This is a genomic window from Bradyrhizobium sp. USDA 4510, from assembly GCF_054059095.1.
Genome location: NZ_JBSSBT010000001.1, coordinates 5,612,475 through 5,667,278 on the forward strand (window position 1 = coordinate 5,612,475; position 54,804 = coordinate 5,667,278).

Here is a 54,804-nt window from a genome sequence, read left to right on the forward strand (position 1 = left end):
AAGCAGCTCAAGGAGTGCGGCGAGGCGCCGTTCTACACCCTCGGGCCGCTGACGACCGACATCGCGCCGGGCTACGACCACATCACCTCGGGCATTGGCGCTGCGATGATCGGCTGGTTCGGCTGCGCGATGCTGTGCTACGTCACGCCGAAGGAGCATCTGGGTCTCCCGGATCGCAACGACGTCAAGACCGGCGTCATCACCTACAAGATCGCGGCCCACGCCGCTGATCTGGCCAAGGGCCATCCGGCCGCGCAGCTCCGCGACGATGCGCTCAGCCGTGCCCGGTTCGACTTCCGCTGGGAGGACCAGTTCAACCTCGGCCTCGATCCCGACACCGCGAAGAACTTCCACGACGAGACCCTGCCGAAGGAAGCCCACAAGGTCGCGCATTTCTGCTCGATGTGCGGCCCGAAATTCTGCTCGATGAAGATCACCCAGGACGTCCGCGACTACGCCGCGACGCTCAACGACAAGGAGCAGGGCATGGCGCAGATGAGCGCCAAGTTCAAGGAGATGGGAAGCGACGTGTATCTGGACGCGGAGAAGGTGAAGGAGAGCAACAGGGTGTTCTGACCCTCACCGCTCGTCATGCCCGGGCAACAGCGCGGAGCGCGTCTTCGCGCGGGACGCCCCGGGCATCCATCCAAAAACGAAAGGCCGGGTGAAAGCCCGGCCTTTTTGCGTCTGGATCATTCACTTATGATTTAGTGCGTGTGTTCGGCTTGTGGAGGCCGGTCACGACAGCAACCGGCCCAGGTCCACACCAGGCGCTCCGCAGAACCCTTGACTTGGATCAACGAAAAATCCGCTATCTCATCGCTTGCTATGACGCTCGAAAGCGATGAAGGTCGGGTCAGGGATATTACCCCTGTGACCATTTGATTGGAGAGTTTCATGAGAACCTTCAACGCTGTGCTATTCGTACTTCTCGTTGCGCAAGCGGCCTCGACACAGGCTGCGGATTTGAGCGGAGCCTGGACGATCGACGCCTCGGCTTGCAACCAGGTCTTCACCAAGGAGAACAACAAGCTCGCGTTCAAGAAAGATGCCGATCTCAACGCGGGAGGCTTGATCGTCCAGGGCAAGCAAATCACCGGCACGTTTCAAAAATGCACCGTCAAATCGCTGCATGATGACGGGCAGAATGTTCGCGTGATTGCGGCGTGCTCGGACGGCGTCGCGGTTTCGGACGTGTCATTCGACATAACACTCTCCGGAGAGAACAAGATCATACTCAGCTCCAAGGCACCGGTGCCCATCGAGACGCCGTATGTTCGCTGCTCGATGTGACATTCGGCGGCGACGGCTTGAGCAAGTAGCCCGGATGAGCGAAGCGATATCCGGGGTTTACCTGTCCCGCATATCGCTGCGCTCATGCGGGCTACCGGACTATTCCTGAATCCTACGCCGTCGCCCCGACAGCTGCTTGCACACCGCCCCGCGCCCCCGCACCAAACGCAATCTCCTGATACCCTTTCTCCGCAACCCCGTTGATGATCCCCAAGAACTTCGGCGTGCCGCCGTTGTAGACGAAGTAGCGGACCGTCCCCTCCTCGTGGCCGGCGACGTTGGAGTTGTAGCCGGTGAACCACGACTTGGCTTTGCGCATCAGCATGATCTCGTACATCTTGACGACATGCGCGGTCCAGCGCTGCTGCGCTTCGAGCGTGGCGTCGGCGTGGGTCAGACCGCGGTCCCACATGTATTGCAGCAGGTTGGTGCACCAGTTGACGCCGTTCTCGATGCCGCGCGGGAAGTTGGTCGACGCGGAGGCGCTTTGCGGACCGGTCGGCATCAACAGGTTCGGGAAGCCGTGCACGAGCATGCCGAGGAAGGTCGACGGCGCGTGCTTCCACTTGTCGGCAAGGCTCTCGCCGCCGATGCCCCTGATATCGATCAGGTCGTAGGCGCCGGTGATGGCGTCGAAGCCGGTGGCGTAGACGATGATGTCGAAATCGTAGTCGCGCGCCGTGGTGCGCAGGCCCCTCTTGGTGACGCGCACCAGCGGCGTTTCGGAGAGATCGACGAGCTGCACATTGTCGCGATTGTACGCCTCGAAATATCGGGTCTCCAGCGGCAGGCGCTGCACGCCGAAGCCGTGATCCCGCGGGATCAGCTTCTCGGCGACATCAGGATCGTTCACGCGCTGGCGGATGCGGCCCGCGATATATTCCGAGAGCTCCGCATTGGCGGCTTCGTCCATGAAGATCTCGCGGAAGTTCGCGAGCCAGATGCCGAAGCCGGGCTCGTCGTAGAGCCTGTCCCACAGCTTGAGCCGCTCCTCGCGGCTCACCTCGTAGAAGCCGCGCTTGTCGGGGCCATGGACAAAACTGCCCGGCGTCAGCGCGCAGGCAGCGAAGATCTCGTCATAGCGGGCGCGGATGTCGGCCATCTCCTCGTCGGAGATCGCTGAGTTGTTGAGCGGCGCGCTCCAGTTCGGCCGGCGCTGAAACACCGTGAGCTCGCCGACCTTGTCTGCGATCTCGCCGATCAGCTGGATGCCGGTGGCGCCGGTGCCGATCACCGCAACTTTCTTGCCGGCAAGATCGACCGGCTCGTGCGGCCAGTAATAGGTGTGGAACGAGCGGCCCTTGAAGTCATCGATGCCAGGCACGCGCGGCATGGTCGGCGCCGACAACAGCCCGATCGCGAGCACCACGAAGCGGCAGGTCAGTTCGCGGCCGTCACTGATCCTCAATTGCCAGAGGTCGCGCGTCTCGTCGAACTGCATGATATCGACCTTGCAATTGAACTGCATGTACTTGCGCAGGTCGAACTTGTCGGCGACGTAGTTGAGGTAACGCAGATTCTCGGGCTGGCCGGAGAAGCGCTCCTTCCAGTGCCACTCGTCGAGCAGCTCGCGCGAGAATGAGAAGCCATAGGTGTAGCTCTCGGAATCGAAGCGGCAGCCCGGATAGCGGTTCCAGTACCAGGTGCCGCCGAGATCGGGCGCGGCTTCGAGCACGGTGGCGTCGATGCCGAGATCGGCCAGCCGCTTGATCTGGTAGATGCCCGCGACGCCGGCGCCGACCACGATCACCTCAAAGTGGGTTTTCGCCTCTCCTGTCATGTCCGCTCCCGAATTCTTCTTGATCTGTTTGAGCGGATTACAGACCCTTTTGCACCTGCAAGCAACCGCGCGATCGGGCACGACTTGCGTTGAGGCGCTGCGTGCACCACATCGATCACTGCAATTTCGCCAAGCGCAATCCGGGCAAGCGACATGACCGACAATCTCACCGGCGTCTGGGACGGCAGCTATGTTCAGCCGAGCGGCATGGTCACGTTCCTGGCGACGCTGATCGACGCCGGCGGCGCGCTCGGCGGCAGCGTGACCGAACCCTGCGTGATGCCGGGCTGTCCGATCAGCACGCACAATGCATCGCTTGCGGGCCAGCGCTCCGGCAGCGCTGTTACGTTCGTCAAACGTTACGAGCCGCCTGGCTACGGCTACAACACCGTGCACTATGAAGGCGCGGTCAATGCCGACGCGACCGAGATCGACGGCCGCTGGAGCATCCGCGGCACAAGGTTCTCGGGGACGTTCCTGATGGTGCGCGCAACCGGACCGTCGCAAGCGGTCACGACGGAAGAAGAGGTCAAGGAGCCGGTGCGCTAGCGCGTGACGGGACTAGCTTGAATGACGACAGCGACGGCACTGCCCCCCGCAAGCCGCAGGGCTATGCATATGGCTGGCGGCCACGACGACATGGAAACGTCGCTTACAGAAGCGCACGAATGCCATATGCCCCGGGAGGCGAGCGTGCGCCTGCGTGATTTCGGAATATTGGAAAATATCCGTGAGTTGCCCGACGTGTCAAGTAGCCTGGTCGAACGCCGGCCACCGCCGGCTACTTTGTACTTTGCATGGGGTTGTTTTCGATATTTTGGGAACGCGCCTCCCCTGCGAGTGCTGGCAATCGCATATGGGCTCGATAGCGCCACAAACTCGTCATGCCCGGCCTTGTGCCGGCCATGACGGCGCGGAAACACCGGATTGCCCTGCCCGCAATCGGGAGAGGTGAGGCGCAGTTCGCCGCTCGATTCCAGGTGAAGTCATGTGCCAACGCGTGATTACTTTATTCAGCCCCCAGATGCCCGCGAACAATTCCCACCGCCTCCCCGACCAGCTCCGCGCCAATCTGCGCCTGGTGTTCGTCGGCACCGCAGCGAGCACGCGCTCGGCCGCCGTCGGGCATTATTACGCGCATCCCGGCAACCGGTTCTGGCGTGCGCTGCATGAGGCCGGCATCACGCCGCGGCGCTATCGGCCGGACGAGTTCGCGGCGCTGCTCGCGCTCGGCATCGGCTTCACCGATCTCTCCAAGACCGGCGCCGGGATGGATCACGAAATCAACAGGCAGTCGTTCGACGTGGTGGGCTTCCGGACGAAGATCGAGACCTATCGGCCGAACACCGTCGCCTTCACCAGCAGGAAGGCGGCGAGCCTGTTCTACAACAGGCCGACCAACGCGCTCGTGCTCGGTCGGCAGCCATCGGTGAATGGCTTTCCCGAAGTGTTCGTGCTGCCGTCGCCATCCGGCGCGGCCTCGGGTCATTGGACCTTACAGCCGTGGCGCGAACTCGCCGAGTGGATCACGGAATCGTAGGATCGTAGGATCGTAGAGCCAACGGGTCCGCGCAAAGCGCGGCCCGATGACTCCGCGAAACCCATCATCTCTCCCGGCGCACCGAAGTCGATGGGTTTCGCTTCGCTCTACTCATCCTACGAAATCGCTACGAGACCGAACGCTTATTCCTTCAACGTGATCGCAAGCCCGCTGAGGTCGACATTGGCCATCAGCCCGACCTGCTTGCCGCTCAGTTCGAGCACCGCGCCGTTCTGGTTGGTCAAGAGGATGCCGCGCACGCCGGCGCCGAGCGCAACGCCCATGCCCGCCGCGGCATAGACGCCGTTGATATCCTGCGGACGGCGGATATTGCGCACCCGCCCCTGCAACGTGGTCTGCGAGCCGCCGAACACGAGCCCATAGTCCAGCCCGCCGGCCGTGAGCCCATAGGTCTGGCCGTGGAAGGTCATGACGCCCTTGCCGGCGGAGCCGCCGAACACCCAGCCGCCCTTGAAGATCACGAGCGTCACCGCGCCCTCGTCAGCCAGGACAGCGGACGTTCCGGTGAGCATCGCCAGCGCGAGCAGCGCGGCGCGGGCGACGGATGGCAACTTCATGGGGGATTCTCCGGACGAAGTGAGAGCGAATCGCGGCAATCCAGCCGACCGGCGGCATCGCTGAAATGCCGCGAAACATGCGGGATTGCGCTTGTTCCTGATGGTGCGGAGTCTATCATCGCCTCTGCAGCCGCGCGACCACTGGCGCATGCGCGCCCACCGCTTTGCCGGATCGCTGAGGAGTTTGCGCAACAGGGATCTGCATCGATGCACGATTTCACCCCACTTTCCGGCCTAGCCGGCGGCGCGCTGATCGGGCTTGCCGCCGCGCTCTTGATGCTGCTGACCGGGCGAATCGCCGGGGTCACCGGCATCGTCGGCGGCGCGCTGCAGGCCGATACCGCCGACCGCAGCGCCGACCGTAGCGCCGATCGTTCCTGGCGCATCGCGTTCATCGCGGGACTGATCGGAGCGCCCCTGATTGCGGCGCTGTTCGGCGCGCCGCTGCCGCGGCCGGCGATGAATGCGAGCCTTGTGGTGGTCGCGATCGCGGGACTGCTGGTCGGATTCGGTACAAGGATGGGCAATGGCTGCACCTCGGGCCACGGCGTCTGCGGCTTCGCGCGGCTGTCCGGCCGTTCGATCGTGGCAACATGCATCTTCATGCTGACGGCGATCGCAACGGTCGCAATCGTCAGGCACGGGATCGGAGGCTAAGCATGATCCGGAAAAGTGCGAAGCGGTTTTCCGAAAGGATCATGCTCAAACAAGGAGCGGTTTAGCGATGCCGGTGCTTGCCAGTTTTGCCTGCGGCCTGATCTTCGGCGCGGGGCTTCTGATCTCCGGCATGACCGATCCGCAGAAGGTGCTCGGCTTCCTCGATCTGTTCGGCGCGTGGGACGCGACGCTCGCCTTCGTGATGGCGGGCGCGGTTGCGGTCGCAGCAACCGGCTTCGCGATCGCCCGGCGGCGCACGGCCCCCGCCTTCTCGGCGCGCTTCCTCTGGCCCGACCGCACCGACATCGATGCGCCGCTGGTTGCCGGCGCGGTGCTGTTCGGCATCGGCTGGGGCCTCGTCGGCATCTGCCCCGGGCCGGCACTGGTCAATATCGCCGGCCTCTCGCTACCGATCGTGGTCTTCGTTCTCGCGATGCTCGCAGGCATGATCGGCCAGAATCTCTTCGGCAGGAATCTTTGGCGCCGGCGTGCAGCGGCACCGCGCGCCATCGAAACTTCTCCCCTTCCATCTCACGCAGACGGGTGACCCAATGACTGAAAAGACCACAATCAAGCACTTCCCTCCTCCGCCCGGCGTCCAGGCGCCGCCACTCTCGTTCGGCGCCCGCGTCGGCGATTTGTTGTTCATCTCCGGCATTCCCGGCTTTGACGCCAATCGCGAGCTGCCCGACGGCTTCGAGGCGCAGTTCGCCAATGTCGTGACCAATATCAAGCGCGTGCTGAGCGAGGCGGGCGCGACGATGCGCGATCTCGTCAAGGTCAACGTGTTGCTGACGCGCGCGAGCGACGTCGCGACGATGAACGCGCTGTATGCCGGCGCGTTCGGCCCCGCCCCCTACCCCGCGCGCACCACCTGCGTGGTGGTGGCGCTGCCCAATCCAAAGATGCTGATCGAGATCGAGGGCGTGGCACACGTAAAGGGGTGATCTCTGGCTCTGTCATGCCGGAGCGCGCCACTTGGCGCGAGCCCTCAGGTGCGCAATTGCGCACCGGTTGAATCGAGGTCCATCTTCATCGTCGTCCTGGCGAAGGCCAGGACGACGATGTGGAGAGCTGACGCAAATCCGCGCTGCATCACGCCGGTTCAGTGAGCCCTCAAAACAACGACCCCTGCCCGTCGTCCTCCCGCACCGCCGCCTTTCTCGGCGCGGCCTTCTTCGGCTGCGGCGCGTCCTCCGCGGCGATTTCATCCGCGGTCATCGGCAGCAGCAATTGCGCATCGTCATTGGCGACCGCGTTGACGCGCATCGTGACCTGGTGCCAGGCGAACTCGCCGACCTCGGGGCCCTTCAGCATCGGCATCACGTCGTCGACATCGTTCGGCAGGCAGTCGAGCCAGCGCGCGAATTGCGCGGGCCTGATCGTGACCGGCACGCGGTGATGCAATTGCGCGAGGTCGGGACTGGCCGGCGCAGTGACGATCGCGACCGTATCCTGCTCCTCGCCGTTCGGCCCCATCCAGGTCTCGGCAAGCGCGGCGAAGGCGAGCGGATGGCCGTCGCGGCGATGGATGAAGAACGGCCGCTTGCGGCCGCCGGCATCCTGCCATTCGTAATAGCCGTCGGCGGGGATCAGCGCCCGGCGCCGCTTGATCGCGTTCTTGAAGGCCGGCTTCTCACGCACCGTCTCGGAGCGCGCGTTGATCAGGAGCGAGAAGGTCCTGGGGTCCTTGACCCACGACGGGATCAGGCCCCAGCGCATCAATTGAAAATGCCGGCCGCCATTCTGCAGCAGCACCACCGGGATCGGCTGGGTCGGCGCAACATTATACCGTGGCGGAAAATTCGGCTGCTCGATATAGCCGAACATCTCGCGCAAGGCCGCCGGCGGCGAGGTTATGACAAAGCGTCCGCACATTTGCCGTCCAGAGTGGTATCCGTTTATTCTGCCTTAACTTGGACCGTTAAAGACTGCGATCAATGACCTCAACGGCCGCCATAGCGGACTCTTCCCCGCGACCGACGTACCCCGATGAGGCGCGGGCGGCGCTGTTGCGCGCCGCCAACATCAATCCCCGCACCGGGCTTGCCACCGACTACCTCAATCACTTCAACGAAGCCATCATGCTGCTGGAGATGGTCCCGGACCTGCCGGAATGCGCCAGCGATTTCCTCGAATGGCAGCCGCTGTCCTATGCCGAGCATTTCACCGCGTCGAATTTCCGGGCACGCGATCTCGCGATCGAGGCCTATGAGACCGCGGACGCCGCAATCCGGGCCGAATTCGACCAGCTCACCGACAGCATGACGAAGATCCTGACCGAGGTCGGGGCGGCGATGCGGCAATTGCAGCAGGACAAGAGCCGGGTCGCGCTCGCCGAGCAGGCGATCGTCTGGGTCAAGCCGCTGGTGATGCAGACCGCCGGCATCATCAACGGCGCCGCAGAGGCCGATGTCGACAGCATCATGGCGGGCGCCTGAGATATCGGGCATGATGGTCTTCACAACCGGCTGCCAATCACCTTGACCTCTCCCGAACCTCCGATCCGCCCGCAGCTCGCCGTGTCAGGCGTGATTTTCCGCGACGACAAGGTGCTGCTGGTGCGCCGCGCCCGCTCGCCCGGCAAGGGCTTCTATTCGCTGCCCGGCGGCCGGGTCGAGTTCGGCGAATCGCTGCATACCGCCCTGCACCGGGAGATCGACGAGGAGACCGGCCTCAAGGTCGAGATCGTCGGCCTCGCCGGCTGGCGCGAGGTGCTGCCGACCGGCCCTGGCACCGGACACTATCTGATCATGACCTTCGCGGCGCGCTGGGCGTCCCGCGAGCCTCACCTGAACGACGAGCACGACGATTTCAAATGGCTGGCGCCGGAGGAGATCGGCGACCTCAAGGTCACCGGCGGCCTGCATGAGGTGATTGCGGCCGCCCGGCGGCTGGTTTGAGGCCCGTTTTAGCGGCTTTGGGGGGCTCGGCCGCCTTGCCTCGGGCGCATTGAGGGGGCATACCACGGCTATTCCGGAACCCCGATGATCAAAGCCTTTCTCGCCGTTGTGATCCTGTTGTCGGCATGCCTTGCGACGCCCGCCCGGGCGCAGGACGCGGCTGCGCCGTTCGACGGCGATTTGCAGCGGCTGGCCGAGATCCTCGGCGCCCTGCACTATCTGCGCGGCATCTGCGGCTCCAACGAGGGCGCCAAATGGCGCAACGAGATGCAGGCGCTGATCGATGCCGAGACCCCCTCCGGCGACCGCCGCGCCCGCATGATCGCGGGCTTCAACCGCGGCTATAACGGCTTCCAGCAGACCTACCGGACCTGCACGCCCGCGGCCACGGTAGCGATCCGCCGCTACATCGAGGAGGGCTCGAAAATCTCCCGCGACCTGACGGCCCGCTATGCCAACTGAACGGGCGATCTTCTTCGACCTCGACGGCACCCTGACCGACCCGAAGCCCGGCATCACCGGCTCGATCCGGTACGCGCTGGAAAAGCTCGGCCGGCCGGTTCCCTCGCAGGATGAACTGACCTGGTGCATCGGGCCGCCGCTCAGGGCGAGCTTTGCGATGCTGCTCGGCGGCGAGGAGCTCGCGGACCGCGCGGTCGCGCTCTACCGCGAGAGATTCGGAGATGTCGGGCTGTTCGAGAATGCGGTCTATCCCGACATCGCGGAGGTTCTGGCCGAGCTGCGCCGGGCACCGGGCCGGATGTTCGTCGCGACCTCGAAGCCGCATGTGTTCGCGACGCGGATCATCGCGCATTTCGGCCTCGGCGGCTATTTCGACCACGTGTTCGGCTCGGAGTTCGACGGAACCCGGGTCAACAAGGTCGACCTGCTCACCTATGCGCTGGCGCAGACCGGGGCCGATCCGGCCAAATCCCTGATGATCGGCGATCGCAGCCACGACGTGATCGGGGCGAATCGAAACGGCATCCGGGCGGTCGGCGTCACCTATGGCTACGGCACGCCCGAGGAGCTGACCGAGGCCGGCGCCAGCCATCTGTGCGCCACGCCGCGCGCGGTGCTGGACCATATCCACAGCTCATTCGGCTGATCGCGGCCCGGATATCCGGAATTGCCCTTTAAATGCCGAGGCCGCCGTTAACCTTTTCGAAAGATGTGGGCTAGGCGGTACCTGCATGCGTGATACATCTCGCACGTCGCAGTGGTTCGCTCCTCGGACCGCGCGCTGTCAATTTGCAGAGTTTCATGCGCCATCCAGCGTCCTTCCCCCATCACCAAGACCCGCGACCCGACCACGAGCAGAAGCAGGCCGCGCTGGGCTACCTGAACGAGGCCTGGGCTGAAGCGCGTCACGACGGCGTCGATGGCGACTGCCTCGCGCAGGCGAGCCTGTTCGCGGCGCTGGCCGAATTGGTCGGCACCTATGGCGAGGACGCGGTGGCGAAATTCGCCGAGGGCCTCGCCGCGCGCGTGCGCAACGGCGAGTTCTCGCTGGCATTGGCCCGACAGTAAAACGATAGCGTTTTCGAGCGAAGTGGGCCGCCGGTTCGCGTCAAGAAAACGCGTCAAACGCGAACCTACGGCTTCAGCGTCTCGAGGAACCGAACCGGCTCGCCGGTCGATGGCGTCGTGACTTCGCCCTGCCACATCACCCGCCGGCCGCGCACGAAGGTGCCGACCGGCCAGCCCTGCACCCGCACGCCGTCATAAGGCGTCCAGGCGGCGCGCGAGGCGATCCATTTGTTGGTGATGGTCTCGCTGCGCTTCAGGTCGACGATTGTGAAGTCGGCATCGTAACCGGCCGCGATGCGGCCCTTGCAGGCGATGTTGAACAGGCGCGCAGGCCCCGCGCTGGTGAGATCGACGAAGCGAGCCAGCGACAGCCGCCCGGCATTGACGTGATCGAGCATCAGCGGCACCAGCGTCTGCACGCCGGTCATGCCCGACGGCGAGGCCGGATAGGTCTTGGCCTTCTCCTCCAGCGTATGCGGCGCGTGATCTGAGCCGAGCACGTCGATGATGCCCTGCTCGATACCGTACCAGATGCCGGCGCGGTGATCGGCCGAGCGCACCGGCGGGTTCATCTGGGCCAGTGTGCCGAGCCGCTCGTAGCACTCCGGCGCGGCCATGGTGAGGTGGTGCGGCGTCGCCTCGCAGGAGGCGACATCCTTGTGGTCACGCAGGTACAGAATCTCGTCCTTGGTCGAGATGTGCAGCACGTGGATGCGCTTGCCGGTCTCGCGCGCGAGATTGACCAGGCGCTCGGTCGCCATCAGCGCGGCGGTCTCGTCGCGCCACACCGGATGCGAGCGAGCATCGCCCTCGATCCGCAGCGGCTTGCGCTCGTTGAGGCGATACTCGTCCTCGGCGTGGAACGCGGCGCGGCGCCGGATCACCTGGAAGATCCGCCGCAGGCTCTCGTCGTCCTCGACCAGCAGCGCGCCGGTGGAGGAGCCGATGAACACCTTGACGCCGGCGCAGCCCGGGGCGCGCTCGAACTCCGGCAGATCCTGCACGTTCTCGCGGGTGCCGCCGATGAAGAACGCGAAATCGCAATGCATGCGATGGCGGCCGCGCTTGATCTTGTCGGTGAAGGCCGCTTCGGTGACCGTCAGCGGATTGGTGTTCGGCATCTCGAACACGGCGGTGACCCCGCCCATCACCGCGCTGCGCGAGCCGGTCTCGAGGTCTTCCTTCTGGGTCAACCCGGGCTCGCGGAAATGCACCTGGGTGTCCATCACGCCGGGCAGGATGTGCAGGCCCTTGCAGTCGATCACCTCGCCGGCCGAGGCCTGATTGAGCGAGCCGATCGCGGCGATACGGCCGCCCGCGATACCGATATCGCGCACGCCCTCGCCGTCCTGATTGACCACGGTGCCGGATTTTAGAATGGTGTCAAAATGCTGATTCATCGGTCCTCGACGCCCGCTTTCGGCTGTCGCGCGGGCCTTGTTCGGCGCACTCTAGCGCCTTAGCTTGGCAGGGGATATCGCGGCCTGCGCGTTTCCCAAGGAACTTGGAAAAAGAGCCAATTTTGCGAATGAAAGCAGCGTTTCTTCCGGATCGGGGCGTGGTCAAGGTCTCTGGCGAGGACGCCCGCAACTTCCTCAACGGCCTCATCACCGCCGACATCGCCGAGTTGCGCGCGGGACAGGCCCGGTTTGGCGCGCTGCTGACGCCGCAAGGCAAGATCATCGTCGATTTCCTGATCACCGAGATACCCTCAGGTCATGGCGGCGGCTTCCTGATCGACGCGCCGCGCGCGCTCGCCAAGGGTCTTGCCGACAAGCTCGGCTTCTACAAGCTGCGCGCCAAGGTCGTGGTCGAGAACCTGTCCGATAGCCTCGGTGTGCTGGCAGCTTGGGATGGCGAGCCGGCGGCGACGCCGGATCTCGCGTTCGCCGATCCGCGCAACCCAGCGCTCGGCTGGCGCATCCTGATTCCGGAAGATTTGAAGCAGAAGCTCGCTGAGCTGATCGGTGCCGATCTCGTCGACTCCAGCGCCTACGAGGCGCATCGGATCGCCACCGGCGTGCCGCGCGGCGGGCTCGACTTCATGTATGGCGACGCCTTCCCGCACGAGACCAATATGGATCGCCTCAACGGCGTCGATTTCGACAAGGGCTGCTATGTCGGCCAGGAGGTGGTGTCGCGCATGCAGCACCGCGGCACGGCGCGCACCCGTACGGTGAAGATTGTCCTCGACGGCCCCGCCCCCGAAGCCGGCGCTACCATCCTGGCCGGCGACAAGCAGGTCGGCACCATCGGCTCGACCGCCGGCGAGAAGGGTCTCGCGCTGGTCCGCATCGACCGCGTCGCCGATGCGCTCGACGCCGGCCTGGCGCTGACCGCGGGCGGGCTGTCGCTTCACCTCGCCGAACCCGACGCCGTCCGCATCACACCCAAGCAGACCGCATGAGCCGTACCGCGCAACTGCACCCTGACGGCAAGACGCGTTGCCCCTGGCCGGGCGAGGATGCGTTCTACGTCGCCTATCACGACAATGAATGGGGCGTGCCGGAATATGACGACCGCGCGCTCTACGAAAAGCTGATCCTCGACGGCTTCCAGGCCGGTCTGTCCTGGATCACGATCCTGCGCAAGCGCGAGAACTTCCGCAAAGCCTTCGACGATTTCCAGCCCGAGAAGATCGCGCGCTACAACGCCAAGAAGGTGCACGCGCTGATGAACGACGCCGGCATCGTGCGCAATCGCGCCAAGATCGAAGGCGCGGTGGCGAGTGCGAAGGGCTATCTGGAAATCATGGAGAAAGGCCCCGGCTTCTCGAATTTCCTGTGGGACTTCGTCGACGGCAAGCCGAAGGTCAATCAATTCAAGACCACCGCGAGCGTGCCGGCCTCGACGCCGGTCTCGATCAAGGTCTCCAAGGAGCTCGGCGCGCGCGGCTTCAAGTTCGTCGGTCCCACCATCGTCTACGCCTTCATGCAGGCGACCGGCATGGTCAACGATCACCTCGTGACCTGCTTCTGCCACGAGAGCTGCAGCGGCAAGCTCCGCACACCGCGACTCAAGAAGAAATGACGGCGCGCAAATCGACGGAGACAACCCGCGCCTGGCAGCGGATGTTGTCGGGACGCCGGCTGGACCTGCTCGACCCGTCGCCGCTCGATATCGAAATCGTCGACATCGCGCATGGACTGGCGCGGGTCGCGCGCTGGAACGGCCAGACCAGCGGGGCGCACATCTTCTCGGTGGCTCAGCACACGCTGCTGGTCGAAGCCGTGATGCGCCAGCAGATGCCGCGCGTCGACATCCGCCATCGTCTCGCGGCGCTGCTGCACGACGCACCGGAATATGTCATCGGCGACATGATCTCACCGTTCAAGGCGGTGCTGTCAGGCGAATACAAGGCGGTGGAGAAGCGGCTGCTCGGCGCGATCCATATCCGCTTCGGCCTGCCCGCCGTGCTGGCGGACGAGATCACCCAGCAGATCAAGGCCGCCGATCGCGGCGCCGCCTATCTCGAGGCGACGCATCTGGCGGGATTTTCGCGAGCCGAGGCCAAGCGGCTGTTCGGCCGCGATCCGGAACTGCCCGAAGCGACCGAGCGCGACTATCTGACGCCATGGACCGCCGCGCGGGCCGAAAAGCAGTTCCTCGAGCGCTTCGAGGCATTGCACGCCTCGTAGGGCGGCAGCGAAAACGTGCCGCCGGTTGCGCCGCAAAACGATGAATCGGCATGGCACCCCCGCCTTTGCCCGTTCGGGAGCAGCCGTTATAATCCGGCACCCCCGATAGAGGGACTATCATGCTTCACGTCTGCTCGCTTGCCGCACTCTCCGACACGGTTCGCGCCACCGGCGCCAGCCATGTGCTGACTGTGATGGCCAATGTCGACCAGGTGCAGCGGCCGCCTTCCGTGCTGCCGGCCAACCACCTGAAAGTGTCGATGGACGACATCATCGAACAGATGGACGGCTTCGTTGCGCCCAACGAGTCGCATATCGAGAAGGTGCTGAGCTTCGTGCGCGGCTGGGATCGCCAAGCACCGATGGTGGTGCATTGCTACGCCGGCATCAGCCGCTCGACCGCGAGCGCATTCGCCACGGTCTGCGCCCTCAACCCGCACCGCGACGAAATGTCCATCGCCCGGATGATCCGCGAGGCCTCGCCGATCGCGGCTCCCAACCGGCTGATCGTCAGCCTCGCCGACAAGGCGCTGGGACGCGAGGGCCGGATGCTGCGTGCACTCGACGCGATGGGTCCCGGCAGCATGAGCGTCGAAGGCCGGCCCTTCCGCATCGATCTGGACTAAGCGCGGCCGGTCACGCCCGATCGCTTGAACTTCCGGTCCTCCTCACTGCACTACTAGGTTGCGACGGGCCGCCGGGCTGGCCAAGTCCGGCGCGTCCTGCCGGAGGCCCGATGTTCGATTCGCCGTTCGACTTCCTGACGCTCGTCCTCGCCATCGTCGCGATCATTTTCGCGCGCAAGGCGCTGGGCCGGATCGACCTGCTGCAGCGCCGCCTGGATGCGATCGAGGCCGCGGGTGGCGCCGCCATGCAGACAGCCGTGCCGCCGCCGCTGGCCCCGCTGCAGGAGTTCGAGCAGACGCCGCCGACGGCGTCTTCCGTCGCGCCGCCACCGCTCCCGGAGGCGGCTCCCGGCGAACCGGCCGCGCAGATCGAGCCAGCCGCGGACGCGCCAGGTGCCGTACCGCCGCCCCTGCCGGAGCCGACAGCCCCGCCGCAGCCTGCACCCGGCTTCGAGGAGACTCTCGGCACGCGCTGGGTGGTGTGGATCGGCGGCCTGACGCTCGCGCTCGGCGGCTTCTTCATGGTGCGCTATTCGATCGAGGCCGGCTTGCTCGGCCCCGGCGTCCGCACGATGCTCGGCGGATTGTTTGCGCTGGCGCTGCTCGGCGCCGGTGAATGGACCAGGCGCCAGGAAAGCATCTCCAACATCGCGGCGCTGCCGATCGCCAACATCCCGGCGATCCTCACCGCCGCCGGCACCGCGGTGGCATTCGCTACCGTCTACGCCGCCTACGCGCTGTATGACTTCCTCGCCCCGGCGAGCGCCTTCATCCTGCTCGGTATGGTCGCGCTCGGCACGCTGGCGGCCGCGCTGCTGCACGGACCCGCGCTGGCCGGGCTCGGCATCGTCGGCGCCTTCGTCACGCCGCTCCTGGTGTCGTCAGACAAGCCCGACTTCTGGTCGCTCTACGTCTACCTCGCCATCGTCACGGCGGCGGCGTTCGGCCTCGCCCGGATCCGGCTGTGGCGCTGGCTCGCGGTCACGACGATCGCCTTCGCGCTGCTGTGGACCTTCCCTTGCCTGCAATGCGGGCCCGAGATGATCGCGCCGCACGTCTTCCATGTCATCGCGGGCTTCGTGCTGGCGGCGCTGCTCGTGGTCTGCGGCTTCATGTTCGGTCCCGACGGCGACGGCGAGGAGATCGAGCCGATTTCATCTAGCTCGCTCGCCGCCTATCTGTTTGGCGCGATGCTGATCGTGCTCAACAGCGCCCACGCCGACACCGCGATGATCGGCTTTGCGCTGCTGACAGCCGCGAGCCTGCTTGTCGCCTGGCGCGCGCCTGCTGCTACCCGTGCGATCGGCGCCGCGTCGATCTTCGTGTTCATTGTGTTCGGCGAATGGGCCGTCCGCCGCAACGTCGACATGCTGGTGCTGCCGGGCGGCGCGATCCCCGGCATCGGCCGGTCCGTGACCGATGGCTCGGTCTCGCTGCATCTCGTCACCGCCGCGCTGTTCGCGGCCGCCTTCGGCATCGCCGGCTTCCTCGCGCAATTCCGTTTTACCACCACGAAGGTCACGGTGACCTGGGCCGCGGCGGCGGTGTTCACGCCGGTCGCGCTGCTGGTCGCACTCTATGCACGCATCGCGCATCTCGACCGCTCGATCCCGTTCGCGGTCCTCGCCGTGCTGCTGGCGGCGGCCTACGCAGCCGCGACCGAGGCGCTGACCCGGCGCGACGAGCGGCCGGAGCTGTCGCCTTCGATTGCGTTGTCCGCCACCGGCGCCCTCGCCTCGCTGGCGCTGGCGCTGACCTTCGCGCTCGACAAGGGCTGGCTCACCATCGCGCTCGCGCTGGTGTCGATGGGCACGGCGTGGCTGTCGGTGCAGCGGCCGATTCCGTTCCTGCGCTGGCTTGCCGCGATCCTGGCCGGCATCGTCGTGCTGCGCATCGGCTATGAGCCGCGGATCGCGGGCGACGCCGTCGGCACCACGCCGATCTTCAACTGGCTGCTGTGGGGCTATGGCGTGCCGGCGCTGTCATTCTGGGCGGCAAGCCATTTCCTGCGTCGCAACGGCGACGACGTCCCGCTGCGCATCGTCGAATCCGCCGCGATCCTGTTCACGGTGCTGCTTGCCTTCATGGAGATCCGCCACGCGGTCAACAGCGGCGATGTCTATTATGCCAGCGCCGGGCTGACCGAGGTCGCGCTGCAGGTCGGCGCGACGCTTGCGATGGCGATCGGACTGGAGCGGCTGCGCCTGCGCAGCGGCAGCATCGTGCACAATGTCGGCGCGATCCTGCTGACCGCATTCGCCGGGCTTGCCAGCCTGTTCGGACTGCTGGCGCTGGAGAACCCGATGCTGTGGTGGCAGGACGTCGGCGGCAGCTTCATCAACCTGCTGCTGCTCGGCTACGCGCTGCCGGCGGTGCTGGCGCTGCTGCTGTCCTATGCGGTGGCGGGCCATCGTCCTGCCGGCTATGCCAACACGATCGCCGCCAGCGCGCTGGTCCTTGCGCTCGCTTACGTCACGTTCGAGATCCGCAGGCTCTACCACGGACCCGTGCTGACGCGCGGCGAGACCACGGGCGCGGAGCAATACACCTATTCGATCGCCTGGCTGATGTTCGGCGTCGCGCTGCTCGGCATCGGCATCGTCGTCAACTCGCAGCGGGCGCGGCTCGCGTCTGCTGCGGTGATCGGGCTGACGATCCTGAAGGCGTTCCTGATCGACATGTCGACGCTCACGGGTGTCTACCGGGCGCTGTCGTTCATGTGCCTTGGCATCGTGCTGGTCGCGATCGGCTGGCTGTATCAGCGGATCCTGTTTCGCAGGCGAACCGCTCAGCCGCTCGCGCAGGCTGAGGGTTAGGACTTGCCGTCCTGAAAGACAGCTTCAGTCGACGGACTCGGCGACCAGTCGAATCCTGAACACGGGTTTTCTGCCCTCGTCGAGCAGCTCCATGTGCCATTCGCTGTTCTGCTTCAGATTGCGCGAAATGCTGCCGAGGAAATTTCCGCAGACCTTGGTCATCTCGGCCCAGGCCACGTCGCGGCTTTCAAACTCCGTCGCGTGGTCGGATGCACCAGCGTAATCGCCATCACTAATTCGAAAAAAATATTGCGCCATATGACTACTCAAAATCAGAGTCCCCAATGTCCCGCCTCACGGCGAACGCCAGGTATTGAGTAGCGAGCAAGGCGTGGCGACCGCCATCCGTATGACTACGGCTTGGCGGCGCTATTCCCGCTAGCGCGCAGATGAAAGGTTAGTCGGTGGAGCGGCGCAATTCCGGCGCGCTCTCGACCTTGGCGGGCTCGGCCTTGACCGGCTCGAGCTTCGCGCTTCCGACCTGCGGCGTCTCAACGCGCGACACTTCGGTCTGCGAGGCATCCGCGGATCGGGTTCGCGGATGCAGCGAGCGCGGACGCGCCGCCGCGCGCGCCATCAGCATCTGCTGGCCGCCCTGGTGATGGAAATCGCAATAGGCAAAGCCCATGCCGGAGACCGAGCCGCGGAACGAGCGGTCGTCCTGCTTGTCGAGATTAAAGCACGGTTCGAACGGAATGCCCTTCAGCGACGCGCAAACGCTCTGACCGCGGATCTGCAGCGTGTTGCCGGGCAGGCGCAGGTGACGGATCGGCCCCGAGCCGGAGAACTGGACCGAGCCTGCCGCGCCCAGATCGTCGAGGATGCGACCGGCACCGCGGGTGCCATCGAAACAGGTGAAGGCGAACACCTTACCGGCGACGAATCTGCGGGCCTCATCGGCGTTCATCATGCCCGCGAATGCCGGCACGACCATTGCTCCGGCCGTGACGGCCCCCAACACCAAACGCGCAAGCATGAGCTACTCCACTTACGAGCGCGGGCACTCGCTCCTTGTTGCGCATGACCCCCGCACCAACGCTTTTCGACGTCTGCGCGAGGAAACCCGGCCCCCCGGGATCATGCTGCAAGTCTCTTTACCCGCTGCTTACCATACCAACAGTGGCAACATTGGAGCAGCTTGGTTGGTAAAGTCTGAACGTCCTCAGACTATTTTTACCACGATGCGGCCGCGGACATGGCCACCGAGGATTTTCGCGCCAAAGCCCATGACTTCGTCCAGGGCGATTTCGTGAGTAATATCAGCCAGTTTTGCCTTATCCAGATCGCTGGCAAGGCGGCGCCAGGCGGTCCTCCGCAGCTCGATCGGACACATCACTGAATCGATACCGAGCAGGCACACGCCCCGCAAAATGAAGGGCGCGACCGACGACGGCAGATCCATACCGGCCGCCAGACCGCAGGCCGCGATGGCTCCGCCATACTTCGTCATCGACAGCAGGTTGGCGAGCGTGGTCGACCCGACGCTGTCGACGCCGCCGGCCCAGCGCTCCTTCGCCAGCGCCTTGGGCGCACCTGACAGTTCTGCGCGGTCGATCACCTCGGTGGCGCCGAGACCCTTGAGATAGTCGGTCTCCGACATCCGCCCGGTCGACGCGATGACGTGGTAGCCAAGCTTCGAGAGCACGGCGATCGCCACCGAGCCGACGCCGCCGGCGGCACCCGTGACCACCACAGGGCCGCTCTTCGGAGTGAGACCATGCTTCTCCAGCGCCAGCACCGAGAGCATCGCGGTATAGCCGGCGGTACCGACCGCCATCGCATCGCGGGCCGAGATGCCGTCGGGCAGCCGCACCAGCCAGTCGCCCTTGACGCGGGCCTTTTCAGCGTAGGCGCCGAGATGGGTCTCGCCCATGCCCCAGCCGTTGCAGACGACCTTGTCGCCCGCCTTCCAGTCCGGATGGCTGGATTGCTCGACCGTGCCGGCGAAATCGATGCCGGCGATCATCGGGAACCGGCGCACCACCGGTGCCTTGCCAGTCAGTGCGAGGCCGTCCTTGTAGTTCAGTGTCGACCACTCGACGCGGACGGTGACGTCGCCGTCCATCAGCTCGGCTTCGTCGAATTGGGTGAGTGCGGCGGTGGTACCCTTGTCCGCCTTGTCGATCCTGATTGCCTTGAACGTTGCCACGATGTGCACTCCCCGTAATCTTGGTTTCGGGGAAATGATTTACCCCATCAGGCAGGCTGCGCAACCGGGCGGACGACGGGCTTTTCGACGATCGGCAGGTTGATCAGCGCGGACAGCACGCCAAACAGCACCGACAGCCACCAGATCGGGGTGTAGGAACCGTACTGCTCGAACACGATGCCGCCGAGCCAGACTCCGAGGAAGCCACCGACCTGATGGCTGACGAAGGCGAAGCCGTACAGCGTCGCAAACCAGCGCGTGCCGAACATCAGCGCCACCAGCGCCGAAGTCGGCGGCACTGTGGAGAGCCAGGTCAGGCCGGAGATCGCCCCGAACGCGATCGCCGAGAAGGTCGTGATCGGGAACGAGATGAAGGCGACGATCGACAGCGCGCGGGTGAAGTAGATCACCGACAGGATGTAGCGCTTCGGGAAGACGTTCTGCAGCCAGCCGACGCTGAGCGAGCCCACGATGTTGAACAGGCCGATCGCCGCGATCACCCAGCCGCCGGTCGATGCCGGAATGCCGCGGTCAGCGAGATAGGCCGGCAGATGCACGGTGATGAAGGCGAGCTGGAAGCCGCAGGTGAAGAAGCCGAGCACCAGCAGCACGTAGGAGCGATGGCCGAACGCCTCCGCCAGCGCGGTCTTGAACGACTGCTGATCGGCCGGCGCGGCGTCATTCGTCTCCGCCGGCGGTGTCGAGAGTGCCAGCGACAGCGGCAGGATCAGCAGCATCAGCGCGCCGAATACGAGGAGCGCGGTCTGCCAGCCGAAATTGTCGATCATCGCGACGCCGAACGGCGCGAACAGGAATTGGCCGAACGAGCCCGCGGCGGTGCCGGCGCCGAGCGCGATGCCGCGCTGCGCGGGCGGCAGCAGCTTGCTGAACGCCGACAGCACCAGGTTGAACGATGAGCCCGACAGGCCGAAGCCGATCAAGACGCCGGCGCCAAGGTTGAGCGAGAGCGGCGTCGCCGAGTAACGCATCAGGAGCAGGCCCGCGGCGTAAAGCAGTGCGCCGACGACCATCACACGCAGCAGCCCGAAGCGGTCGGCAATCGCGCCGGCGATCGGCTGGCCGAGCCCCCACAACAGGTTCTGCAGCGCCAGCGCGAGGCCGAACACGTCGCGGCCCCAGGTGAATTCATGGCTCATCGGCTGCACGAAGAAGCCGAGGCTGGAGCGCGGCCCGAAGCTCAGCAGCGCAATCGCGCAGCCACAGACGATGATGACAAGTGGCGTGCGCCACGTGCCCGACGTCGGTCGAAGATCCCCGGTGGTAACGGCCATCTTGTCTTCCCCCGCAACTGCTGCGCGGGGAGCCACCCCGCCGAACGTTACGGGGAGTTAATGCAGGTGCATGAAAACCCCAAGAGGGGCCGGAGAAAAATATTCGCCTGCAGGGCTGCTCTGCAGAATCGGAGAGGATGATGACCGTCATTCCGGGGCACGCCGGCCGCGGAACGAGAGGGAGAAGGCCCTATCGCCGGGCGCTGGCCTGCTCGGCCGAGCTCTGGGCGGCCTCGGCGAGCTGCGCCGAGATCTTGGCGGTCTCGGCCGGGTTGCCCCAGCTCGGCGCGTCGCTGCCGTCGCCCCAGGCGCGCGGGCGATAGAAGGTGTGGACGCCGAACTTGTACATCTTCTTCATCTCGCTGACCCAAGACGGTCGCACCCAATAGGCGTGGTAGTGGGTCGAGCGGTCGACTTCCGGCAGCCACAATTCGCCGTCGAGCATCGCCCTCGCGATCTTCCTGGCGCGGTCCCACATGTCGGGCTCGCGGACGACGTCAGCGACGTTGTCGCAGGCGAAGGTGAACTGACAGGCGTAATGGCGATTCTTGTTCTGGTAGACCACGCCGCACACCGTCTCCGGATATTTGCCGGAGAAGGCGCGATTCAGCACCACCTGGGCGACCGCGATCTGGCCACGCACCGCTTCACCGCGGGCTTCGAAATAGACCGCCTCGGCGAGGCACTTCTCCGACTTGGCGCGCGACTTCTCGTCGAACAGGCCGAGCCGCTCCGCCGGCGTCTTGGTGTGCTGGTCGTCCGCATTGACCTCGCCCTTCGGCGCGATGCTCTCGCCCATCTCGCCGGCCTTGACCGGACCGTCGGCATCGACGGGCAGTGACGCCATCACCTTCATGTCGGGATCGGGCGTTGCTGCCGGCGGTACGACAACCGGCGCCTCGCCGGGCTGCCAGCGCTCGAGGTTCTCCGGCGTGCCGAGCGACGAGCCGAAGAACAGACTGGCGGTCTGAAATGCGAACGGGTCGCGCTCGCGCGCCGCATCGGCGGGCGCAGCAGCGGGCTTTGCGGGCGCGGGCTTCAGATCGTCGAGCGGGCTGGCCTCGAGCGAGAGCGACACGTCGTTCTGCTGCGGCGACGGCTTGGCATATTGCGGCAAGGGCGGCGCGCGCAGCGCCTCCTGCAATTCAGGATCGAGCGGCGCGCTGTCGGCCGGTGCGGTCGCGGTCTTCATGCCCTTGACCGACGAATTCGATGTCGCCGGATCCTCGTTCGCCGGCGCCGTATTTGCAGGCTCCGCCGGTTCGACCTGATCGGGCCGCCGGACGACGAGGCGATCGCCCTTCATGGTGCGATCGACCTTGGGAAAATCGGATGCCTGATAGCGCGGCGGCGGGGCCGTGATCGGATTGCGCGTCACCGTTCCGGTGATGTCGAGGCTCGAACTGTCCAGTCTTGCGAGCAGGATTTGCGGCGCTTGCGGCGCGGACGTGCCGATCGGACGGCCGAAGCTGTAGGTCGCGACCTGGATGGAGCCGACGGCGGAGGCGAAGACGCGCTTCTGCCAGCGCTCGGCGACGCCGGGCTGCCGGGCCAGGAGCGAGGCGATATCCTGATATCCGATCTCGGTCGGCATCAGTGCGAAGATGCCAAGACCGAGACCGAAGAGCGCAAGACGTGCGCCCCTCGGCTGGTTACGCGACACAAACATCGTACGCTCACGCAACGCTTACTGAGTGCAATCGAACGCGGTACATCCGCGCAATTCGACCTTTCTCGTTGCTAAACCGTTTAGGTTGCCGCGGAGTTAATCGGCGTTGCTCGCGCGCTACACTCAAGCGATCGCGCATGTTTCGCACGTTGCATTGCGCGCCTTGGTAAACGCGCGGCGCATGAAAGTCGTAAACAACAAGTCAACGGAGATGGTGAACAAAGTGTTGCAGGCACGGCAGCCACCCGCCGTCATTGCGAGGAGCGACAGCGACAACTTGTCCGCCGAAGCCTTGGCGAAGGCTGAAGCAATCCATGGCTCGGCAAGTGGAAACATGGATTGCTTCGCGGAGCCTGTCATCGGGCGCGCGTTCGCGCGACCCGTCGGCTCGCAATGACGCTATATTTTCAGGCTGCCTCAACAAACAAAAATGGCCGGGACTTGGTCCCGGCCATCGCACTCTCTGAACTGTAAGATCGCTCACGCCTGGCTGGCGATCTCCTTGCCGAGCGCGGCCTGCGCCGCGGCGAGACGCGCGATCGGCACGCGATAGGGCGAGCACGAGACGTAATCGAGCCCGACCTCGTGGCAGAACGCGACCGACGCGGGATCGCCGCCGTGCTCGCCGCAGATGCCGACCTTGAGGTTCGGACGCGTCTTGCGGCCGCGGGTGACGCCGATCCTGACGAGCTCGCCGACGCCGTCGCGATCGACCGAGATGAACGGATCGATCTCGAGGATGCCCTTGGCGACATAGGTGCCGAGGAAGCTCGCGGCGTCGTCGCGGCTGATGCCGTAGGTGGTCTGCGTCAGGTCGTTGGTGCCGAAGGAGAAGAACTCCGCGGTCTCGGCCACCTCGCCCGCCATCAGGCAGGCGCGCGGCAGCTCGATCATGGTGCCGACCTGGTAGCTCAGCTTGACGCCGGTTTCCTTCATCACCGCGTTGGCTGTCGCATCGATCCGCGCCTTGACCAGATCGAACTCGGCCTTGGTCGCGATCAGCGGCACCATCACCTCGAGACCGACCGGCTTGCCGGTGCGCTTGCCGGCTTCGACGGCAGCCTCGAAGATCGCACGCGCCTGCATCTCGGCGATCTCCGGGTAGGCGATCGCAAGACGGCAGCCGCGGAAACCGAGCATCGGGTTGAACTCGGAGAGTTCGCGGGCGCGGTCGGCGAGCTTGCGCGGATCGGTGTTCATGGCGCGCGCCACTTCCTCGATCTCGGCCTGGGTGTGCGGCAGGAACTCGTGCAGCGGCGGATCGAGCAAGCGGATCGTGACGGGCAGGCCCTGCATGATCTCGAACAGCTCGACGAAGTCGGCGCGCTGCATCGGCAACAGCTTCGACAGCGCGGCGCGGCGCGACTGCTCGTCCTCGGAGAGGATCATCTCGCGCACGGTGCGGATGCGGGTCTCCTCGAAGAACATGTGCTCGGTGCGGCAGAGGCCGATGCCTTCGGCGCCGAACTTCACCGCGGTGCGCGCGTCATCGGGCGTGTCGCCGTTGACGCGAACGCCGAGCTTGCGGACCTCGTCGGCCCAGCCCATCAGCGTGCCGAACTCGCCAGACAGTTCCGGCTCGATCATCGGCATGCGGCCGGCCAGCACCTGGCCGACCGAGCCATCGATGGTGATGACGTCGCCGGTCTTGAAGGTGCGCGAGCCCACGCTCATGGTGCCGCGGCCGTAATCGACGCGGATGGTGCCGCAGCCGGAGACGCAGGGCTTGCCCATGCCGCGCGCAACCACCGCCGCGTGCGAGGTCATGCCGCCGCGGGTGGTGAGGATGCCTTCCGCGGCGTGCATGCCGTGGATGTCTTCCGGGCTGGTCTCGATACGGACCAGGATGACCTTGCGTCCGTCGGCCTGCAGCTTGGCCGCTTCGTCCGACGAGAACACGATCTCGCCCGAGGCAGCGCCAGGCGACGCCGGCAGGCCGGTCGCGATCACGTCGCGCTTGGCGGCCGGATCGATGGTCGGGTGCAGCAGCTGGTCGAGCGAGGCCGGATCGATCCGCGTCACCGCGTCCTTGCGCGAGATCAGGCCTTCATTGGCGAGCTCGACCGCGATGCGCAGCGCCGCCTTCGCGGTGCGCTTGCCGCCGCGGGTCTGCAGCATCCACAGCTTGCCCTGCTCGACCGTGAACTCCATGTCCTGCATGTCGCGGTAGTGCTTCTCGAGCAGCGTGTAGATCCGCGTCAGCTCCTTGAACGCGGCCGGCATCGCCGCTTCCATCGACAGCTTGTCGGAGCCGGATTCCTGGCGCGCCTCCTCGGTGATGTCCTGTGGCGTGCGGATGCCGGCGACGACGTCCTCGCCCTGCGCGTTGATCAGGAACTCGCCGTAGAGCTTGCTCTCGCCGGTCGAGGGATTGCGGGTAAACGCGACGCCGGTGGCCGAGGTCTCGCCCATGTTGCCGAACACCATCGCCTGCACGTTGACGGCGGTGCCCCAGGATTCCGGAATGTCGTGCAGCTTGCGATAGGTCACCGCGCGCGCGTTCATCCAGGATGAGAACACCGCGCCGATCGCGCCCCACAGCTGATCGTGCGGATCCTGCGGGAAGTCGTGGCCGGTCTCCTTGGCGACCGCCTCCTTGTACTTGCCGACCAGCTCGACCCAGTCGTCGCCGGTGAGGTCGGTGTCGAGCGAATAGCCCTGGCCGTCCTTGAAGGTGTCGAGGATGTCCTCGAAGTGATGATGCTCGAAGCCGAGCACCACGTCCGAATACATCGTGATGAAGCGGCGATAGCTGTCATAGGCGAAGCGGCGGTCGCCGGAGAGTTCGGCCAGCGCCTCGACGGTGCGGTCGTTGAGGCCGAGATTGAGCACGGTGTCCATCATGCCCGGCATCGAGGCGCGCGCGCCCGAGCGGACCGAGACCAGCAGCGGGTTCTTGGCGTCGCCGAACGTCTTGCCGGTCAGCTTGCCGACATAGTCGAGCGCCTTCTCAACCTGTGCTTTCAATTCCTTCGGATACGTCTTGTCGTGCTCGTAGAAATAGGTGCAGACCGAGGTCGGAATGGTGAAGCCGGGAGGCACCGGCAGGCCGAGATTGGCCATTTCCGCGAGGTTGGCGCCCTTGCCGCCGAGCAGATTGCGCAAGGTCGCCTGGCCCTCGGCCTTGCCGTCGCCGAACGTATAGACCCACTTGCCGGCCTTGATCGCAGCCGGGGCCGCCTTCTTCGCAACGGCCTTCGCCGGCGCCTTGCCAGCGGGCTTTGCGGCCGGCTTTGCAGCCGATTTGGGAGCGGCTTTCGGCGCCGCCTTCGGGGCGCTCTTCTTCAGCACCTTGCGCGCCGGGGCGGCCTTGCGGGCTGCGGCGGAGGGCTTTGATTTCGCTGCTGTTTTCTCGGCAGTTTTCGCAGCAGTTTTCTTGGACTTCGCGACGGCTTTGGCCATGTCAGACAACAATCCGGAAGGAGGGGTCGAAGATGCGCGCCTTACACCATTTTGAGGGGTTCCGCGCAAGCCGCGAAACCCCGCTTTCCCGCTAGAGGTGCAACCAGCGCAGCAGACCCATCCCCACGAGCCCGACGAAGATCAGATAGATCGCGACGATGTAGTTGAGGAGCCGCGGCATGATCAGGATTAGGACGCCTGCGATCAGAGCCACGATAGCAGGCAGATGCCCAGCGGTGATGGTCATTGAAGTTTTCTCCGGGGGTTTTTGGAGGAGCGAATCGAGCGGCAGTTTATCCGCTGAGGGAAGTTCCCACATCAAGACGCCCGTCCCGCCGACGAGTTCCCGCAACTCACGAAAATTGCTCCAAATTGCCGCGTATATGGCGGCGGCTTTCCGGAACATCACCGCAGCCGATGCATTGGCTCGCCGTGCGCATCGGCGAAGGCTGGCGCGCACCGAAAAAGAATGGAGCGAGCCATGCGAAACAGATTACTTGCCGTTGCAGCGGTTGCTGCCGCGATCACGGTGCCGGCTGTTGCCGCACAGGCCCAGACGGTTGGCATCGTCCGCGGTGGTCCGGCTGTCGCCGTCGATGATGACGGAGGCATCGCGGTCGAACAGCGTCCGGCATTCCGCGAATACATCGTGCGCGAGCGTGTACCGAACTACACGGTTCCGGATCGCGTCGTGGTCGGCACCGTGCTGCCTGACGCCGGCGTGACCTATTACGACGTGCCGCAGCGGTTCGGCGCGACGCCCTATCGTTACACCGTCGTGAACGGCGAGACCGTTCTGGTCGAGCCGCGTTCGCGACGGATCGTTCAGGTGGTCGACTAGATCAACGTCAGCACGATCGCCTGAACGACAGTCCGGGCGCCGCGCAAGCGGATGTGCGCGAGGATCGACCGGACCAGAAAGCCCCGTCCGGCCTCCCCTCCGGGCGGGGCTCTTCCGTTCTGATGCCGTGCCGGGTTACGACTTGAGGATCGAGAGTAGCGTCGAGGTCGACTTGTAGCTCTTGATCGCGGCGTCCTGGAAATCCTGCGTCCAGTTGGCAGCCTGGCGCTCCTCCGCGCTCATCGAGGAATATTGCTTGAGGATGCCGAGGCTGAACTGGCGCGGATCGCCGGCGGTCTGGCTCTGCTTCAGCGCGTCGAGCACGGCGAGACGCGTCCGCGTATTGAGTTCCTGCTTGGCCGCGAAGATCTCCTCGGTGGAAAACTTCTTGTCCTGGTTCAGCGAGATCGCCGAGAGCGAGCGGTTGTCGAGCGAGGAAAGGTCGGCGAGCTGTCCGGTCTTGCGGCGGGGATCGTAGACCAGCTCCTTGCCGCTTTTCGCCGCCTCGCTCTTCTGCCGATCGAGGAAGGCGCGCACGTCGCTGGCAATGCTGCTGAAGTCGCGCGTGGTGCTCTTTGTGGGAGGCGCCGTCCCCGCCAGCGAGGCCGCGATCGGATCGCCGGAAATTCCCGATGGTGCCGTGTTCGGATCCTGCTGCGTCGCCTGATAGCCCTTCAGCACCGCGGCGCGCTGGCTGGCCCAGGTTGCGGTGGCCTTCTCCTCATCGCTCGCACCATCGAGATAATCGAGCGCGGTCTTGTAGCTGATGCTGTAGTCGCCGGTCAGGCGCGTGGTCGCCAGCGACGGCTCCATCGCCTTGTCGAAGCGCTGCTTCAGCTCGGTGGCCGCAACCGCCTGCTCGTCCGGGGTGAACTTGCCGCCATTGTTGGTCGAGATCGCAAACAGCGAGCGACGGTCCAGCGTCGAGAGATCGATGGTGGTCTTGCCGTCGACGATCGGCGTCTTGACGCCGGCGACCGTGTAGAGCCGGTCGAGCGTGATCCGCGCATCGCTGGTGACGGTGGCAAAATCCGGCAGCGGCGCCTTGGCGAGCTGCGCGCGGGCGGCGTCCGACAGCGTGAGGTTGGTTGCCGCGTTGGCCGTCGAGGACGCCGACAGATCGCCGGCGGTGCCGTCGCCCGACAAGGTCGCCGCCAGTGACGGCGTCGCTGCTGCCCGCGCATAGGCCGAACCATATTGGGCGTAGGGATTGGGCGTGGTGCCGATCGAGGTCATCGGGCGGTCCCTGCATTGGCGCGAGGGGCGATGTCTTAAGAAATCGTTGCTTTGTCAGGACCTTCGCAGGGCATGGTTAACAAATTGCAAATTGTGTCGAAATATTTCCAGCGCGACGCAAATCGCTGCGGCGGTGGTCTATTTGTCGACGACCCAGGCGTGGCGGCGCTGCGTGAAGACCGATTGCGACGGTGCGGGAAAATCGGGGTCCGCGAAGGCGCCGACCGCAACGCCGATCAGGTCCGGCGCGACCGGGCTCCCAATAGACCGACGATCCGCAATTCGGGCAGAAATGAAACACCACGGCAGATCCACTGCCGCCGATGCGGCTGTATTCGCGCGCCTCGCCCTGCGGCTCGACGTCAGCGCGCGGAAAGAACGCCGCGACGCCATAGGTGCTGCCGGTTCGCTTCTGACACTCCAGGCAATGACACAGCGCTACTGTGGTGGGCTCGCCCTGGCAGGTGACGCGGAGCTGTCCGCAGGCGCATGTCGCGAGCCGCGCCATCATCGCCCGCCCTTGCTGGCGACCAGCCGGTGAATGACCTTGCCGGACGATGCGCTGACGACCTCCGCGTCGAGCAGCAACTCGGCCGCCGCCAGCTCGGCCCGCACCAGCGCGGTATCGAACGCCGCGTAAAGCCGGCCATGCGCATCGCGCGCATCGTCACCTCTGGTCACGCGCCAGCTCAGATAGAAGATGCCGCCGGGCTTCACGATATCGAACATGCGACGGACCGACGGCGCGATCAGCGCGTGATCGAGATGCATGATCACGGTCTCGCAGAGCACATTGTCGAAGCTGCCGGAGGCGGTGCCGGACAGGTCCGGCAGCTCGGCGCGGGCAAAGCGCAGCGCCGGATAGCGGGCGCAGGCTTCCGCGAGCAGGCCCCCGGAGGCGTCGAAGCCTTCGGCCGGAAAGCCGTTGGCATTGAGCCAAGCCACCTCGCGGCCGCTGCCGCAGCCGATATCGGCGGTCGCGCCGCCCCGGATGAAGAACCGCGTGACGATGTCGTGCAGATCGACCGGGGCCGGCTGTTCGTGCCAGTCCTGCGCAAACGCCGCCGCATCCTTGTCGTAAGCGGCGAGCGTTGCGCGGTCCATCGATCAGCCCTCGATCCTGGAGAAGTCCGCAACCGCGCGCGTCGCAGCGCGGATCTCGTTGAGCAGCTTGAGGCGGTTTTCGCGCACCTTCGGATCGTCGTCGTTGACCTTGACCTTGTCGAAGAACGCATCGACCGCCGGACGCAGCTTGGCCATCGCGCTCATCGCGCCGGCGAAGTCTTCCTTGGCGACGGCGGCGGAGGCCTCGGCCTTCACCTGGTCGATCGCCTTGGCCAGCGTCTTCTCTTCGTCGAGCGTGTAGAGCGCGGCGTCAGGCGCGCCGTCGAAGGTCCGCTTGTCCCTCTTCTCCTCGATCGCGAGAATGTTGCTGGCGCGTTTCGTGCCAGCGAGCAGGTTTTTGCCGTCGTCGCTGTCGAGGAATTTGCCGAGCGCCTCGACGCGCCGGACGACGAGCAGCAGATCGTCCTGGCCACCAAGCGAGAACACGGCATCGACGAGATCGTGGCGCGCGCCCTGATCGCGCAGCTGGACCTTCAGGCGGTCGGCAAAGAAGGCTAGCAGATCGTTCGGCAGCGTTTCGGCATCGGCCTTGAGCGACAATCCGAGCAACGCGGATTTGGCCGTCTTCAGGATCGGCAGGCGCAGCGTATTCTCGACGATCAGCCTGATCGCGCCGAGCGCTGCCCGGCGCAGCGCGAACGGGTCCTTCGAACCCGTCGGCTTCTCATCGATCGCCCAGAATCCGGCGAGCGTGTCCAGCTTGTCCGCCAGCGCGACCGCGACGCTGACCGGATCGGTCGGCACGCGATCGGTCGGCCCCTGCGGCTTCCAGTGGTCCTCGCTCGCGGCGGCGACGGACGCATCCTCGCCCTGCGCCAGCGCGTAGTACTTGCCCATCAGGCCCTGCAACTCCGGGAATTCGCCGACCACTTCGGTCAGCAAATCGGCCTTCGCGAGGCGCGCGGCGCGCCTGGTCTTCGCGACGTCGGCGCCGACCAGCGGCGCGATCTCGGCGGCGAGCCGCTCGATCCGCTTGATACGCTCCGCCTGGGTGCCGAGCTTCTCGTGGAACACGATCTGCTCGAACTTCGGCAGCCGGTCTTCCAGCTTGGTCTTCAGATCGGTCTCGTAGAAGAATTTTGCGTCGGACAGCCGCGGACGGATCACGCGCTCATTGCCGGCGACGATGGTCTTGCCGCCGTCGGGCGCCTCGATATTGGCGGTCAGCACGAACTTGTTGGTCAGCTTGCCCGTCTTGGGATCCCTGACCACGAAGCACTTCTGGTTGTTGCGGATGGTGGCGCGGATCACTTCGTCGGGGATCGACAGGTATTGCTCCTCGAACGATCCCATCATCACGACCGGCCATTCGACGAGGCCCGAAACCTCGTCGACCAGTACCTGATCCTCGACCAGTTCGAGGCCCTGCGCGAACGCCAGCTCCTTGGCGTCCTCGAGGATGATGTCCTTGCGCGCCTGCGGATCGAGGATCACCTTCGCGGCCTTCAGCTTGGCCTCGTAATCCTCGAAGCGGCGCACGGAGATCGCACCCGGCGCCATGAAGCGATGGCCATAGGTGGTCTGCCCGGCCTCGATGCCGTCGACGGAGAACTTGACGATGTCGGGCTCCTCGGTCTCCAGACCGAAGGTCGCGGTGATGGCGTGCAGCGGGCGCACCCAGGTGAGCGAGCCTGATTTCGCCGAGCGCGCGCCCCAGCGCATCGATTTCGGCCAGGGGAAGGTCCGGATAATCACCGGCAGCATTTCCGCGATCACGTCGATCGCGGCACGGCCGGGCTTTTCGATGAGCGCAATGTAGAAGTCGCCCTTCGCATCTTTCTGGACCTTTGCTTCATCCAGCGACGTGAGACCGGTCGCTTTCAGAAAGCCCTGCACCGCCGCATCAGGGGCGCCGATCTTCGGGCCGCGACGTTCGGTCTTCAAATCGGGCTGGCGCGCGGGAATGCCGTGCACGGTGAGCGCAAGACGGCGCGGGGTCGCGAATGCCTTGGCGCCCTCATACACCAGGCCTTCAGCGACCAGCTTGTCGGTCACCATGCGGCGCAGATCGTCGGCCGCTTTCGCCTGCATGCGCGCGGGAATTTCTTCGGAGAACAGTTCGAGGAGAAGATCGGGCATCAGACCGCCCTGCCCGTTTCAGTGTGGATCCATGCCTCGCCGCAGGCCTTCGCCAGGTCGCGCACGCGGGCGATGTAGCTCTGCCGCTCCGTCACCGAGATGACCCCGCGGGCGTCGAGCAGGTTGAACACGTGGCTCGCCTTGATGCACTGGTCGTAGGCCGGCAAGGCCATCAGATGTTCCTTTTGATTCCCACCCTCACGCCAGCCGGCGGCGAGATATTTGCGGCAGGCCTCCTCGGCCATCCTGAACTGCTCGAACAGCATCGCGGTGTCGGCGTGCTCGAAATTGTGTCGTGAGTATTCCTGCTCGGCCTGCAGGAAGACGTCGCCATAGGTCACCTTCTCGGCGCCCTCGCGGCCGTTGAAGTTGAGGTCGTAGACGCGGTCGACGCCCTGCACATACATCGCGAGCCGCTCGAGTCCGTAGGTAAGCTCGCCCGCGACTGGCGCGCATTCGACGCCGGCGACCTGCTGGAAGTAGGTGAACTGCGACACTTCCATGCCGTCGCACCAGCACTCCCAGCCGAGGCCCCAGGCGCCGAGGGTCGGGCTTTCCCAGTCGTCCTCGACGAAGCGGATGTCGTGGACGGCGGCGTCGATCCCGATCGCGGCTAGCGACTTCAGGTACAGGTCCTGAAGGTTCGGCGGCGACGGCTTCATGATCACCTGGAACTGGTAGTAGTGCTGGAGGCGGTTGGGGTTTTCGCCGTAGCGGCCGTCCTTGGGCCGCCGCGAGGGCTGCACATAGGCCGCGTTCCAGGGTTTTGGCCCCAGCGCACGCAGCGTGGTCGCGGGATGGAAGGTGCCGGCGCCCATTTCCATGTCGTAGGGCTGCAGGATGACGCAACCCTGCTCGGCCCAGAACCGCTGGAGGGCCAGGATGAAGCCCTGGAACGAACGTTCCGGGCGCATGTGGTCAGGCAGGGCGTCCATCGTTGGAATCGATCTCGCGAGGGGGTGTGAGGCGCGCGGGACCGTATCGGCGGCAGCCAATGGAATCAAGGCGATGGGGGATGTTTCTGCACCTCGCCCCGCTTGCGGGGAGAGGTCGAAATTCGCGCGCAGCGCGCATTTCGGGTGAGGGGACTCTCCGCGAACTTAGGTCTTTCGAATCTGCGGAAACAGCCCCTCACCCCGGCCCTCTTCCCGCAAGCGCGGGGCGAGGGAGATCCAAGCCCTAGCCCGGGCGATAGGCCCCGGTCACGGGGTCGCGGCGCAGGGTCTTGATTTCGCCCGCGCGGGTGGCCTCGGCCACGCGGGACAATCGCGCCTCTTCGAGTTCCTGGTTGATCCGGACGGCCGTCTTGTACGCCCAGCGGACCACGGCCAAGCTTCCCAAGACGCCTGCGAATGCAATCAGCGGCGGCATCGGTCGATCCTTGTCGTTCACGTCTGTCAGGCCCCCAATGACGGGCATTCTCGCGCAAGGCGGCCTGCGCCGCAATCGCGGTTTTGGGGCTAAATGGCGCGCTCACATCCCTGTGTTCACAGCCCGAATCTGGCCCAAATCGCCCGGGTTTCCAGCGCCGAGATCACCTCGTCCGGCAGCGCGGCCAGCCCGTCCAGCGCCGCCAGCGACCCTGCCCCCGGCGCCCGCCGGCCGAGCAGGCCGGACAGCAAGCCGCTGGCCGGCGCAATCACCGGGGTCAGCACCTTGTCGCCATAGCGGGCCCGTAGCGTGGAGCGGATGTCGCCGATGCCGTCGGCGAGCCCGAGACCGATCGCGGTATCGCCGGCCCAGTATTCACCGGTGAACAGCATGTCGTCGGCGCCCTTGAGGCGGCTGCCGCGGCTCTGCTTCACCAGCGTGATGAAGATCGCATGGATCTCGCGCTGGATCGCCTTCAGCCGGGCGACGTCGTCGGGGTTCTCGGGAAGGAACGGATCGAGCATCGCCTTGTGGCTGCCCGCCGTATACAGCCGGCGCTCGACCCCGATCTTCTTGATCAGCCCCTCCAGGCCAAAGCTGCCGCCGACCACGCCGATCGAGCCGAGGATCGAGGACGGGTCGCAATAGATCTCGTCGCCCGCGCAGGCGATCATGTAGCCGCCGGAGGCCGCGACGTCCTCGACGAACACCAGCACCGGCAGCTTCTTCTCGGCGGCGAGTTGCCGGATGCGCAGATAGATCTGCCGCGACTGCACCGGCGAGCCGCCCGGCGAATTGATCACCAGCGCCACCGCCTTGGCATTCCGCGTGCCAAAGGCGCGCTCCAGCATCTTGGCGACGCCGGAGAGTGTCATGCCGGGCCGCAGCGGCGTCACCGCGCCGATCACGCCTGCCAGCCGCACCACCGGCACGACGGCCGCGCCGCGCCTGAAGCGCGCCGGCAACACTGCCTGCACGCGTTCGAGCAGTCCCGAACGTCCAGCGTGATCACTTATTTGTTCACTCATGCCGTTACCTCGAATTAACCACTTTTTATCACGCCACTGTCATTGGAATCCGTGGAACGCGTTTTGCATTTTGTCATTGGGGCTGCAATGCGCGGGCGGAGAGGGACTCATGAAAATCTATCTGCTGATTTTGCTGATCGGTACACTCCTGGCGGCGATCCACTTCACGTCCACGCCGGACCGCCAGTCGGAAACGGCTTCGCAGTGATTTAGTGCCTCTGACGACGTGGGCAGCATGCCTGCCCGCTAAAGCGCAATGCCATCGCGCCTTGGCTTCTTGTTCGAGCATGATCGTTTTAGCGCCGCGCCAGCGGCAATTCCCCCTTCCCAGCCAACACCTCCTGCACCCATTTATTGGGCACGCCTGACTCTTCATTGAGCAGCAGTGGGGCATGGAGCCGCGTCGGCGCCCGGCCGCCCTTGGTCGCCTGCACCAGGATTCGGATCGCCGGCGACGTCCCGTCACCGTGAACCGGCAGGATCTCGAGGCTGCCAAAACCGCGGTCCAGCGCGGCCAGCACCTCGGCAATGCCGTCGGCCCGCCAGATCAGCGCAAGCTGCCCGTTCGACCTGAGAATTCGCCGCGCCGCGTGAACCCAGCCGGCCAGCGTGGTCGCGGTCGCGACGTGGGCGCGCTCGCGCACACCGTCCGGCGAGGCGCGGTGCCGCGACGGATCATTGAACGGCGGGTTCATCAGCACGACGTCGGCGCTATCCGGCCCGAGGCCGGCATCGTCGAAGGCCGCGGCACCGGCTTCGACATCAAGCACGATCACGTTCGCCAGGATCGCGTTGGTGCCGGCATTATTCCGCGCAAGCTCGGCCAGGGCCGGGTCGATTTCGACCAGAACGAGATCGATCCCCCTTACCCGCCGCGCCACGGCCAGTCCGGCCGCGCCGACGCCGGAGCCGAGATCGACGACGCGGTCGCCTGGTCGAGCCGGCGTCGCTGCGGCGAGCAGGATCGCGTCATGGCCGGCGCGGTGGCCGCTGCGGGGTTGCCGCAGGCGCAATTGGCCACCGAGAAATCGGTCTTCGGTGATCCCGGCGGCCGCAGACTCGCTTTTTGACGCGTTTTCTTCACGCGAACCGGGGCCCATTTCGCTCGAAAACGCTCTAGTCATTGGCCCGCAATTCGTGGCCGAGGCCGGCATCGGTCAGGAGCTGGCGGGCCTCGTGGTTGTCGTCCTCATGCACCAGGATCCGGCGTGGCAAGACGCCGAGCGAGCCCTCGATGATGCTCATGTTCTGGTCCAGCACCAGATGATGGATGTTAGCGCTGTCGAGCAGCGCGCCGATGGCGGAGACCAGCACCATGTCATTGGTCCGTACCAATTCCCGCAAAATACGCTCTCCTGTCGCCCCGGCAGTGCGGCACTTGCGCCACATGTCAATAACTTGATGGCCTTGCCGCTGCACCGCTCAGTTTCTATTGTTATAGCTGAGCATAGTGCGTATTCGGCAAAATTGGAGACCAGCGTGGCGGTTATTGTACCCTTCGAAAGCCCGTCCAATGCTTCGATCGACGGGCTGGTGGGACTTCTCGCCGCCGACATGGAGCGCGTCAACGCGACGATCCTTTCGCGGACCGGCTCCGAGGTCACCATGATCCCCGAGGTCGCCAATCACCTGATCTCCTCCGGGGGCAAGCGGTTGCGCCCGATGCTGACGCTGGCAATGGCCCAGCTCGCGGACTATTCCGGCGACGGCCATATCAAGCTCGCCGCCGCGGTCGAGTTCATGCACACCGCGACCCTGCTGCATGACGACGTGGTCGACGAGAGCGAGCTGCGCCGCGGCAAATTGTCCGCGCGGATGCTGTGGGGCAACGAGGCCAGCGTGCTGGTCGGCGACTTCCTGCTCGGCCAGGCGTTCCGGATGATGGTCGAGGTCGGCTCGCTCCGCGCACTCGACATCCTCTCCGCCGCCGCCGCCACCATCGCCGAGGGCGAGGTGATGCAGCTTGCCGCCGCCAAGAACACCGCGACCACCGAGGACGAATATCTCGCCGTGATCCGCGGCAAGACCGCGGAGCTGTTCGCCGCCGCCTGCGAGGTCGGCCCCGTGATCGCCAACCGTCCGAAGGCCGAGCAGACCGCCTGCCGTTCGGTCGGCATGAATCTCGGCATCGCCTTCCAGCTCGTCGACGACGTGCTCGACTATGGCGGCAAATCCGCAAAACTCGGCAAGAATGTCGGCGACGATTTCCGCGAGGGCAAGATCACGCTCCCGGTGGTGCTCGCCTTCCGCCGCGGCAATGATACCGAACGCAAGTTCTGGATCCGCGCGCTGGAGCGCGGCGAGATCGGATCGGCCGACCTCGACCACGCGATCGGACTGATGACCAAGCACCGCGCCCTCGAAGACACCATCAGCCGCGCCCAGCACTACGGCGCGATGGCGGTCGACGCGCTGGCGCTGTTCCCGCCCTCGCCGATGAAGACCGCGCTGGAAGAGGTCGTCGCGTTCTGCCTGGCGCGCTCTCATTGATCTAGGCGCTCGCGAACAACAAGACGGTGTCATCCCTGCGAAAGCAGGGACCCATACTCCGCGGCGAGAGTTGTAGGCGGGTCTCGTCATTCCAGCGTCACGCAAATAACAAGCATCGGTGGTCATGGGTCCCAGCTTTCGCGGGGGCGACACCAGGGTTTGCTGCACCGGCGCCCGCTACTCCTTCACCGGCACCCAGATCTCCAGCCCGCCATTGCCGGTACTCGCATCGAACTTCTCGTCGTAGCGCTCGAAGTTCGGCGCGTCCGCGACCTTCATGCCGGATTGCGGCAGCCAGCGATTCCAGATCGTGTTGACGGTGCGGCGGATGGTCGAGATGTGGTCGGCGTGGGTGAACACGACGTATTTCTGCTCGGGAATGCGGACGCGCGCGAACTCGCGCGGCAGGTCGGAGAAATCGGCGACCTCGACGCCGGCGATGTAATCGAAATTGCCGGCATCGTCGCCGTTGCAGCAGACGCCATAGGCGACGTTGCCGACTTGGCGGGGGATATGCGCGCATTGCTGGTGGAAGCCCTGCCACTGGTTCGGAATGCCGGCATCGCTGCCATTGCCGTGGTTGTAACGCTCGCCGATGCCGGCGACGAGGAACGCCTTCCCGGTGGCGATGCGCGGCGGATCGATGTGGTCGAGAGCTGTCGAGATCATGGTGATCGGCTCCTGGAGATTGAGTGTCGTCAGACACGTTGTCGCGCGCACCGTCTCGGGCGTGACGCCGAAATGGTCGCGAAACGCGCGGGTGAATGCTTCGTGGGAGCCGTAATCCGCATCCAGCGCGAGGCTGAGAATATCGGGCGCACCGGCCGCAAGTTGGCGCGCGGCTTCGCTGAGCCGCCGGGCCCGCACATAACGCATCACCGAGAACCCGGTCGCCTCCGCGAACGCCCGTACCAGATGGAAGCGCGAGACGCCGGCTACGGCGGCAATCTCGTCGAGCGTCAGCGGCGCGCCGAGATGGCTTTCGATATACCAGAGCGCCTTCTGGGCTGGATTCATGGATGACGGCTTTCCTGCAAAGCTCGGGCATCATGCACGGCGGCCGCGCGCGGCATTTGACAGTCCTTGCTGCCCGACGGCGAAACCGCGGTTCCGCTCCACGGAAATTTACCCGCAAAGCCGTCGCTGGCAACAATGTTGCAATCGTGCATACTCGCCAACGCATCGATCCGACGGCTCATCAAGCTGCCCGATAATCAAGACTGCAAGAGCCGCGGCCAGCATGTCAGGGAGGACAATGATGCACCACCAACGCTTGAGCTATGCCAACTGCGTCAAATCAGCGGCGCTTGCGGGGCTTTTGACGATCGCCGTCGCCAGCGCCGCCAACGCGCAGAAGAAATACGATCCGGGCGCAACCGACACCGAGATCAAGGTCGGCAACATCATGCCCTATTCCGGTCCGGCGTCGGCCTACGCCACGATCGGCAAGACCGAAGCCGCCTATTTCAGCAAGCTCAACAGCGAAGGCGGCATCAACGGCCGCAAGGTCAACTTCATCTCCTACGATGACGCCTACTCGCCGCCGAAGATGGTCGAGCAGGCCCGCAAGCTGGTCGAGAGCGACGAGGTGCTCCTGATCTTCAATCCGCTGGGCACGCCGGGCAATACCGCGATCCAGAAATACATGAACGCCAAGAAGGTGCCGCAGTTGTTCGTGTCCACCGGCGCGGCCAAGTGGAATGATCCGAAGAACTTCCCGTGGACCATGGGCTGGCAGCCGAGCTACCAGGTCGAAGCGCGCATCTATGCCAAGTACATTCTGCAGAACTATCCGGGCAAGACCATCGGCGTGCTCTATCAGAACGACGATTTCGGCAAGGACTATCTGATCGGCCTGCACGACGGGCTCGGCGACCAGGCCAAGAAGCTGATCGTCGTCGAATCCTCCTACGAGACTTCGTCACCGACGGTGGATTCGCAGATCGTGCAGATCAAGGGCGCCAACCCTGACATCTTCGTCAACATTGCAACGCCGAAATTCGCGGCGCAGGCGATCAAGAAAGCCGCCGAGCTCGACTGGCATCCGGTGCAGTTCCTGACCAACGTCTCCGGCTCGATCGGCGGCGTGATGAAGCCGGCCGGCTATGAAGCGAGCCAGGGCGTGCTGTCCACGGCGTATCTCAAGGACCCCAAGGATACCGAGTGGAAGAACGATCCGGCGATGACCGAGTGGCGCGCCTTCATGACCAAGTGGTATCCCGAAGGCGACCTCGACGACGCCGCCACCGTATTCGGCTATGGTGTCGCCAAGGGGCTCGAGCAGGTGCTGCGGCAATGCGGCGACAATCTCACCCGCGAGAACCTGATGAAGCAGGCGGCCAGCCTCAACTTCGAGATCGGCATCTATCTGCCCGGCACCAAGATCAAGACCGGGCCGGACGACTATGCGCCGATCGAGCAGCTGCAGATGATGCGCTTCAAGGGCGAGAGCTGGGAGCGGTTCGGCCCCATCATGAGCGGCGAGAAGAGCAGTTGAGGGCTTTCCTCCACAACTTTGCGGTTCGTGATGCCCGGCCGTGCGCCGGGCATCCACGTCTTCGACATGATTCACGAGCAAGACTTGTCGCAAGCAAGACTCGTTACGAGCAAGATTTGCGATGGCCGGAACCCAGACCAGCCGAAGCGACGCCGTTCTTCAGGCTCAAGTGTCCGGCCACCACGAATTCCAGGCACATCCTGCGATCGGAAGGACAACAACAATGAAAATCACCGACGTCCGCGCCCACCATATCCGCATTCCCTACGACGCCGGGCCCGCGAGCTTCCGCCAGGGAGCTTCCGCGATCTCGGCGCTCGACATGGTGCTGGTCGAGGTTTCGACCGATGCCGGCCTCACCGGCTGGGGCGATGCCTTCGCCTATGTCTGCCCGAAGACGAGCTGCACGGCGGTGGCCGAGATGATCGCGCCGCAGGCCCGCGGCCTCGAGGTGCCCGACGCCGCCAGTATCCCCGCCGCGATGGAGCAGATCCAGCGCAACCTCCATCTGTTCGGCCGCTACGGCATCACGATGTTTGCGATCTCGGCGCTCGACATCGCGCTGTGGGATCTCGCCGGCAAGGTGAAGGGCGTGCCGCTGCATCAACTGATCGGCGGCGCGAAGCGGAGCACGATCCCGGCCTATGCGAGCCTGATGCGAATCGGCAATCCGGCGCACATCGCCGCCGAATGCAAGAAGGCGATCAAGCTGGGCTATTCCGCGATCAAGCTGCACGAGACCACCGTGCCCGCGGTCGCCGCCGCGCGCGAGGCGATCGGCCCTGACGTGCCGCTGATGGTCGACATGAACTGCCCGCTGGACGGACCCGCGGCGATCCAGTTCGCGCGCGACTGCAAGCAGGCCGCGCCGCTGTTCCTGGAGGAGCCGGTCTGGCCGCCGGAGGATTTTGCGACGCTCGCCGAGGTGCGCAGAGAAGGCCGGCTCGATATCGCGGCCGGCGAGAACGCCTGCACCGTGCATCAATTCCGCCAGATGATGACCGCGGGCGCGGTCAGTCACGCGCAGCCCTCCGTGATCAAGGTCGGCGGCATCACCGAATTCCTGAGGGTGGCCGTCCTCGCCGACGAGTTCGGCGTCCAGGTGATTCCGCACTCGCCCTATTTCGGGCCGGGCTTCCTCGCCACGCTGCATCTGATGGCGATCCGCGACGCGGGGCTGATCGAGGTGTTCTTCATGAAGCGTCCGGCCTGCCTGTGGGGCGATCGCATCGACGTCGACGCCAACGGCCATGTCGCCGTGCCGCAGGGCCCCGGCCTCGGCTACGAGCCGGATCGCGACGTGATGGAGCAGCATCGGGTGGCGTGAGGAGCCCGGCTCGTTCCATCGTCATTGCGAGGAGCTCGCGACAAAATTGCAAAGCAATTTTGCGCTGAAGCGACGAATCAATCCATCGTTCCGCACGCGCGGTGGGATGGATTGCTTCGCGGAGCCTGTCATCCGGCGGCGCTTCGCGCCGACCGGGTGGCGCGCAATGACGATTTCCTACTTCGTCCCGTCCTTCGCGGCGGGCGCGGCGTCCTTCGCCGGCGGCGCGTCGGCCTTCTTCTTCAGGTCCTCGGTCAGCTTGACCTGCGCTGTTTGCAGATCGGTGACGAGCTTCTGCAAGTTCGCGACCGAACTCTGCAAGCTCACGATCTGCCGGTTGGCGGCATCGAGCTTCTGTTGATGATCCGATGTGAGCTTGTTGATCGTCTTCTGCAGGAAATCGACATTGCTCTGCAAACAGCTCGTGCGCCGCTCCATGGTTTTCTCGACGGTGCAGATCTCGATGCCGGGAACGTCCTGCGCATGCGCGGTTCCGGCGACGCCGAGTGCGAGCGGTGCCAGCAAGGCGAGAACAAAACGAGCGGTCATCGGCGTCTCCAGGCAAATGCGTCATTCACAGTTTTGTGCTCGCGACGCTGAAAGCGAGGCAGACATACCACACTGAAACCGCATTCAGGCGGTGTGCTTCACCCATTACGGGACTACTCGTGGGGACGGGGGCCTTCGGAACTTGTTTGGTTCGATCCCTTTTGGCTCGACCTTGGGCAGTGGAGACAGATCGCATGGCAACGCGCGAAAAACGGATGGCGCAATTCGATGGCAATGGCGAACCGGCGCCGGAACAGCGCGTGGAAGTACTTTGTGAGGATCATAGCGGAACGTATCAGCTGCCGTTCGCCTGCCGCTTCGTCAACGGCCAGTGGCGCAATGACAACACCGGCGGCGCGCTGGAAGCCAACGTCATCGCATGGCGGATGCCGCGCGAGAAGCAGGCAGGCGTGGCCTGAGGCCGGCATCGGTGCGCGCTGTTTCAAAACGCGACGCGCGCGCACCGTGTCTTAAGATTTGGAACGCGGGTGGAACGAACCGCGTCCGAATCACTGATCGAGCAACGTACTGCGTTGTTCACGGCTAGATGTGGCCATCAGCCCGAGGCTGCGCACCACATACAGAAGCATGACGATCGGCCGCAGCCAGCGGCCGATAACAAAGGTTAACTCTTCCGCAGACGACATCGCGATCCCTCCTCTCTGTCCGCCCGGGCGATCATTTCCACGGCGTGATCGGCGGCACCGCTTCGGTCGCCGGCGGCACATCCACAGTCTTGAAATCGGCTGGGCTGACGATCTCGAGGTATTCCATGTCCTTCGAGTAATCGAACAAATAGTGGGTGATGCCGGGACGCTGATGGATGACGTCGCCGGCCTCGACCAGCGTCTCCTTGTCCTCGTACATGAAGCGCGCCCAGCCCTTGGTCATGATGACGATCTGAAAATCGCACAGATGCTTGTGCCAGCCGGTGCCCTGCTCCGGCGGCATATCGGGATTGGCCTTGACCAGGTGGCAGATCACCTGCCCGCTGGTGGCATCGGCGATGCCGAGATCGCGATACAGGAAGAAGTCGCGCAGACCTCCGCCCTTGAACTCGGTGTCACCGGGTTTGACGTGGGAGAATTTGCTGACGACGGCGTGCTGGTTCATTTCAAGCCTCCACGGTTCTCGTGTTCGCGAGATCGCGGCGCGGCTCAGCGTCCAAATTTTCGGCAGCGTCGCATCGTCGCGGTCACAGCTCGGTCATGCCATGCGAAATCCTTGCCAGCCGGGTTAGGCTGCGGCGAACCGTCTCGCCATGCGCTGATATCGCCGCAGAAGCATTTGGAGCGAGGCACGAATTTGCGCCTCAGTGGCTGTCGCGCGGGTCCGGCGCGCATGCCGGTGCCCGACGCCGGCGGCACGTCTATTGAGCAAGGCTTGCCTCGTGCTTGAGCCGCCGATGCAGGCAGGCCGGGCCGGGCGCTGCCTAATATTCGACCTCGAGCTCCTCGACGTCGGCCGGCTCCGCCTTCGCGGCCTCGATCCATTCCTGCATCTCGGGCATCGTCATGATGGTGCTGGCATACACCGCAAGCGCAGGCTCGAGCTTGACGTCATAGGTCATGAAGCGGGTCACGACCGGCGCATACATCGCGTCCGCCATGGTGCGGCGTTCGCCGAACAGGAACGGCCCGCCCGATGCGCCGAGGCAGTCGCGCCAGATGGTGCAGACGCGATCGATGTCGGCCTGCGCCCGCGACCAGATCTTGAAGCCGGGGAAATGGCCCTTGAGATTGACCGGCAGCGACGAGCGCAGCGTGGTGAAGCCGGAATGGATTTCGCCCGAGATCGAGCGGCAATGCGCGCGCTGAATCCGGTCTTCCGGCAACAGCCCGGCATGCGGCATGATCTCGTTGAGATACTCGCCGATCGCGAGCGTATCCCAGACCGTCGCACCGTCGTGGCGCAGGCAGGGCACCAGGATCGAGGACGACAGCAGCAGCAGCTCGGCGCGGGCCGACGGGTCGTCGGGCGCGGTGACCACCTCCTCGAACTCCAGCCCGGCGAATGTCGTCAGCAGCCAGCCGCGCAACGACCAGGAGGAGTAATTCTTGCTGCTGATGGTCAGTGTCGCTTTCGCCATATCGGTCCCTCACGCCTGAACGCGTCCTCAGCTCCCCGATATCGCGCGCCGGTTCAGCCGCCGCGCATCCGGAGCCATCAGCTTTTGCAGCAAGCCACGTGCCAATTTGCTGGGCGACCGGCCCGCCTCTGGCGTCGATATTGCATGGCAAGCCAGGCCACGGGTGGATGCGTATGATGTCAATGATGTACCAAGCCTATCAGAACCACATGGACCTCACGGCGCCATGGCGGACCGGGGCTGCAGCGGCGCTGAAATACCTCAATCTGGTGCCGCAGGGCGCCGCTGACCGGATGTATGGCCGGCTCGCGGCCGCGCTCGAGCTGATCTCGCGCTCCAGCCTGACCTACGCGCGGCCCCCTTATGGCATCGGCAGCGTGACCGTCGGCAACAGGGAATTGCAGGTGACCGAGGAGGTTGCCTATGCGACGCCGTTCGGCTCGCTGCTGCATTTCAGGAAGGTGGACGGCCCGGAGCAGCCGCGGCTGCTCTTGGTGGCGCCGATGTCCGGGCATTTTGCCACGCTGCTGCGAGGCACCGTAAAAACGCTGCTGCAGGACCATGACGTCTACATCACCGACTGGCACAATCCGCGCGACATCCCGCGCAGCAAGGGCCGCTTCGGGCTCGAGGACTACACCGACCATTTGATCGACTTCCTCGGCCGGCTCGGCCCGCGCGCGCATATGGTGGCGATCTGCCAGCCCTCGGTGTCGGCGCTCGCCGCCGCCGCGATCATGTCGGAGGACAATCATCCGGCGCGGCCGGCCTCGCTCACCCTGATGGCCGGGCCGATCGACACGCGGATCCAGCCGACCAAGGTGAACGAATTCGCCAAGAGCAAGCCGATCAAATGGTTCGAGGATAATCTGATCAACTACGTGCCCATGCAGTGCAAGGGCGCGTTGCGCCAGGTCTATCCCGGCTTCGTGCAGCTCACGGCGTTCGTGTCGATGAATCTGGAGCGTCACATCAAGCAGCACATCGATCTGGCCGATCATCTCGCCAAGGGCGAGACCGCCAAGGCCGCGGTGATCAAGACCTTCTACGACGAATATTTCGCGGTCATGGACCTGCCGGCGGAGTTTTACATCGAGACGGTGCGCGATGTGTTTCAGGAGCATCTGTTGCCGCAGGGCATGCTGATGCATCGCGGCCGCCCGGTGAATCCGGCGGCGATCCGGCGCATGGGGTTGATGACGGTGGAAGGCGAGAAGGACGACATCTGCTCGATCGGCCAGACGCTCGCCGCGCAAGACCTCTGCACCGGAGTCCGCACCTATCGCAAGGTGCATCACATGCAGGCCGGCGTCGGCCATTACGGCGTGTTTTCCGGCAAGCGCTGGAACAACGAGATCTATCCCTTGCTGCGCGATTTCGTGCATGTGAATTCGTGACAGATTCCCCGTAGCCCGGATGAAGCGAAGCGCAATCCGGGAAAGTGCTTCCGCGGAAATGCCGGCCTTGGATTTCGCTCCGCTTCATCCGGGCTTCTGTAACGGGCCTTGGTTAGTCAATCCCTTTTCGCGTCATCCACTCGCCGGGCACTTGCTTCTGTACGGGATCGGCGCGAAGGCCGTCGCCTGATGGGGTGCATTGAGGAGCCGGCCGGCCAATCTACGGATTGCGTGGTCGTGAGCCACTTCCCGGATGGCGGCCTGACCGGATCCATCGTCCCAGCGGAGGGACTTCGCTCGGGGAGAGCCTGGTGTCGTGGCCCGCCCGGAACCGATTGCTGCTCCTGGCTAGATGGCCTTGGTCATCGGGTTGAACGGTTTGGTGTCGGCGAGCATGCGATGCAGGATCACGGCGAGCTTGCGAGCCAGCGCTACCTTGGCCTTGCGCATGCCTGCGCGCCGGGCGATCCGCATCGCCCAGCTCTTCAATGCCGAGCAATTCTTGACCGGCTTGGTCAGCATGACGTGAGCTGCCTGGTAGAGTGCCTCGCGCACGGAGGCATCCCCGATCTTGCTGATGCGGCCGGTGTAGTCGGTCTCACCGGACTGGTACTTCTTCGGGGTGAGCCCAAAGTGGGCTCCCGTGGCCTTCGAGGAGCGGAAGCGCTTCGGGTCGTCGATCGCCGCGGCATAGGTGAGCGCCACGATCGGACCAACGGACGGCGTTGTCATCAGGAGCTTGGCGGATGGATGCGTCCTGGCGAGCTTCTGGGTGTGCTTGTCCAGGCTCTTGAACTCCCGCAGCAGCACCGCATGGGCTTGGAGCAGCGCCGCCGCGACCAACTCCAGTCCGGGATGGCCGGTCACGAGCTCGCGGATGCGTCCGGCGAACGTGCGCTCGGTGGTCGCACCGACCTTCAGGCCAAAACCGCGAAGTATGCCGCGCAGGCTGTTCTCGACATCGCGAAGCTTGGATTGCAGCAGCTTGCGCGCCGTCAGGATGGCGCGGGTCTCCTGCGCCGCGACCGACTTGCAGTGCACCGGCCGGAACCAGCCGAGCCGCATCAACTGCGCGATCCGGCGGGCATCGTTGCGGTCCGTCTTCACCGGCATCGACTTGAAGGCTTCGCGAACGTGCCGCGTTTCCAGCAGCTCGACCGCAAGCCCTGCGTCTCGCAGACCCGCATACAGCCATTGCGACAAGGGGCCTGCCTCCAGCCCGATCCGTTCCAGTACCAGACCCAGCGACCGGAACCAGGCGATCAGCGCCGCCGGCTCGCTCGCAACCTTCGTCTCGCGCAAAATCTTGCCTGTCCCATCGACAAGGCAAACGCTCGAGCATTCCAAAGACACGTCAATTCCTGCATAGTGGTACATGGTCGTCCCTTAATGATGCTTGGAGCGGGCTTGCCCGACTCCGTTGAACACCATCAGTTTGAGGGACGACCGCCTTCCAACCAACAGGCCGCTCGCGAGCGCGCTTCCAAATTGCGCCGTAGCGAGCGGGCGGCCGGCCCGTTACCCCATCTACGAAATCTCGCCTCCTGACAATGCTCCATCTGCATCGTTGCGCGCTTCGCAAAGACGCTGCGGCTAGCCATGCATCCCATCAGGCAGTAGTCTCCCCCGCCACGACGACCCGCTTCCGAAGAATCGTCCAGGGAGAAACTCCATGCGCGCGCCCACTGCCTTCCGTGCCCTCACGCTCGCCCTGATCGGCGCCCTCGCCTTCACCTCAGCCGTATCCGCCGCCGAAGTCCATGTCATGATCTCGGGCGGACTGACGGCGGCCTACAAGGCGCTGGTGCCGGAGTTCGAACGCAAGACCGGGCACAAGGTGGTGACCGCCTTCGGGCCGTCGATGGGTACCACGACGAACGCCATTCCGGTGCGGCTGGAGCGCGGCGAGCCGGCCGACGTGCTGATCATGGTCGGCTATGCGCTCGGCGATCTCATCAAGCAGGGCAAAGTGCTGGCCGACAGCCGCGTCGACCTCGTGAAGTCGCCGATCGGCATCGCGGTGAAGGCCGGCGCACCAAAACCGGACATCGGCTCGGCCGACACCGTCAAGCAGGCGCTGCTGGCGGCGAAGTCTGTCGCCTATTCCGACAGCGCCAGCGGCGTCTATGTCTCGACCGAGATGTTCGCAAAGCTCGGCATCGCCGATCAGATGAAGGACAAGGCGCGGATGATCCCGGCGACGCCGGTCGGCGAGATCGTGGCCAAAGGCGAGGCCGAGATCGGCCTGCAGCAGATCTCCGAGCTGAAGCCGGTCGCCGGCATCGACATCGTCGGCCCATTGCCGGAGCCGTTGCAGAAGATCACGGTATTTTCCGCCGGGATCGCGACGGCTGCAAAGGAGCGTGAGGCCGGCAAGGCGCTGATCAGCTTCCTCGCCTCGCCGGACGCGCGCGACGCGCTGGTGAAGAGCGGCCTCGATCCGATTACGGCGGGTGGGACGCATTAGCGGCGTCCGACTCTCTCCCCGTTCTACTCCCTCCCCGTCATTCTGAGGAGCCCGCACTTGCGGGCGTCTCGAAGGATGCACGGCCCGGCTGGTGGCCGTCGACCCTTCGAGACGCGCGCAAGTGCGCGCTCCTCAGGGTGACGGGACTAGATGGCGAGTAGATACACTACCGCCAATGATGCGCGCCGTAGGCGAGCAGCAGCACCACGACCAGCGCCAGCAACAGCGTGGTCGACTTCCAGAACAGCACCGGGTTGCGCTCGATCAGCGGGGTCGATGACGTCGTCAGATATTTTGCGTTGGGATTGCGCAGGTCGAACAGGAACTCCGAAAAGCTCTCATAGCGCTTGAGCGGGTTGGCATGCACGGCGCGCTCCAGCGCGCCGTCGACCCAGCCCGGTATCTCGCGCCCGCGATGCGCGGCCGGACGGTAGACCAGCCGGTTGAAGTCGGATCGTGTCCGGGCCCGCGCGATCTGCGCGCCATAGGGCAAGCGTCCCGTCAGCATCTGGTAAGTGACGACGCCGAGCGAGAACAGGTCGGAGCGCGCGGTGCCGCCCTCACCGAGGAAATATTCCGGCGCGGTGTATTGCTGGGTGCCCAGGATGTCCTCGACGCCCGCCGGCGCCGCCTCGCCGACGCCCGCGATCCGCGTCGAGCCGAAATCGATTATCTTCACCGTGCCAGTCCTGTCGATCATGATGTTGTCGGGCCTGACGTCCTGGTGCAGCATCTCCTTGCGGTGGAAGGCGCGCAGCCCTTTTGCAATTTGCTCGGTGATGCCGCGTACCGTCTCCAGCGACGGCGCTGGATTGTCCGTGATCCACTGCGTCAGGGTCTGACCGTCGATATATTCCATCGTGACGTAAAGGAAATTGCGCTTGCGCTGCGGCAAAAACGGCTTCAGCACATGCGGGCTGTCGATCCGCCGGGCGACCCATTCTTCCATCATGAAACGCTTCAGATAGGCCGGATCGTCGCGCAGGTCGATCGAGGGGATCTTGATCGTGACCGTGGTGGCGCTGTCCTCGTCGACCGCGAGATAGATGTGGCTGCGGTGCGATGCGTGGAGCTCGCGCACGATGCGATAGCCGTCGAACAGCATCCGTGCGTCGAGCAGCGGCGGCAGCGGCAGTTCGGTCGGCTGGCCGAACACCTCGCCGGCATCGCCGTCGGGCAATTCGTCGATCCGGACGATCTGCACGGTGAGATTGTCCGGGCTGCCGTTCTCATAGGCCTGCTCGACGATCGATTTCGCCGCAGCATCGAGAGACGCGGCACCGTCCTTGATCGTCTTCGCCAGCTGCCGCGCCGGGACATGCTCGTAGATCCCGTCGGTCACCAGCAGGAAGATGTCGCCGCGCTCCAGCGGGAGCGCCTGGTAGTCGATCTCGAGCTGCGGGTTCACGCCGAGCGCGCGGCCAAGATAGCTCTGCTGCGAGGAGATCACGACGCGGTGGTCGTTGGTCAGTTGCTCGAGGCTGTTGCCGGCGACGCGGTAGATCCTGGAGTCGCCGACGTGGAACAGGTGCGCCGTGGTCGACCGGATGACCAGGGCGCTCAGCGTGCAGACGTAACCCTTGTCCTTGTCGTAGGGATTCTGGCTGCGCCTTGTCTGCGCGTGCAACCAGGAATTGGTCGCCTCCAGCACGCGCTGCGCCGAGCTCTTCACCGACCAGGATTCCGAGGTGCAGTAGTAGTCGGTCAGGAAGCTCTTGACCGCGGATTCGGCGGCGATGCGGCCGACGCTGCTCGAGGAGATGCCGTCGGCAAGCACCACCGTGATGCCCTTCAGGCCGAGCAGCGGCTCGCCGGGGATCAAGGCGCCGTGGAAGTCCTGATTGGCGTCCTTGCGGCCCTGATCAGAGAATTGCCCGACCGATATTTTCAGCGCGCGCGGCATCGACCGTCCCAAAGCCAATGGGGACCTCCGCGACAGGAGAGCCCCATAAGTCGTCGAGGATCAAGCCGCGAGGCGCTGGCGCTTCGGCGCCGTCTTCACATGCGTGGTGTAGAGCGTGAGCCCGGTGAAGGCGAGGCCGCCGGCGAGATTGCCGAGCACGGTCGGGATCTCGTTCCAGATCAGGTAGTCCATGATCGAGAACTTCGCATGCAGCATCAGTCCCGACGGGAACAGGAACATGTTCACCACCGAATGCTCGAACACCATGTAGAAGAACACCAGGATCGGCATCCACATCGCGATCACCTTCCCGGGCACCGTGGTGGAGATCATCGCCCCGACGACGCCGGTCGAGACCATCCAGTTGCAGAGCATGCCGCGGATGAACAGCGTGGCCATGCCGGCCGCACCATGCGCCGCGTAGCCCAGCGTTCGCGCCTCGCCGACGTTGCCGATGGTCATGCCGACCTTGTCCGGCTCCTGCGTGAAGCCGAACGTCGTCACGAACGCCATCATGAACGCCACCGTGAGCGCGCCTCCGAAATTGCCGATGAACACGAGAGCCCAGTTGCGCAGCACGCCGCCGAGCGTAACGCCGGGGCGCTTGTCGAGCAGCGCCAGCGGCGAGAGCACGAACACGCCGGTCAACAGATCGAAGCCCAGCAGATAGAGCATGACGAAGCCGACCGGAAACAGCAATGCTCCGACAAGCGGCTGACCCGTATTGACGTTGATCGTCACGGCGAACCAGGCTGCCAGCGCGAGGATCGCGCCGGCCATATAGGCGCGGATCACGGTGTCGCGGGTCGACATGAAGATCTTGGATTCGCCGGCATCCACCATCTTGGTGACGAATTCGGACGGAGCGAGATAGGCCATTCGTAAAATCCCCTTGCGCAATTCGGCCGCGCCGGTTGCCTGCCGGAAGCGACGCGGGTTGGTTGAAATGCTCGTCCGTCCGGGGAGATGGGGCTGCGACGATTGCTCGAGACGCCCGGGCCGGGCACCTTGATCCCCTCGCCTCGGCCAGCATTGGCCTTGGCAATCCGGAGGACGGCAGTCGTCATTGACTGGTGCAATCAAAAGCAATGGATGTGCCAAGCGGCGACGCTGGCGGTTGGCATTAAATCCCCGTCAATACAACGAGTTAGGCTGGTGGCGCAGGAACCGCACGGCGCGATGGCGCGGAATTATGCAGCATGCCCAGATGTCGCCCAGAGGATGCGCGCCCCTCCATCACCGTCATCCCCGCGCAAAGGCTTCGCCTTTGCGCGGGGTAACGGGGAAAGAGTCGATACGCGCGCTACTTCACTTCGCCTCGGTGCGGACCGGCGCGCCCTTCAGCCCGTTGTTGTCGTAGGCCTTGCGCAGCGTGCCGTTGGCGATCGCCTCCGTCATGAACCTGGTGGCGAAGGCCGCGGCGAGCGGATGGTTGAGCGGCACCGCGACCGCGGTGACGGTCTGCTTGAAGGTCTCGTCCAGCACGCGCGTGCCCGGAATCTTCTTCGCCATCGCATTGAGTTGATCGCGCGACAATGCGAAGGCGTCGATCTCGCCACTCTTCAGCAGATTGAAGATCTCGTCATAGGTCTGATAGCCCGTGACCGTGGCGTGTTTGAGATGGGCGATCGCGCCGCGCATCGTGGTGGTGGCATTGACGGCGGCGACCTTGACGCCGTCCTGGTCGAGCGTGGCGAAATTCGTGATCGTCGAGCCGGGCTTGACGATATAGGTAGCGTCGGCAACCTCATAGATCGGCCCGAACGTCATCTTGGTCTCGCGCTCGGAATCCCTGGGCAGGAAGGTGATGTCCCAGGTGCTCTTGGCCGCCGCCTCGGTGATCTGGCCGGAATTCTGGTGCACGACATATTCGACGGGGATGCCGAGTTGCGCCGCCATCTCGCGGCCGAGATCGACGGGAACGCCCGCATAGCCGTTCTCGGTTTTGGTCGACCAGAACGCGCCGCCGGCCGGGCTGATCGCGATCGCGACCCGGAGCTTTCCGGTCGGCGCGATCTGATCCTTCAAGGCGTCGGCATCCGCTGATGTGGCCATGACAATCACTCCCAAAACGAGGCCGGCCAGACGCAGCAGTCGAGACGACATCAGACTTCCTCCACGCCGAATCTTGCTATCCGGCAGGCGCGCAACAAACCGCACGGCGCGGCCTTGTGCAAGCGCCGGTTCCCGCAAGGGAGCTATCCGTATCGGCCTATCTGACCCGGATGGTGATTTTTTCGGAGACGACCGGCGGGCTGAATGGATAGTGCTTGGCGTCGCCCAGCACCAACTGCAAGGTGTGCTTGCCGGGCGCCAGGTCGAGCTGCGTCTCGGTCTGGCCGGCACCGAAATGCAGATGAGACTTGTCCGACGGGATCGGCTCATTCGGGTTCAACGGCTCATTCACGTCGATCAGAAGATGGTGATGGCCGCTGTTCGGGTAGTCGTCGCCGGCATGGGTGACACCCATGTTGCGCAGCCCAAAGCGGCACCAGAACGGGCTTTTGAGCTTGGCGCCGTCGCGCGGCCAGATGAAATACAGCTTGGTGTCCTTGCCGGCCGGCTTGTTCTGCGCGTCGGCCGGAGCCGCGAACAGCGTCAGTGCCGCGGCGAGCATGATCAAGCCTGCACTTTTCATAGCCCCTCCATGAAGCCTGGCGATCAGGGATGATCGCTCAGGGAGACAGCGCGACCCGGAAACCGTGGGTCGGATAACGGACATTGGTGTCGTAATTATCGCGATTGGCCGGACGCACATAGCGTGCGTCATTCTTCCACGAGCCGGAGCGGATGACATGGGAGGCGCAGTCGCCGCCGGACCAGACCGCACCGTCGGTCGGCGCGCCCTGGTAATTCCTGTGCCAGCAATCCTCGACCCATTGATCGACCCCGCCGCCCATGTCGTAGAGGCCGAACGGATTCGGCTTGTAGCTGCCGACCTTGACCGGCTGCTCGGCCGAACTGTCGCCGCCGCAATCCTTGCATCCGGCGTGGCCCGATTGCACCTGGTCGCCCCACCAGTACTTCGATTGCGTTCCGCCGCGCGCCGCATATTCCCACTCGGCCTCGCTCGGAAGCCGGTAGGCCTTCTTGGTGCGCTCGGCGAGCCACGTCACATATTGCTTCGCATCGCTCCAGCTCACATTGGTGACCGGAACGTCGTCCTTGCCGCTGGCCGTGAAGCCACAGGCCTTGGCCGCCGCGCAGGCGTTCCATTCGCGGACCGTGACCGGATACTTGCCCATGGCAAAGGGCTTGACCATCACCCGGCGGATCGGCCGCTCCGACGGATCGTCATTGCTTCCCATCGAGAAACTGCCGGCTTGAAGCGAGACCAGTTCGGGTTCCGGCAGGTCTGGGGTGGGGCTCGCGGAGGGCGCGGGTTGAGGCGACGCTTGCTGCGTCGGCGCCGCCGGGGTCGGACTTGCGGTTTGGGTCGGAGCCGGGCTTGGTGCCGGCGGCTGAACGGCAGGCGATGCCGTCGGTGCCGGAGGCGCCTGCGCCACATCGGCCGGCTTGCCGCGCGGTTGGGCGAGCAGATACCACAGCACGCCGCCGGCGATGATCGCGACCGCCAGTCCGAGCAGCGTGAGCAGGACGGACTCGCGGCGCCTGCGCGTCCGTTGGTACGCGGCTGCATCCGGCAGGACGCGATAAACCCGGACCGGATCGGTGATGTTCTTGACCTTGCGGTCGCCGAGCGATTCGTATCCGCAGACCATCTTGTGCTTGATCTGCTCGTAGATGCCGCCGGAGATGAAGACGTCACCCGGCGCCGCGATCCCTTCCAGACGCGAGGCCACGTTGACGCCGTCGCCATAAATATCGTCGGGCTCGATGATGACGTCGCCGAGGTTGACGCCGATCCGGTACTCGATCCAGTGATCTCTCGCGATCGCCGCGTTGCGGCCGATCATGTTCTGCTGGATCACGATGCTGCAGCGGACGGCCTCGACCGGACTGTCGAACATCGCGATAAAGCCGTCGCCGGTGGTCTTGACCAGCTTGCCGTGGTGCTCGGCAATTGTGGGCTCGATCAGGTCGCGCAGGGTCCGCTTGACGCGCGTATGCGTGCCTTCTTCATCGAGCTGCATCAACCGGCTGTAGCCGGCGATATCGCCCGCTACGATCGCGGCGAGGCGCCGCGGCATTGAATCGCCGGGAGGCTGTGTATTGTCGGGCTGTGACCGGCCTGACTTGAAGTCGCGAATTTCTCCCATAGCGCTCCGGCTGCTCCGCAAAGACGTGTTCAAGGCGCAACCGGCGCCTTCGTCCCCGAGGCCCGCTTGAACCTACCACACCTGCGGGTCGGAACAAAGTTCGCGAAGCGTGACCATGTCACGGTTATCCGCCGTCGGTCGAGGCCCGCCGGTCGGGCACGCCTCGTCGCAACGTTAAACGGGCGGCAAAACGCCTGCGTCAGCCCGCCTGCGCGGCCGGGGTGCGGATCTCACGCGGCAGGATGATCGCGGCGGCGATCGCCAGCAGGCAGAGTGCCGCGAACGCGCGCAGCATCATCGAGAAGCCGCCCTGGTCGTACAACCATGCCACCAGGCCGACGGACGCGCCGGCCGCGGTGAAGCCGACGAAATAGCGCACCGCATAGGCGCGCGAGCGCCATTCCTCGGTGGTGTACTTGCCGACCATGGCATCGTTCACCGTGACCTGGCCGAACGCGCCCATCACGATGCCGATCGAGACCACGATCAGCGGCAGGTTGTTTAGGCTCGCCGCCAGATAAAGGAACGGCGCCAGCAGGAACGACAGCGGCAGCGCCACCGTCTTCAGCGAATATCTGTCGAGCAGCTTGCCGATGGTGTACTGCGTCATCGCGCCGAACACATAGATTCCGGCCGCGATCACGCCGAGCAGCGCCGGGCTCTTGGTCAGGTCGGCGAGCCGTTCGGCGAACAGCTTCGGCAGCGCCACCGTCACCGCGTTGAAGGTGGTGGAGATCGCGATCACCACGATCAGCAGCGACAGCACCACCCGCCACATGTCCTCCTTGGCGACCCGCACCTGCGCTGCCGCCTGCCTGGAGCCCTTGCGGTCCTCATGCACCACCGTCATCGCAAAGGCGATGCCGATCAGCACGGTGACCGTGCCGGGCACGATGAAGGCCCAGCGCCAGCCGAGATACTGGCCGATCACGCCGGTCACCAGCGCCGACGAGGCGACGCCGAGATTGCCCCAGACGCCGTTGATCCCCATCTGGGCGCCGAGCTTCTCGGCATAGGACACGATCATCGCGGTGCCGACCGGATGATAGATCGAGGCGAAGACGCCGATCGCCAGCAGTGCGGCGCCGAGCTGCAGCGGTGTCTGCACGAAGCCGACCGAGATCATCGACAGGCCGATGCCGACGAAGAAGATCACCATCATGTGGCGGCGGCTCCAGCGGTCGCCGAGCCAGCCCGTGACCAGCGAGCCGGCGCCGAAGGCGATGAAGCCCGGGGTCGCATAAGGCAGGAGTTCCGAATAGGCCATGCCGAGCGCCGGACCCATGATGATGACGGCGGCGGCGAAAATCAGCATCGCGTAGTGATCGATGAAATGGGCGGCGTTGACGAAGGTGATCACCCGGCTGGGACTGTTGCTTGGACTGTTCATCGGCACGTCTCTCACGCGATTCTTCAATTGCTCGAAAATAGGTTATAGGTGCTTGTCCTGACGGGATGTCGCCAATGACTATCGCTGAGCCGCCAATAAGAGCCCTCCACCAGGACCGGCGCGTCACCGGGGACGGCGTGCATCTGGTGGCGCGCAGCTACCGCAAGGGCGTCCGGCTCGACCCGCACCTGCACCGCGAGGCACAGCTGGTCTATGCCGCCAGCGGCACCATGCAGGTGACGACGCCGAAGGGGCGCTGGCTGGTGCCGCCGGACCGCGCGGTGTGGGTCCCTGCCCTGCTCCCGCACGCGATCGACGTGCTTGGCGACATCGAGATGCGCACGCTGTATTTCGACCAGGCCTGGCTCGCGCGCGAAAAGCGCAGTGACAGCCTCGACCACGAATTCGTGGTGCGGGTGTCGCCGCTGGTGCACCAGGCGATCCTCGCGCTGTTCGACGCCTCATGCGGACGCGAGCGCACCGATCTGTTGATTCGCCTCGTGATGCTGGAGTTGCACCAGGCCGAGGATTCCGCGACCTTCATCCCGCTGCCGCAGGAGCCGCGCTGCCGCCGCGCCGCCGACCTCGTGCTGGCCGATCCGACGCAGGACCACGACATCGACGCGCTGGCGCGCACGGTCGGCACCTCGGCGCGGACGCTGTCGCGGCTGTTCTCGGCTGAGACGCAGCTCTCGTTCAAGAGCTGGTGCCAGCGCGCCCGCATCGCGGCCGCGATCGAGCGCCTGTCGAGCAGCGCGAATGTTTCGGTCAAGCAGGTCGCCTCCGACCTCGGCTATGCCAGCGTGCCGGCATTTTCCCACGCGTTCCGGCAGGTTACCGGCAAGACACCGACCGCGTTCGCGGAGAAAACGTGCGAGAAAACGTGAACCGGGTTTGTCACCGGGCGCAGCGACGACGAATT

The 54,804-nt window shown here is 65.0% G+C and carries 58 protein-coding genes (1 of these 58 cut by a window edge); 26 read left to right on the forward strand and 32 right to left on the reverse strand.

The annotated features are described in order from the left end of the window. Together thiC and ACVMDN_RS26160 are read left to right on the forward strand one after the other, a co-directional pair. On the forward strand, positions 1-576 hold the 3' portion of the coding sequence (gene thiC, locus ACVMDN_RS26155; RefSeq protein WP_076824048.1) for a phosphomethylpyrimidine synthase ThiC. The gene continues 1,290 nt to the left of window position 1, outside the view; 576 of the gene's 1,866 nt are visible here — the last part of the coding sequence; the start codon falls outside the window, past its left edge; it ends in the stop codon at positions 574-576. Between the two features lie 321 nt (positions 577-897). Next, a complete protein-coding gene (locus tag ACVMDN_RS26160) occupies positions 898-1,293 on the forward strand; it encodes a hypothetical protein (protein WP_057014948.1) in 396 nt (131 codons plus the stop codon). Between the two features lie 112 nt (positions 1,294-1,405). Here the strand turns inward: ACVMDN_RS26160 and ACVMDN_RS26165 are convergent, their stop codons facing one another. Continuing rightward, complete coding sequence (locus ACVMDN_RS26165; protein WP_076824045.1) at positions 1,406-3,073, reverse strand: flavin-containing monooxygenase; 1,668 nt, start codon at positions 3,071-3,073, stop codon at positions 1,406-1,408. Between the two features lie 153 nt (positions 3,074-3,226). Here ACVMDN_RS26165 and ACVMDN_RS26170 point away from each other — a divergent pair, with 153 nt between their 5' ends. Beyond that, positions 3,227-3,622 carry a hypothetical protein gene (locus tag ACVMDN_RS26170; protein WP_057014946.1) on the forward strand — a complete coding sequence of 132 codons (396 nt, stop codon included), beginning with the start codon at positions 3,227-3,229 and terminating at the stop codon, positions 3,620-3,622. Between the two features lie 475 nt (positions 3,623-4,097). Further along, a complete protein-coding gene (locus ACVMDN_RS26175) occupies positions 4,098-4,613 on the forward strand; it encodes a mismatch-specific DNA-glycosylase (protein ID WP_057014945.1) in 516 nt (171 codons plus the stop codon). A 143-nt stretch (positions 4,614-4,756) separates the two neighbouring features. Here ACVMDN_RS26175 and ACVMDN_RS26180 read toward each other — a convergent pair whose 3' ends face one another. After that, positions 4,757-5,191: a hypothetical protein gene (locus ACVMDN_RS26180; RefSeq protein ID WP_076824043.1), complete on the reverse strand. Its 435-nt coding sequence runs from the start codon at positions 5,189-5,191 to the stop codon at positions 4,757-4,759. 207 nt (positions 5,192-5,398) lie between these two features. Here ACVMDN_RS26180 and ACVMDN_RS26185 point away from each other — a divergent pair, with 207 nt between their 5' ends. The 3 genes from ACVMDN_RS26185 (at position 5,399) to ACVMDN_RS26195 (ending at position 6,795) form a co-directional block, all read left to right on the forward strand. Further along, positions 5,399-5,848: a YeeE/YedE family protein gene (locus ACVMDN_RS26185; RefSeq protein ID WP_076824041.1), complete on the forward strand. Its 450-nt coding sequence runs from the start codon at positions 5,399-5,401 to the stop codon at positions 5,846-5,848. Positions 5,849-5,915: 67 nt separating this feature from the next. Beyond that, positions 5,916-6,395, forward strand: a complete 480-nt coding sequence (locus ACVMDN_RS26190) for a DUF6691 family protein (RefSeq protein ID WP_076824039.1) — start codon at positions 5,916-5,918, stop codon at positions 6,393-6,395. A gap of 4 nt (positions 6,396-6,399) precedes the next feature. Beyond that, the gene (locus ACVMDN_RS26195) at positions 6,400-6,795 is read left to right on the forward strand and encodes a RidA family protein (RefSeq protein ID WP_076824036.1); all 396 of its coding nucleotides are present in this window, start codon (positions 6,400-6,402) and stop codon (positions 6,793-6,795) included. Between the two features lie 169 nt (positions 6,796-6,964). Here the strand turns inward: ACVMDN_RS26195 and ACVMDN_RS26200 are convergent, their stop codons facing one another. Beyond that, the gene (locus ACVMDN_RS26200) at positions 6,965-7,726 is read right to left on the reverse strand and encodes an SOS response-associated peptidase (RefSeq protein ID WP_076824034.1); all 762 of its coding nucleotides are present in this window, start codon (positions 7,724-7,726) and stop codon (positions 6,965-6,967) included. 62 nt (positions 7,727-7,788) lie between these two features. On the opposite strand from ACVMDN_RS26200, the gene ACVMDN_RS26205 reads away from it, so the two are divergent. From ACVMDN_RS26205 to ACVMDN_RS26225, 5 genes are all read left to right on the forward strand, one after another. Next, the gene (locus tag ACVMDN_RS26205; RefSeq protein WP_057014940.1) at positions 7,789-8,289 is read left to right on the forward strand and encodes a hypothetical protein; all 501 of its coding nucleotides are present in this window, start codon (positions 7,789-7,791) and stop codon (positions 8,287-8,289) included. A gap of 42 nt (positions 8,290-8,331) precedes the next feature. After that, the gene (locus tag ACVMDN_RS26210) at positions 8,332-8,751 is read left to right on the forward strand and encodes an NUDIX hydrolase (protein ID WP_057014939.1); all 420 of its coding nucleotides are present in this window, start codon (positions 8,332-8,334) and stop codon (positions 8,749-8,751) included. Between the two features lie 84 nt (positions 8,752-8,835). After that, on the forward strand, positions 8,836-9,213 hold the full coding sequence (locus tag ACVMDN_RS26215) for a TIGR02301 family protein (RefSeq protein ID WP_076824032.1): 378 nt from the start codon (positions 8,836-8,838) through the stop codon (positions 9,211-9,213). Further along, entirely contained in the window at positions 9,203-9,859 is a 657-nt protein-coding gene (locus ACVMDN_RS26220) for an HAD family hydrolase (protein ID WP_076824029.1), read from the forward strand. Before ACVMDN_RS26215 ends, ACVMDN_RS26220 begins: the two co-directional genes overlap by 11 nt. 155 nt (positions 9,860-10,014) lie before the next feature. Then, positions 10,015-10,281, forward strand: a complete 267-nt coding sequence (locus ACVMDN_RS26225) for a hypothetical protein (protein WP_028332620.1) — start codon at positions 10,015-10,017, stop codon at positions 10,279-10,281. Between the two features lie 65 nt (positions 10,282-10,346). On the opposite strand, the gene ACVMDN_RS26230 is transcribed toward ACVMDN_RS26225, so the two are convergent. Beyond that, the gene (locus ACVMDN_RS26230; RefSeq protein WP_076824027.1) at positions 10,347-11,681 is read right to left on the reverse strand and encodes a dihydroorotase; all 1,335 of its coding nucleotides are present in this window, start codon (positions 11,679-11,681) and stop codon (positions 10,347-10,349) included. A 23-nt stretch (positions 11,682-11,704) separates the two neighbouring features. Here ACVMDN_RS26230 and ygfZ point away from each other — a divergent pair, with 23 nt between their 5' ends. The 5 genes from ygfZ (at position 11,705) to ACVMDN_RS26255 (ending at position 17,361) form a co-directional block, all read left to right on the forward strand. Then, on the forward strand, positions 11,705-12,688 hold the full coding sequence (ygfZ, locus tag ACVMDN_RS26235; RefSeq protein ID WP_283805953.1) for a CAF17-like 4Fe-4S cluster assembly/insertion protein YgfZ: 984 nt from the start codon (positions 11,705-11,707) through the stop codon (positions 12,686-12,688). Then, complete coding sequence (locus ACVMDN_RS26240; protein ID WP_057014934.1) at positions 12,685-13,311, forward strand: DNA-3-methyladenine glycosylase I; 627 nt, start codon at positions 12,685-12,687, stop codon at positions 13,309-13,311. The genes ygfZ and ACVMDN_RS26240 overlap by 4 nt, the downstream gene beginning before the upstream one ends. Further along, positions 13,308-13,919: a YfbR-like 5'-deoxynucleotidase gene (locus ACVMDN_RS26245; RefSeq protein ID WP_076824022.1), complete on the forward strand. Its 612-nt coding sequence runs from the start codon at positions 13,308-13,310 to the stop codon at positions 13,917-13,919. Before ACVMDN_RS26240 ends, ACVMDN_RS26245 begins: the two co-directional genes overlap by 4 nt. Positions 13,920-14,038: 119 nt before the next feature. Then, a complete protein-coding gene (locus tag ACVMDN_RS26250; protein ID WP_028332625.1) occupies positions 14,039-14,545 on the forward strand; it encodes a tyrosine phosphatase family protein in 507 nt (168 codons plus the stop codon). A 110-nt stretch (positions 14,546-14,655) separates the two neighbouring features. Next, complete coding sequence (locus tag ACVMDN_RS26255) at positions 14,656-17,361, forward strand: DUF2339 domain-containing protein (protein ID WP_076824019.1); 2,706 nt, start codon at positions 14,656-14,658, stop codon at positions 17,359-17,361. A 24-nt stretch (positions 17,362-17,385) separates the two neighbouring features. On the opposite strand, the gene ACVMDN_RS26260 is transcribed toward ACVMDN_RS26255, so the two are convergent. The 5 genes from ACVMDN_RS26260 to ACVMDN_RS26280 form a co-directional block, all read right to left on the reverse strand. Next, positions 17,386-17,619: a DUF6894 family protein gene (locus ACVMDN_RS26260; RefSeq protein ID WP_016844381.1), complete on the reverse strand. Its 234-nt coding sequence runs from the start codon at positions 17,617-17,619 to the stop codon at positions 17,386-17,388. Positions 17,620-17,758: 139 nt separating this feature from the next. After that, a complete protein-coding gene (locus ACVMDN_RS26265) occupies positions 17,759-18,337 on the reverse strand; it encodes a hypothetical protein (RefSeq protein WP_028332627.1) in 579 nt (192 codons plus the stop codon). Positions 18,338-18,523: 186 nt separating this feature from the next. Then, positions 18,524-19,510 (reverse strand): acrylyl-CoA reductase (NADPH), encoded by a 987-nt coding sequence (gene acuI, locus ACVMDN_RS26270; RefSeq protein ID WP_076824227.1) that lies wholly within the window; start codon positions 19,508-19,510, stop codon positions 18,524-18,526. A 47-nt stretch (positions 19,511-19,557) separates the two neighbouring features. Continuing rightward, the gene (locus ACVMDN_RS26275; protein WP_076824017.1) at positions 19,558-20,802 is read right to left on the reverse strand and encodes an MFS transporter; all 1,245 of its coding nucleotides are present in this window, start codon (positions 20,800-20,802) and stop codon (positions 19,558-19,560) included. A 190-nt stretch (positions 20,803-20,992) separates the two neighbouring features. Continuing rightward, positions 20,993-22,471, reverse strand: coding sequence for a cell wall hydrolase (locus ACVMDN_RS26280; RefSeq protein ID WP_456834840.1), 1,479 nt, complete (start codon positions 22,469-22,471; stop codon positions 20,993-20,995). 106 nt (positions 22,472-22,577) lie between these two features. Here ACVMDN_RS26280 and ACVMDN_RS26285 point away from each other — a divergent pair, with 106 nt between their 5' ends. Continuing rightward, positions 22,578-22,868 (forward strand): hypothetical protein, encoded by a 291-nt coding sequence (locus ACVMDN_RS26285; RefSeq protein WP_253589604.1) that lies wholly within the window; start codon positions 22,578-22,580, stop codon positions 22,866-22,868. Positions 22,869-22,951: 83 nt separating this feature from the next. Here ACVMDN_RS26285 and ppdK read toward each other — a convergent pair whose 3' ends face one another. After that, positions 22,952-25,873 (reverse strand): pyruvate, phosphate dikinase, encoded by a 2,922-nt coding sequence (gene ppdK, locus ACVMDN_RS26290; RefSeq protein ID WP_076824012.1) that lies wholly within the window; start codon positions 25,871-25,873, stop codon positions 22,952-22,954. A 91-nt stretch (positions 25,874-25,964) separates the two neighbouring features. After that, positions 25,965-26,120 (reverse strand): DUF3096 domain-containing protein, encoded by a 156-nt coding sequence (locus tag ACVMDN_RS26295; protein WP_016844375.1) that lies wholly within the window; start codon positions 26,118-26,120, stop codon positions 25,965-25,967. A gap of 234 nt (positions 26,121-26,354) precedes the next feature. Between ACVMDN_RS26295 and ACVMDN_RS26300 the strand changes: the two genes are divergently transcribed. Continuing rightward, positions 26,355-26,714 (forward strand): DUF1236 domain-containing protein, encoded by a 360-nt coding sequence (locus tag ACVMDN_RS26300; RefSeq protein ID WP_076824009.1) that lies wholly within the window; start codon positions 26,355-26,357, stop codon positions 26,712-26,714. Between the two features lie 135 nt (positions 26,715-26,849). Here ACVMDN_RS26300 and ACVMDN_RS26305 read toward each other — a convergent pair whose 3' ends face one another. From ACVMDN_RS26305 to ACVMDN_RS26345, 9 genes are all read right to left on the reverse strand, one after another. Next, positions 26,850-27,950 carry a hypothetical protein gene (locus ACVMDN_RS26305; RefSeq protein WP_076824007.1) on the reverse strand — a complete coding sequence of 367 codons (1,101 nt, stop codon included), beginning with the start codon at positions 27,948-27,950 and terminating at the stop codon, positions 26,850-26,852. Between the two features lie 76 nt (positions 27,951-28,026). Then, the gene (locus tag ACVMDN_RS26310) at positions 28,027-28,461 is read right to left on the reverse strand and encodes a GFA family protein (protein WP_349629120.1); all 435 of its coding nucleotides are present in this window, start codon (positions 28,459-28,461) and stop codon (positions 28,027-28,029) included. Beyond that, complete coding sequence (locus ACVMDN_RS26315; protein ID WP_076824004.1) at positions 28,458-29,054, reverse strand: class I SAM-dependent methyltransferase; 597 nt, start codon at positions 29,052-29,054, stop codon at positions 28,458-28,460. The genes ACVMDN_RS26310 and ACVMDN_RS26315 overlap by 4 nt, the downstream gene beginning before the upstream one ends. A 3-nt stretch (positions 29,055-29,057) precedes the next feature. Then, positions 29,058-31,154, reverse strand: coding sequence for a glycine--tRNA ligase subunit beta (gene glyS / locus ACVMDN_RS26320; protein WP_057014923.1), 2,097 nt, complete (start codon positions 31,152-31,154; stop codon positions 29,058-29,060). Continuing rightward, positions 31,154-32,089 (reverse strand): glycine--tRNA ligase subunit alpha, encoded by a 936-nt coding sequence (locus tag ACVMDN_RS26325; protein WP_057014922.1) that lies wholly within the window; start codon positions 32,087-32,089, stop codon positions 31,154-31,156. Before ACVMDN_RS26325 ends, glyS begins: the two co-directional genes overlap by 1 nt. 244 nt (positions 32,090-32,333) lie before the next feature. Further along, positions 32,334-32,525: a hypothetical protein gene (locus tag ACVMDN_RS26330; protein WP_026193154.1), complete on the reverse strand. Its 192-nt coding sequence runs from the start codon at positions 32,523-32,525 to the stop codon at positions 32,334-32,336. A gap of 116 nt (positions 32,526-32,641) precedes the next feature. Then, positions 32,642-33,553, reverse strand: a complete 912-nt coding sequence (locus tag ACVMDN_RS26335; RefSeq protein WP_076824002.1) for a S49 family peptidase — start codon at positions 33,551-33,553, stop codon at positions 32,642-32,644. Positions 33,554-33,849: 296 nt separating this feature from the next. After that, on the reverse strand, positions 33,850-34,653 hold the full coding sequence (locus ACVMDN_RS26340; protein ID WP_076824000.1) for a tRNA1(Val) (adenine(37)-N6)-methyltransferase: 804 nt from the start codon (positions 34,651-34,653) through the stop codon (positions 33,850-33,852). 16 nt (positions 34,654-34,669) lie between these two features. After that, positions 34,670-34,897: a putative signal transducing protein gene (locus ACVMDN_RS26345; RefSeq protein ID WP_456834839.1), complete on the reverse strand. Its 228-nt coding sequence runs from the start codon at positions 34,895-34,897 to the stop codon at positions 34,670-34,672. Positions 34,898-35,032: 135 nt separating this feature from the next. Between ACVMDN_RS26345 and ACVMDN_RS26350 the strand changes: the two genes are divergently transcribed. Then, positions 35,033-36,043 (forward strand): polyprenyl synthetase family protein, encoded by a 1,011-nt coding sequence (locus ACVMDN_RS26350; protein WP_057015096.1) that lies wholly within the window; start codon positions 35,033-35,035, stop codon positions 36,041-36,043. Positions 36,044-36,220: 177 nt separating this feature from the next. Here ACVMDN_RS26350 and ACVMDN_RS26355 read toward each other — a convergent pair whose 3' ends face one another. Beyond that, entirely contained in the window at positions 36,221-37,060 is an 840-nt protein-coding gene (locus ACVMDN_RS26355; RefSeq protein WP_057014919.1) for an AraC family transcriptional regulator, read from the reverse strand. Between the two features lie 238 nt (positions 37,061-37,298). On the opposite strand from ACVMDN_RS26355, the gene ACVMDN_RS26360 reads away from it, so the two are divergent. After that, a complete protein-coding gene (locus ACVMDN_RS26360) occupies positions 37,299-38,540 on the forward strand; it encodes an ABC transporter substrate-binding protein (RefSeq protein WP_076823997.1) in 1,242 nt (413 codons plus the stop codon). 223 nt (positions 38,541-38,763) lie between these two features. Further along, on the forward strand, positions 38,764-39,867 hold the full coding sequence (locus tag ACVMDN_RS26365) for a mandelate racemase/muconate lactonizing enzyme family protein (RefSeq protein ID WP_076823995.1): 1,104 nt from the start codon (positions 38,764-38,766) through the stop codon (positions 39,865-39,867). Between the two features lie 177 nt (positions 39,868-40,044). On the opposite strand, the gene ACVMDN_RS26370 is transcribed toward ACVMDN_RS26365, so the two are convergent. After that, positions 40,045-40,416 (reverse strand): hypothetical protein, encoded by a 372-nt coding sequence (locus tag ACVMDN_RS26370; protein ID WP_057014916.1) that lies wholly within the window; start codon positions 40,414-40,416, stop codon positions 40,045-40,047. Positions 40,417-40,610: 194 nt separating this feature from the next. Between ACVMDN_RS26370 and ACVMDN_RS26375 the strand changes: the two genes are divergently transcribed. Continuing rightward, a complete protein-coding gene (locus ACVMDN_RS26375; RefSeq protein WP_057014915.1) occupies positions 40,611-40,835 on the forward strand; it encodes a hypothetical protein in 225 nt (74 codons plus the stop codon). A gap of 90 nt (positions 40,836-40,925) precedes the next feature. Here the strand turns inward: ACVMDN_RS26375 and ACVMDN_RS26380 are convergent, their stop codons facing one another. The 3 genes from ACVMDN_RS26380 to ACVMDN_RS26390 form a co-directional block, all read right to left on the reverse strand. After that, positions 40,926-41,063 (reverse strand): hypothetical protein, encoded by a 138-nt coding sequence (locus ACVMDN_RS26380; RefSeq protein ID WP_168857487.1) that lies wholly within the window; start codon positions 41,061-41,063, stop codon positions 40,926-40,928. Between the two features lie 31 nt (positions 41,064-41,094). Next, complete coding sequence (locus ACVMDN_RS26385) at positions 41,095-41,529, reverse strand: cupin domain-containing protein (protein WP_057014914.1); 435 nt, start codon at positions 41,527-41,529, stop codon at positions 41,095-41,097. 319 nt (positions 41,530-41,848) lie between these two features. Further along, a complete protein-coding gene (locus tag ACVMDN_RS26390) occupies positions 41,849-42,505 on the reverse strand; it encodes a glutathione S-transferase (protein ID WP_057014913.1) in 657 nt (218 codons plus the stop codon). A gap of 173 nt (positions 42,506-42,678) precedes the next feature. On the opposite strand from ACVMDN_RS26390, the gene ACVMDN_RS26395 reads away from it, so the two are divergent. Beyond that, positions 42,679-43,902: a polyhydroxyalkanoate depolymerase gene (locus tag ACVMDN_RS26395; RefSeq protein ID WP_141342657.1), complete on the forward strand. Its 1,224-nt coding sequence runs from the start codon at positions 42,679-42,681 to the stop codon at positions 43,900-43,902. Between the two features lie 348 nt (positions 43,903-44,250). Here the strand turns inward: ACVMDN_RS26395 and ACVMDN_RS26400 are convergent, their stop codons facing one another. Then, complete coding sequence (locus ACVMDN_RS26400) at positions 44,251-45,279, reverse strand: IS110 family RNA-guided transposase (protein ID WP_057016162.1); 1,029 nt, start codon at positions 45,277-45,279, stop codon at positions 44,251-44,253. A gap of 295 nt (positions 45,280-45,574) precedes the next feature. Here ACVMDN_RS26400 and ACVMDN_RS26405 point away from each other — a divergent pair, with 295 nt between their 5' ends. After that, a complete protein-coding gene (locus ACVMDN_RS26405) occupies positions 45,575-46,369 on the forward strand; it encodes a substrate-binding domain-containing protein (protein ID WP_057014912.1) in 795 nt (264 codons plus the stop codon). Between the two features lie 166 nt (positions 46,370-46,535). Here the strand turns inward: ACVMDN_RS26405 and ACVMDN_RS26410 are convergent, their stop codons facing one another. The 6 genes from ACVMDN_RS26410 to ACVMDN_RS26435 all read right to left on the reverse strand — a co-directional run bounded on the left by ACVMDN_RS26410 (position 46,536) and on the right by ACVMDN_RS26435 (position 53,882). Continuing rightward, complete coding sequence (locus ACVMDN_RS26410) at positions 46,536-48,272, reverse strand: bifunctional protein-serine/threonine kinase/phosphatase (RefSeq protein ID WP_076823993.1); 1,737 nt, start codon at positions 48,270-48,272, stop codon at positions 46,536-46,538. 60 nt (positions 48,273-48,332) lie between these two features. Further along, positions 48,333-49,151 carry a formate/nitrite transporter family protein gene (locus ACVMDN_RS26415; RefSeq protein ID WP_057014910.1) on the reverse strand — a complete coding sequence of 273 codons (819 nt, stop codon included), beginning with the start codon at positions 49,149-49,151 and terminating at the stop codon, positions 48,333-48,335. A gap of 429 nt (positions 49,152-49,580) precedes the next feature. Further along, positions 49,581-50,327 (reverse strand): transporter substrate-binding domain-containing protein, encoded by a 747-nt coding sequence (locus ACVMDN_RS26420; protein WP_083714860.1) that lies wholly within the window; start codon positions 50,325-50,327, stop codon positions 49,581-49,583. Between the two features lie 157 nt (positions 50,328-50,484). Then, positions 50,485-50,910, reverse strand: coding sequence for a DUF4399 domain-containing protein (locus ACVMDN_RS26425; RefSeq protein ID WP_028342408.1), 426 nt, complete (start codon positions 50,908-50,910; stop codon positions 50,485-50,487). A gap of 37 nt (positions 50,911-50,947) precedes the next feature. Next, positions 50,948-52,492, reverse strand: coding sequence for an SUMF1/EgtB/PvdO family nonheme iron enzyme (locus ACVMDN_RS26430; RefSeq protein WP_076823988.1), 1,545 nt, complete (start codon positions 52,490-52,492; stop codon positions 50,948-50,950). A gap of 199 nt (positions 52,493-52,691) precedes the next feature. After that, on the reverse strand, positions 52,692-53,882 hold the full coding sequence (locus tag ACVMDN_RS26435; RefSeq protein WP_456834838.1) for an MFS transporter: 1,191 nt from the start codon (positions 53,880-53,882) through the stop codon (positions 52,692-52,694). Between the two features lie 74 nt (positions 53,883-53,956). Here ACVMDN_RS26435 and ACVMDN_RS26440 point away from each other — a divergent pair, with 74 nt between their 5' ends. Further along, complete coding sequence (locus ACVMDN_RS26440; protein ID WP_076824223.1) at positions 53,957-54,769, forward strand: AraC family transcriptional regulator; 813 nt, start codon at positions 53,957-53,959, stop codon at positions 54,767-54,769. Positions 54,770-54,804 lie beyond the last annotated feature (35 nt).

Coding starts and splice junctions, on each gene's coding strand:
- ACVMDN_RS26160 (WP_057014948.1), top strand. CDS start 898: ATGAGAACCTTCAACGCTGTGCTATTCGTACTTCTCGTTGCGCAAGCG.
- ACVMDN_RS26165 (WP_076824045.1), bottom strand. CDS start 3,073: ATGACAGGAGAGGCGAAAACCCACTTTGAGGTGATCGTGGTCGGCGCC.
- ACVMDN_RS26170 (WP_057014946.1), top strand. CDS start 3,227: ATGACCGACAATCTCACCGGCGTCTGGGACGGCAGCTATGTTCAGCCG.
- ACVMDN_RS26175 (WP_057014945.1), top strand. CDS start 4,098: ATGCCCGCGAACAATTCCCACCGCCTCCCCGACCAGCTCCGCGCCAAT.
- ACVMDN_RS26180 (WP_076824043.1), bottom strand. CDS start 5,191: ATGAAGTTGCCATCCGTCGCCCGCGCCGCGCTGCTCGCGCTGGCGATG.
- ACVMDN_RS26185 (WP_076824041.1), top strand. CDS start 5,399: ATGCACGATTTCACCCCACTTTCCGGCCTAGCCGGCGGCGCGCTGATC.
- ACVMDN_RS26190 (WP_076824039.1), top strand. CDS start 5,916: ATGCCGGTGCTTGCCAGTTTTGCCTGCGGCCTGATCTTCGGCGCGGGG.
- ACVMDN_RS26195 (WP_076824036.1), top strand. CDS start 6,400: ATGACTGAAAAGACCACAATCAAGCACTTCCCTCCTCCGCCCGGCGTC.
- ACVMDN_RS26200 (WP_076824034.1), bottom strand. CDS start 7,726: ATGTGCGGACGCTTTGTCATAACCTCGCCGCCGGCGGCCTTGCGCGAG.
- ACVMDN_RS26205 (WP_057014940.1), top strand. CDS start 7,789: ATGACCTCAACGGCCGCCATAGCGGACTCTTCCCCGCGACCGACGTAC.
- ACVMDN_RS26215 (WP_076824032.1), top strand. CDS start 8,836: ATGATCAAAGCCTTTCTCGCCGTTGTGATCCTGTTGTCGGCATGCCTT.
- ACVMDN_RS26220 (WP_076824029.1), top strand. CDS start 9,203: ATGCCAACTGAACGGGCGATCTTCTTCGACCTCGACGGCACCCTGACC.
- ACVMDN_RS26225 (WP_028332620.1), top strand. CDS start 10,015: ATGCGCCATCCAGCGTCCTTCCCCCATCACCAAGACCCGCGACCCGAC.
- ACVMDN_RS26230 (WP_076824027.1), bottom strand. CDS start 11,681: ATGAATCAGCATTTTGACACCATTCTAAAATCCGGCACCGTGGTCAAT.
- ACVMDN_RS26240 (WP_057014934.1), top strand. CDS start 12,685: ATGAGCCGTACCGCGCAACTGCACCCTGACGGCAAGACGCGTTGCCCC.
- ACVMDN_RS26245 (WP_076824022.1), top strand. CDS start 13,308: ATGACGGCGCGCAAATCGACGGAGACAACCCGCGCCTGGCAGCGGATG.
- ACVMDN_RS26250 (WP_028332625.1), top strand. CDS start 14,039: ATGCTTCACGTCTGCTCGCTTGCCGCACTCTCCGACACGGTTCGCGCC.
- ACVMDN_RS26255 (WP_076824019.1), top strand. CDS start 14,656: ATGTTCGATTCGCCGTTCGACTTCCTGACGCTCGTCCTCGCCATCGTC.
- ACVMDN_RS26260 (WP_016844381.1), bottom strand. CDS start 17,619: ATGGCGCAATATTTTTTTCGAATTAGTGATGGCGATTACGCTGGTGCA.
- ACVMDN_RS26265 (WP_028332627.1), bottom strand. CDS start 18,337: ATGCTTGCGCGTTTGGTGTTGGGGGCCGTCACGGCCGGAGCAATGGTC.
- ACVMDN_RS26275 (WP_076824017.1), bottom strand. CDS start 20,802: ATGGCCGTTACCACCGGGGATCTTCGACCGACGTCGGGCACGTGGCGC.
- ACVMDN_RS26280 (WP_456834840.1), bottom strand. CDS start 22,471: ATGTTTGTGTCGCGTAACCAGCCGAGGGGCGCACGTCTTGCGCTCTTC.
- ppdK (WP_076824012.1), bottom strand. CDS start 25,873: ATGGCCAAAGCCGTCGCGAAGTCCAAGAAAACTGCTGCGAAAACTGCC.
- ACVMDN_RS26295 (WP_016844375.1), bottom strand. CDS start 26,120: ATGACCATCACCGCTGGGCATCTGCCTGCTATCGTGGCTCTGATCGCA.
- ACVMDN_RS26300 (WP_076824009.1), top strand. CDS start 26,355: ATGCGAAACAGATTACTTGCCGTTGCAGCGGTTGCTGCCGCGATCACG.
- ACVMDN_RS26305 (WP_076824007.1), bottom strand. CDS start 27,950: ATGACCTCGATCGGCACCACGCCCAATCCCTACGCCCAATATGGTTCG.
- ACVMDN_RS26310 (WP_349629120.1), bottom strand. CDS start 28,461: ATGATGGCGCGGCTCGCGACATGCGCCTGCGGACAGCTCCGCGTCACC.
- ACVMDN_RS26315 (WP_076824004.1), bottom strand. CDS start 29,054: ATGGACCGCGCAACGCTCGCCGCTTACGACAAGGATGCGGCGGCGTTT.
- glyS (WP_057014923.1), bottom strand. CDS start 31,154: ATGCCCGATCTTCTCCTCGAACTGTTCTCCGAAGAAATTCCCGCGCGC.
- ACVMDN_RS26325 (WP_057014922.1), bottom strand. CDS start 32,089: ATGGACGCCCTGCCTGACCACATGCGCCCGGAACGTTCGTTCCAGGGC.
- ACVMDN_RS26330 (WP_026193154.1), bottom strand. CDS start 32,525: ATGCCGCCGCTGATTGCATTCGCAGGCGTCTTGGGAAGCTTGGCCGTG.
- ACVMDN_RS26335 (WP_076824002.1), bottom strand. CDS start 33,553: ATGAGTGAACAAATAAGTGATCACGCTGGACGTTCGGGACTGCTCGAA.
- ACVMDN_RS26340 (WP_076824000.1), bottom strand. CDS start 34,653: ATGGGCCCCGGTTCGCGTGAAGAAAACGCGTCAAAAAGCGAGTCTGCG.
- ACVMDN_RS26355 (WP_057014919.1), bottom strand. CDS start 37,060: ATGAATCCAGCCCAGAAGGCGCTCTGGTATATCGAAAGCCATCTCGGC.
- ACVMDN_RS26360 (WP_076823997.1), top strand. CDS start 37,299: ATGATGCACCACCAACGCTTGAGCTATGCCAACTGCGTCAAATCAGCG.
- ACVMDN_RS26365 (WP_076823995.1), top strand. CDS start 38,764: ATGAAAATCACCGACGTCCGCGCCCACCATATCCGCATTCCCTACGAC.
- ACVMDN_RS26370 (WP_057014916.1), bottom strand. CDS start 40,416: ATGACCGCTCGTTTTGTTCTCGCCTTGCTGGCACCGCTCGCACTCGGC.
- ACVMDN_RS26375 (WP_057014915.1), top strand. CDS start 40,611: ATGGCAACGCGCGAAAAACGGATGGCGCAATTCGATGGCAATGGCGAA.
- ACVMDN_RS26380 (WP_168857487.1), bottom strand. CDS start 41,063: ATGTCGTCTGCGGAAGAGTTAACCTTTGTTATCGGCCGCTGGCTGCGG.
- ACVMDN_RS26385 (WP_057014914.1), bottom strand. CDS start 41,529: ATGAACCAGCACGCCGTCGTCAGCAAATTCTCCCACGTCAAACCCGGT.
- ACVMDN_RS26390 (WP_057014913.1), bottom strand. CDS start 42,505: ATGGCGAAAGCGACACTGACCATCAGCAGCAAGAATTACTCCTCCTGG.
- ACVMDN_RS26395 (WP_141342657.1), top strand. CDS start 42,679: ATGATGTCAATGATGTACCAAGCCTATCAGAACCACATGGACCTCACG.
- ACVMDN_RS26400 (WP_057016162.1), bottom strand. CDS start 45,279: ATGTACCACTATGCAGGAATTGACGTGTCTTTGGAATGCTCGAGCGTT.
- ACVMDN_RS26405 (WP_057014912.1), top strand. CDS start 45,575: ATGCGCGCGCCCACTGCCTTCCGTGCCCTCACGCTCGCCCTGATCGGC.
- ACVMDN_RS26410 (WP_076823993.1), bottom strand. CDS start 48,272: ATGCCGCGCGCGCTGAAAATATCGGTCGGGCAATTCTCTGATCAGGGC.
- ACVMDN_RS26415 (WP_057014910.1), bottom strand. CDS start 49,151: ATGGCCTATCTCGCTCCGTCCGAATTCGTCACCAAGATGGTGGATGCC.
- ACVMDN_RS26420 (WP_083714860.1), bottom strand. CDS start 50,327: ATGGCCACATCAGCGGATGCCGACGCCTTGAAGGATCAGATCGCGCCG.
- ACVMDN_RS26425 (WP_028342408.1), bottom strand. CDS start 50,910: ATGAAAAGTGCAGGCTTGATCATGCTCGCCGCGGCACTGACGCTGTTC.
- ACVMDN_RS26430 (WP_076823988.1), bottom strand. CDS start 52,492: ATGGGAGAAATTCGCGACTTCAAGTCAGGCCGGTCACAGCCCGACAAT.
- ACVMDN_RS26435 (WP_456834838.1), bottom strand. CDS start 53,882: ATGAACAGTCCAAGCAACAGTCCCAGCCGGGTGATCACCTTCGTCAAC.
- ACVMDN_RS26440 (WP_076824223.1), top strand. CDS start 53,957: ATGACTATCGCTGAGCCGCCAATAAGAGCCCTCCACCAGGACCGGCGC.